Source organism: Hydrogenophaga sp. (genome assembly GCF_030158645.1).
Taxonomy (GTDB): domain Bacteria; phylum Pseudomonadota; class Gammaproteobacteria; order Burkholderiales; family Burkholderiaceae_C; genus Hydrogenophaga.
The window spans coordinates 1-55310 of the sequence record NZ_JAOASO010000033.1 but is presented as its reverse complement, the minus strand read 5'-3'; the positions used below and the strand labels follow the sequence as shown (position 1 = coordinate 55310).

Annotated in this window: 54 protein-coding genes and 1 other RNA gene (1 of these 55 running past the window's edge); 31 read left to right on the top strand and 24 right to left on the bottom strand. The window is 65.7% G+C overall.

Going from position 1 to position 55310, the window contains the following annotated elements:
- Both gcvP and Q1W68_RS03300 read left to right on the top strand, forming a co-directional pair.
- Window positions 1–1622, top strand: the 3' portion of a protein-coding gene (gcvP, locus tag Q1W68_RS03305; RefSeq protein WP_300715584.1) for an aminomethyl-transferring glycine dehydrogenase. Its footprint begins 1276 nt before the window's first position; the window shows 1622 of its 2898 coding nt (coding positions 1277–2898); the start codon falls outside the window, past its left edge; its stop codon occupies window positions 1620–1622.
- A gap of 320 nt (window positions 1623–1942) precedes the next feature.
- The gene (locus Q1W68_RS03300) at window positions 1943–3871 is read left to right on the top strand and encodes a B12-binding domain-containing radical SAM protein (protein ID WP_300715582.1); all 1929 of its coding nucleotides are present in this window, start codon (window positions 1943–1945) and stop codon (window positions 3869–3871) included.
- Between the two features lie 3 nt (window positions 3872–3874).
- On the opposite strand, the gene Q1W68_RS03295 is transcribed toward Q1W68_RS03300, so the two are convergent.
- Complete coding sequence (locus tag Q1W68_RS03295) at window positions 3875–4534, bottom strand: DsbA family oxidoreductase (RefSeq protein WP_300652345.1); 660 nt, start codon at window positions 4532–4534, stop codon at window positions 3875–3877.
- 86 nt (window positions 4535–4620) lie between these two features.
- Between Q1W68_RS03295 and aroE the strand changes: the two genes are divergently transcribed.
- Window positions 4621–5442 (top strand): shikimate dehydrogenase, encoded by an 822-nt coding sequence (aroE, locus tag Q1W68_RS03290; protein ID WP_300652343.1) that lies wholly within the window; start codon window positions 4621–4623, stop codon window positions 5440–5442.
- On the opposite strand, the gene Q1W68_RS03285 is transcribed toward aroE, so the two are convergent.
- Window positions 5415–6440 (bottom strand): SGNH/GDSL hydrolase family protein, encoded by a 1026-nt coding sequence (locus Q1W68_RS03285; protein WP_300652342.1) that lies wholly within the window; start codon window positions 6438–6440, stop codon window positions 5415–5417. The two genes, aroE and Q1W68_RS03285, sit on opposite strands and share 28 nt — an antisense overlap.
- A 194-nt stretch (window positions 6441–6634) precedes the next feature.
- On the opposite strand from Q1W68_RS03285, the gene aroQ reads away from it, so the two are divergent.
- Together aroQ and Q1W68_RS03275 are read left to right on the top strand one after the other, a co-directional pair.
- Entirely contained in the window at window positions 6635–7093 is a 459-nt protein-coding gene (aroQ, locus tag Q1W68_RS03280) for a type II 3-dehydroquinate dehydratase (RefSeq protein ID WP_300662629.1), read from the top strand.
- A gap of 70 nt (window positions 7094–7163) precedes the next feature.
- Window positions 7164–8054 (top strand): DMT family transporter, encoded by an 891-nt coding sequence (locus Q1W68_RS03275; RefSeq protein ID WP_300655497.1) that lies wholly within the window; start codon window positions 7164–7166, stop codon window positions 8052–8054.
- On the opposite strand, the gene Q1W68_RS03270 is transcribed toward Q1W68_RS03275, so the two are convergent.
- Together Q1W68_RS03270 and aroC are read right to left on the bottom strand one after the other, a co-directional pair.
- The gene (locus tag Q1W68_RS03270; protein ID WP_300715580.1) at window positions 8011–9189 is read right to left on the bottom strand and encodes an MFS transporter; all 1179 of its coding nucleotides are present in this window, start codon (window positions 9187–9189) and stop codon (window positions 8011–8013) included. The two genes, Q1W68_RS03275 and Q1W68_RS03270, sit on opposite strands and share 44 nt — an antisense overlap.
- Before the next feature lie 60 nt (window positions 9190–9249).
- Complete coding sequence (aroC, locus tag Q1W68_RS03265) at window positions 9250–10350, bottom strand: chorismate synthase (protein WP_300715579.1); 1101 nt, start codon at window positions 10348–10350, stop codon at window positions 9250–9252.
- A 164-nt stretch (window positions 10351–10514) separates the two neighbouring features.
- On the opposite strand from aroC, the gene Q1W68_RS03260 reads away from it, so the two are divergent.
- A complete protein-coding gene (locus tag Q1W68_RS03260) occupies window positions 10515–10937 on the top strand; it encodes a cupin domain-containing protein (RefSeq protein ID WP_300715578.1) in 423 nt (140 codons plus the stop codon).
- A 318-nt stretch (window positions 10938–11255) separates the two neighbouring features.
- On the opposite strand, the gene Q1W68_RS03255 is transcribed toward Q1W68_RS03260, so the two are convergent.
- A complete protein-coding gene (locus Q1W68_RS03255) occupies window positions 11256–11912 on the bottom strand; it encodes a glutathione S-transferase (protein WP_300649785.1) in 657 nt (218 codons plus the stop codon).
- 145 nt (window positions 11913–12057) lie between these two features.
- On the opposite strand from Q1W68_RS03255, the gene phaZ reads away from it, so the two are divergent.
- The gene (phaZ, locus tag Q1W68_RS03250; protein WP_300715576.1) at window positions 12058–13269 is read left to right on the top strand and encodes a polyhydroxyalkanoate depolymerase; all 1212 of its coding nucleotides are present in this window, start codon (window positions 12058–12060) and stop codon (window positions 13267–13269) included.
- Between the two features lie 65 nt (window positions 13270–13334).
- Here the strand turns inward: phaZ and Q1W68_RS03245 are convergent, their stop codons facing one another.
- Window positions 13335–13802 (bottom strand): CBS domain-containing protein, encoded by a 468-nt coding sequence (locus Q1W68_RS03245; protein WP_300654479.1) that lies wholly within the window; start codon window positions 13800–13802, stop codon window positions 13335–13337.
- A gap of 129 nt (window positions 13803–13931) precedes the next feature.
- Here Q1W68_RS03245 and Q1W68_RS03240 point away from each other — a divergent pair, with 129 nt between their 5' ends.
- Window positions 13932–15242: an O-acetylhomoserine aminocarboxypropyltransferase gene (locus Q1W68_RS03240; RefSeq protein WP_300654476.1), complete on the top strand. Its 1311-nt coding sequence runs from the start codon at window positions 13932–13934 to the stop codon at window positions 15240–15242.
- Entirely contained in the window at window positions 15242–16060 is an 819-nt protein-coding gene (locus Q1W68_RS03235) for an alpha/beta hydrolase (RefSeq protein ID WP_300659857.1), read from the top strand. The genes Q1W68_RS03240 and Q1W68_RS03235 overlap by 1 nt, the downstream gene beginning before the upstream one ends.
- Before the next feature lie 12 nt (window positions 16061–16072).
- Here Q1W68_RS03235 and Q1W68_RS03230 read toward each other — a convergent pair whose 3' ends face one another.
- Window positions 16073–16306, bottom strand: coding sequence for a hypothetical protein (locus Q1W68_RS03230; protein WP_300653932.1), 234 nt, complete (start codon window positions 16304–16306; stop codon window positions 16073–16075).
- A gap of 75 nt (window positions 16307–16381) precedes the next feature.
- On the opposite strand from Q1W68_RS03230, the gene Q1W68_RS03225 reads away from it, so the two are divergent.
- Window positions 16382–17665, top strand: coding sequence for a cytochrome P450 (locus tag Q1W68_RS03225; RefSeq protein ID WP_300653929.1), 1284 nt, complete (start codon window positions 16382–16384; stop codon window positions 17663–17665).
- 8 nt (window positions 17666–17673) lie between these two features.
- Here the strand turns inward: Q1W68_RS03225 and Q1W68_RS03220 are convergent, their stop codons facing one another.
- The gene (locus Q1W68_RS03220; protein ID WP_300715575.1) at window positions 17674–18960 is read right to left on the bottom strand and encodes a YihY family inner membrane protein; all 1287 of its coding nucleotides are present in this window, start codon (window positions 18958–18960) and stop codon (window positions 17674–17676) included.
- Between the two features lie 35 nt (window positions 18961–18995).
- On the opposite strand from Q1W68_RS03220, the gene Q1W68_RS03215 reads away from it, so the two are divergent.
- The 9 genes from Q1W68_RS03215 to xth are packed head-to-tail and all read left to right on the top strand — an operon-like array spanning window position 18996 to window position 25855.
- Window positions 18996–19454 (top strand): DUF2069 domain-containing protein, encoded by a 459-nt coding sequence (locus tag Q1W68_RS03215; protein WP_300651690.1) that lies wholly within the window; start codon window positions 18996–18998, stop codon window positions 19452–19454.
- The gene (locus tag Q1W68_RS03210) at window positions 19451–20887 is read left to right on the top strand and encodes an FAD-binding oxidoreductase (protein ID WP_300715574.1); all 1437 of its coding nucleotides are present in this window, start codon (window positions 19451–19453) and stop codon (window positions 20885–20887) included. The genes Q1W68_RS03215 and Q1W68_RS03210 overlap by 4 nt, the downstream gene beginning before the upstream one ends.
- Window positions 20884–21789, top strand: a complete 906-nt coding sequence (locus Q1W68_RS03205) for a transglycosylase SLT domain-containing protein (RefSeq protein WP_300715573.1) — start codon at window positions 20884–20886, stop codon at window positions 21787–21789. The genes Q1W68_RS03210 and Q1W68_RS03205 overlap by 4 nt, the downstream gene beginning before the upstream one ends.
- Window positions 21786–22616 (top strand): thymidylate synthase, encoded by an 831-nt coding sequence (locus tag Q1W68_RS03200; RefSeq protein ID WP_300715572.1) that lies wholly within the window; start codon window positions 21786–21788, stop codon window positions 22614–22616. Before Q1W68_RS03205 ends, Q1W68_RS03200 begins: the two co-directional genes overlap by 4 nt.
- 7 nt (window positions 22617–22623) lie before the next feature.
- Entirely contained in the window at window positions 22624–23529 is a 906-nt protein-coding gene (locus Q1W68_RS03195; RefSeq protein WP_300662397.1) for a DMT family transporter, read from the top strand.
- Between the two features lie 4 nt (window positions 23530–23533).
- Window positions 23534–24046 (top strand): dihydrofolate reductase, encoded by a 513-nt coding sequence (locus Q1W68_RS03190; RefSeq protein ID WP_300649464.1) that lies wholly within the window; start codon window positions 23534–23536, stop codon window positions 24044–24046.
- Window positions 24043–24684, top strand: a complete 642-nt coding sequence (gene queE / locus Q1W68_RS03185) for a 7-carboxy-7-deazaguanine synthase (protein ID WP_300649465.1) — start codon at window positions 24043–24045, stop codon at window positions 24682–24684. Before Q1W68_RS03190 ends, queE begins: the two co-directional genes overlap by 4 nt.
- The gene (locus Q1W68_RS03180) at window positions 24681–25058 is read left to right on the top strand and encodes a 6-carboxytetrahydropterin synthase (protein ID WP_300649467.1); all 378 of its coding nucleotides are present in this window, start codon (window positions 24681–24683) and stop codon (window positions 25056–25058) included. The genes queE and Q1W68_RS03180 overlap by 4 nt, the downstream gene beginning before the upstream one ends.
- Before the next feature lie 20 nt (window positions 25059–25078).
- Window positions 25079–25855: an exodeoxyribonuclease III gene (gene xth, locus Q1W68_RS03175; protein ID WP_300649469.1), complete on the top strand. Its 777-nt coding sequence runs from the start codon at window positions 25079–25081 to the stop codon at window positions 25853–25855.
- On the opposite strand, the gene ntrC is transcribed toward xth, so the two are convergent.
- The 6 genes from ntrC to Q1W68_RS03145 form a co-directional block, all read right to left on the bottom strand.
- On the bottom strand, window positions 25842–27404 hold the full coding sequence (gene ntrC / locus Q1W68_RS03170) for a nitrogen regulation protein NR(I) (RefSeq protein ID WP_300649470.1): 1563 nt from the start codon (window positions 27402–27404) through the stop codon (window positions 25842–25844). The two genes, xth and ntrC, sit on opposite strands and share 14 nt — an antisense overlap.
- A gap of 51 nt (window positions 27405–27455) precedes the next feature.
- Window positions 27456–28538, bottom strand: a complete 1083-nt coding sequence (gene glnL / locus Q1W68_RS03165) for a nitrogen regulation protein NR(II) (protein WP_300649472.1) — start codon at window positions 28536–28538, stop codon at window positions 27456–27458.
- Window positions 28535–29065, bottom strand: a complete 531-nt coding sequence (locus Q1W68_RS03160; RefSeq protein ID WP_300649474.1) for a hypothetical protein — start codon at window positions 29063–29065, stop codon at window positions 28535–28537. The genes glnL and Q1W68_RS03160 overlap by 4 nt, the downstream gene beginning before the upstream one ends.
- 189 nt (window positions 29066–29254) lie before the next feature.
- Window positions 29255–30670 (bottom strand): type I glutamate--ammonia ligase, encoded by a 1416-nt coding sequence (glnA, locus tag Q1W68_RS03155; RefSeq protein ID WP_300662389.1) that lies wholly within the window; start codon window positions 30668–30670, stop codon window positions 29255–29257.
- A 263-nt stretch (window positions 30671–30933) separates the two neighbouring features.
- The gene (locus Q1W68_RS03150; protein WP_300653105.1) at window positions 30934–31749 is read right to left on the bottom strand and encodes a molybdopterin-binding protein; all 816 of its coding nucleotides are present in this window, start codon (window positions 31747–31749) and stop codon (window positions 30934–30936) included.
- Entirely contained in the window at window positions 31746–32636 is an 891-nt protein-coding gene (locus Q1W68_RS03145) for an EI24 domain-containing protein (RefSeq protein ID WP_300653106.1), read from the bottom strand. The genes Q1W68_RS03150 and Q1W68_RS03145 overlap by 4 nt, the downstream gene beginning before the upstream one ends.
- 105 nt (window positions 32637–32741) lie before the next feature.
- On the opposite strand from Q1W68_RS03145, the gene Q1W68_RS03140 reads away from it, so the two are divergent.
- Complete coding sequence (locus tag Q1W68_RS03140) at window positions 32742–33563, top strand: alpha/beta hydrolase (protein ID WP_300662387.1); 822 nt, start codon at window positions 32742–32744, stop codon at window positions 33561–33563.
- A 215-nt stretch (window positions 33564–33778) separates the two neighbouring features.
- Window positions 33779–34507, top strand: coding sequence for a hypothetical protein (locus tag Q1W68_RS03135; RefSeq protein ID WP_300648289.1), 729 nt, complete (start codon window positions 33779–33781; stop codon window positions 34505–34507).
- Window positions 34508–34535: 28 nt separating this feature from the next.
- On the opposite strand, the gene Q1W68_RS03130 is transcribed toward Q1W68_RS03135, so the two are convergent.
- A complete protein-coding gene (locus tag Q1W68_RS03130) occupies window positions 34536–35279 on the bottom strand; it encodes a 16S rRNA pseudouridine(516) synthase (protein ID WP_300648318.1) in 744 nt (247 codons plus the stop codon).
- 93 nt (window positions 35280–35372) lie between these two features.
- Here Q1W68_RS03130 and Q1W68_RS03125 point away from each other — a divergent pair, with 93 nt between their 5' ends.
- The 3 genes from Q1W68_RS03125 (at window position 35373) to Q1W68_RS03115 (ending at window position 37544) form a co-directional block, all read left to right on the top strand.
- Window positions 35373–35960 (top strand): DUF2062 domain-containing protein, encoded by a 588-nt coding sequence (locus Q1W68_RS03125; protein ID WP_300648288.1) that lies wholly within the window; start codon window positions 35373–35375, stop codon window positions 35958–35960.
- A gap of 190 nt (window positions 35961–36150) precedes the next feature.
- Window positions 36151–36798, top strand: a complete 648-nt coding sequence (locus Q1W68_RS03120) for a dienelactone hydrolase family protein (RefSeq protein WP_300648286.1) — start codon at window positions 36151–36153, stop codon at window positions 36796–36798.
- 2 nt (window positions 36799–36800) lie between these two features.
- Window positions 36801–37544, top strand: a complete 744-nt coding sequence (locus Q1W68_RS03115; RefSeq protein WP_300648284.1) for a phosphoribosyltransferase family protein — start codon at window positions 36801–36803, stop codon at window positions 37542–37544.
- On the opposite strand, the gene Q1W68_RS03110 is transcribed toward Q1W68_RS03115, so the two are convergent.
- Genes Q1W68_RS03110 through Q1W68_RS03090 form a run of 5 tightly spaced genes read right to left on the bottom strand, consistent with a single transcriptional unit; the run spans window position 37541 to window position 43944 of the window.
- Window positions 37541–40489 carry a chemotaxis protein CheB gene (locus Q1W68_RS03110; RefSeq protein WP_300648282.1) on the bottom strand — a complete coding sequence of 983 codons (2949 nt, stop codon included), beginning with the start codon at window positions 40487–40489 and terminating at the stop codon, window positions 37541–37543. The two genes, Q1W68_RS03115 and Q1W68_RS03110, sit on opposite strands and share 4 nt — an antisense overlap.
- Before the next feature lie 53 nt (window positions 40490–40542).
- Window positions 40543–41226, bottom strand: coding sequence for a response regulator transcription factor (locus Q1W68_RS03105; protein WP_300648280.1), 684 nt, complete (start codon window positions 41224–41226; stop codon window positions 40543–40545).
- A complete protein-coding gene (locus tag Q1W68_RS03100) occupies window positions 41223–41369 on the bottom strand; it encodes a hypothetical protein (protein WP_300648278.1) in 147 nt (48 codons plus the stop codon). Before Q1W68_RS03100 ends, Q1W68_RS03105 begins: the two co-directional genes overlap by 4 nt.
- Before the next feature lie 43 nt (window positions 41370–41412).
- Entirely contained in the window at window positions 41413–42390 is a 978-nt protein-coding gene (locus tag Q1W68_RS03095; RefSeq protein ID WP_300648276.1) for a histidine kinase, read from the bottom strand.
- Between the two features lie 9 nt (window positions 42391–42399).
- Window positions 42400–43944 carry a PAS domain S-box protein gene (locus tag Q1W68_RS03090; RefSeq protein ID WP_300648274.1) on the bottom strand — a complete coding sequence of 515 codons (1545 nt, stop codon included), beginning with the start codon at window positions 43942–43944 and terminating at the stop codon, window positions 42400–42402.
- 266 nt (window positions 43945–44210) lie between these two features.
- On the opposite strand from Q1W68_RS03090, the gene Q1W68_RS03085 reads away from it, so the two are divergent.
- From Q1W68_RS03085 to Q1W68_RS03070, 4 genes are all read left to right on the top strand, one after another.
- The gene (locus Q1W68_RS03085; protein ID WP_300648273.1) at window positions 44211–45062 is read left to right on the top strand and encodes a Crp/Fnr family transcriptional regulator; all 852 of its coding nucleotides are present in this window, start codon (window positions 44211–44213) and stop codon (window positions 45060–45062) included.
- A 13-nt stretch (window positions 45063–45075) separates the two neighbouring features.
- Window positions 45076–46365: a class I SAM-dependent methyltransferase gene (locus tag Q1W68_RS03080; protein ID WP_300648271.1), complete on the top strand. Its 1290-nt coding sequence runs from the start codon at window positions 45076–45078 to the stop codon at window positions 46363–46365.
- A gap of 124 nt (window positions 46366–46489) precedes the next feature.
- Entirely contained in the window at window positions 46490–46939 is a 450-nt protein-coding gene (locus Q1W68_RS03075) for a host attachment protein (RefSeq protein WP_300648269.1), read from the top strand.
- Between the two features lie 188 nt (window positions 46940–47127).
- Window positions 47128–47556: a cytochrome c gene (locus Q1W68_RS03070; RefSeq protein WP_300648267.1), complete on the top strand. Its 429-nt coding sequence runs from the start codon at window positions 47128–47130 to the stop codon at window positions 47554–47556.
- Window positions 47557–47643: 87 nt separating this feature from the next.
- Here Q1W68_RS03070 and ssrA read toward each other — a convergent pair.
- From ssrA to ompA, 4 genes are all read right to left on the bottom strand, one after another.
- Window positions 47644–48020: a transfer-messenger RNA gene (gene ssrA, locus Q1W68_RS03065) on the bottom strand.
- 12 nt (window positions 48021–48032) lie between these two features.
- Window positions 48033–48698, bottom strand: a complete 666-nt coding sequence (locus Q1W68_RS03060) for an HAD-IA family hydrolase (protein ID WP_300648265.1) — start codon at window positions 48696–48698, stop codon at window positions 48033–48035.
- A gap of 8 nt (window positions 48699–48706) precedes the next feature.
- On the bottom strand, window positions 48707–49414 hold the full coding sequence (gene ubiG, locus Q1W68_RS03055) for a bifunctional 2-polyprenyl-6-hydroxyphenol methylase/3-demethylubiquinol 3-O-methyltransferase UbiG (RefSeq protein ID WP_300648263.1): 708 nt from the start codon (window positions 49412–49414) through the stop codon (window positions 48707–48709).
- Window positions 49415–49482: 68 nt separating this feature from the next.
- Window positions 49483–50127, bottom strand: a complete 645-nt coding sequence (ompA, locus tag Q1W68_RS03050; RefSeq protein ID WP_300648316.1) for an outer membrane protein OmpA — start codon at window positions 50125–50127, stop codon at window positions 49483–49485.
- A gap of 259 nt (window positions 50128–50386) precedes the next feature.
- On the opposite strand from ompA, the gene gyrA reads away from it, so the two are divergent.
- Genes gyrA through pheA form a run of 3 tightly spaced genes read left to right on the top strand, consistent with a single transcriptional unit; the run spans window position 50387 to window position 55262 of the window.
- A complete protein-coding gene (gene gyrA / locus Q1W68_RS03045) occupies window positions 50387–53035 on the top strand; it encodes a DNA gyrase subunit A (RefSeq protein ID WP_300648261.1) in 2649 nt (882 codons plus the stop codon).
- Window positions 53035–54141: a 3-phosphoserine/phosphohydroxythreonine transaminase gene (serC, locus tag Q1W68_RS03040; protein ID WP_300648259.1), complete on the top strand. Its 1107-nt coding sequence runs from the start codon at window positions 53035–53037 to the stop codon at window positions 54139–54141. The genes gyrA and serC overlap by 1 nt, the downstream gene beginning before the upstream one ends.
- Before the next feature lie 23 nt (window positions 54142–54164).
- A complete protein-coding gene (gene pheA / locus Q1W68_RS03035; protein WP_300648257.1) occupies window positions 54165–55262 on the top strand; it encodes a prephenate dehydratase in 1098 nt (365 codons plus the stop codon).
- The last annotated feature ends 48 nt before the right edge of the window (window positions 55263–55310 follow it).

The window sequence follows — 55310 nt, the reverse complement described above, 5'->3', positions numbered from 1 at the left end:
AGTACGTGGGCATCACGCTGGACGAGACCACGACCCGCGAGGACATCGAGAAACTGTGGGGCGTGTTCGCGCTGCAGGGCCAGAGCCTGCCCGGCTTTGCGACGTTCGAGAAAGGCATCGAGCCGCGCATTCCCACCGAACTGCGCCGCACCAGCACCTATCTCACGCACCCGGTGTTCCACAACCACCACTCCGAGACCGGCATGCTGCGCTACATCCGCGCGTTGTCCGACAAGGACCTGGCGCTGGACCGCAGCATGATCCCGCTGGGCTCGTGCACCATGAAGCTCAACGCCACCAGCGAGATGATCCCCATCACCTGGCCGGGCTTTGCCAACGTGCACCCGTTCGCGCCCGCCGGCCAGCTGCTCGGCTACAAGAAACTCGACGAACAGCTGCGCGCCTGGCTCTGCCAGGCCACGGGTTACGCCGGCATCAGCCTGCAGCCCAACGCCGGCTCGCAGGGCGAATACGCCGGCCTGCTGGTGATTCAGGCCTACCACGCCTCGCGCGGCGAGAGCCACCGCAACATCTGCCTGATCCCCAGCAGCGCGCACGGCACCAACCCGGCCTCGGCACAGATGGTCGGCATGACGGTGGTGGTGACCAAGTGCGATGAAAACGGCAACGTGGACATGGCCGACCTGCAGGCCAAGTGCGAGCAGCACAGCGCCAACCTGGCCGCGGTGATGATCACCTACCCCAGCACGCACGGCGTGTTCGAAACCACGGTCAAGGAACTCTGCGCGCTGGTGCACCGGCACGGCGGGCGTGTGTATGTGGACGGCGCCAACATGAACGCGCTGGTGGGCGTGGCCGCCCCTGGTGAGTTCGGCGGCGACGTGAGCCACCTCAACCTGCACAAGACCTTCTGCATCCCGCACGGCGGTGGCGGCCCGGGCGTGGGCCCTGTGTGCGTGGTCGAAGACCTGGTGCCGTTCCTGCCCGGTCATGCCACGGGCGGCCTGCCGGTCAACGGCGTGGGCGCCATCAGCGCGGCGCCTCTGGGCAATGCGGCGGTGCTGCCGATCAGCTGGATGTACATCCGCATGATGGGCGCCGACGGCCTGAAGCACGCGACCGAGGCTGCCATCCTTGCGGCCAACTACATCAGCAAGCGCCTCGCACCGCACTACCCCACGCTCTATGCGAGTGCCAACGGGCACGTGGCCCACGAGTGCATCCTGGACCTGCGCCACTTCAAGGACACCAGCGGCGTGATGGCCGAGGACGTGGCCAAGCGCCTGATGGACTACGGTTTCCACGCGCCCACGCTGTCCTTCCCGGTGGCCAACACGCTGATGGTGGAGCCCACCGAAAGCGAGACGCTGGAAGAGCTGGACCGTTTCATCGACGCGATGATCGCGATCCGCGAAGAGATCCGCCTGGTGGAAGCCGGCACCTGGCCGCAGGACGACAACCCGCTGAAGAACGCCCCGCACACGGCTGCCAGCCTCATGGCGGCCGTGTGGTCACACCCCTACGCGCGCGACGTGGGTGCGGCGAGCACCTCAACCCGGGCGCATGCCAAGTACTGGCCGCCGGTTGGGCGGGTGGACAACGTGTACGGGGATCGGAACCTTTTCTGCAGTTGCGTTCCTTTGTCCGACTACTCGGCTTGAGTTCCCGCGTTTCTCGCCTGCTTGGTGGGTGAGGGCGGGTGGCCAACAAAGCGTGGCGCTCCAGCGCTTCGTCGCAGGACGGTGGCGGTGCCCGCCTGCGCAGGCCCCCATTCGCGGTTGCCACAGAGGCAGAGCGCCCACCACAGCATTGACAAGGGGGTGCAGGCGCACCCGGGCAGACACCCGCGAGCAGGGCCGGAGCAGGCGGGCGCCGCCACCGGCCTGACGCGAGGTTGCCGAGCGAAACCTCAAAGCACCAACCCCACAACTCGGAACAACCACCCCAAGCCTCACAATCAAGGACCCCGAAAAGCGACACCATGACCACCCCAGCCCTGCGCGTGCTCAGCCTCATCCCCCCGATGACGCAGCTCAACACGCCCTACCCCTCCACCGCCTACATCACCGGCTTCCTGCGCTCGCGCGGGGTCGATGCGGTGCAGGCCGACCTGGCGCTGGCGCTCGTGCTCAAGCTGTTTTCGCCCGCCGGGCTGGAGTCCGTGCGCAGCCACGCGCTGGCGCAGGCCGAGGCCGACCGCACGGCCAGCGTGCACGCCTTCCTCGACCAGTTCGCCCGCTACCGCGCCACCATCGGCCTGGTGATCGCCTTTTTGCAGGGCCGCGACTCGACCCTGGCGCACCGCATCGCCGCGCGCGAGCTGCTGCCCGAAGGTCCTCGCTTTGCCGCGCTGGAGGTGTATGTGGACGCGGCACTCAGTGAAGAAGGTGGCGACCCGCTGGCCTGGGCCTTTGGTGCGCTCGGCGTGCAGGACAAGGCGCGCCACATCGCCACGCTCTACCTCAACGACCTGGCCGACGTGTTGCGCGACGCGGTCGACGATCGTTTTGCTTTCGTGCGCTATGCCGAGTCGCTGGCCAGCAGCCAGCCCACCTTCGAGCCCATGGCGGCCGCGCTGGCTGCGCCCTTCACGCTGGTCGACGAGATCCTGCACACGCTCACGCTGGCCACCCTGTCGCAGCACAAGCCCGACCTGGTGCTGCTCTCGGTGCCCTTCCCCGGCGCGCTCTACGCCGCGCTGCGCATGGCGCAGACCATCAAGGCGCAGAACCCGCACATCACCATTGCGCTGGGCGGCGGCTTTGTGAACACCGAGCTGCGCGAACTCGCCGAGCCGCGCGTGTTCGACTTGGTGGATTTCGTGACGCTCGATTCCGGGGAGCGGCCCTTGCTGGCCCTCATGGAGTACCTGCAGAGAAAGCGCTCGAAACAGCGCCTGGTGCGCACCTTCGTGCGCGAAGAAGCCACCGTGCGCTACATCAACTTCGTCGAGCCGGACGTGCCGTTCGAAGAGGTGGGCACGCCCACCTGGGACGGGCTGCCGCTGGACCGGTACCTGAGCCTGCTCGACATGCTCAACCCCATGCACCGGCTCTGGAGCGACGGGCGCTGGAACAAGCTCACCGTGGCGCACGGCTGCTACTGGAAGAAATGCAGCTTCTGCGACGTGAGCCTGGACTACATCAGCCGCTACGAGACCGCGTCGGCGTCCACACTGGCCGACCGGATCGAAACCATCGTGAACGAGACCGGCCAGACCGGTTTCCATTTTGTAGACGAGGCCGCACCGCCCAAAGCACTCAAGGCACTGGCCGAAGAACTCATCCGCCGGCAACTGAACATCTCCTGGTGGGGCAACATCCGGTTTGAAAAAACCTTCACACCCGAGCTCTGCCAACTGCTCGCCGACAGCGGCTGCATCGCCATGAGCGGCGGACTCGAAGTGGCCTCGGACCGCCTGCTCGCGCTGATGAAAAAAGGCGTGACGGTGGAGCAGGTGGCGCGCGTGACCAAGGGCTTCTCCGACGCCGGCATCCTCGTGCACGCCTACCTCATGTACGGCTTCCCCACGCAGACGGTGCAAGACACGGTGGACGCGCTCGAGTACGTGCGTCAGCTGTTCGAGAACGGCTGCATCCAGAGCGGCTTCTTCCACCGCTTCTCGTGCACCGTGCACTCACCCGTGGGCCTGGACCCCGCCGCCTACGGCATCGAACTGATTCCCTTGCCGCCGGTCACGTTCGCCAAGAACGACATCGGCTTCATCGACCCCAGCGGCGTGGACCACGAGGCCCTGGGCATCGGCCTGCGCAAGGCCATTTACAACTACATGCACGGCATCGGCCTGGACGAAGACGCGCGCGCTTGGTTCAGCCACTTGCCGGGCAAGGTGCCCAAGCCCACCGTGGGCCGGAACCGCATCGCCAAGGCACTCACGCAGGCCGCGTGACGCTCAGGCCGATTCAGCCGCAATCTGCCGCAGCGCCTGTTCGAACACCGCCGCGGGCTGCCCGCCCGAGATCAGGTGCTGGTCGTTGATGATCACCGCCGGCACCGAATGGATGCCGACGCTGGTGTAGAAACCCTCGCGCTCGCGCACCGCCTGGGCGAATTCATCGCTGGCCAGAATGGCCTGCGCACGGACCTCGTCCAGCCCCACCTCGCGCACACAGGCCAGCAGCACGCCGTGGTAGCCCATCGCTTCCGAACGTGTGTGGCAAGCGGCCAGCAGCGCCTTCTTCAACGCGTGTTGCTGCCCCGGCGCGCCTTCGAGGGACGCCCAATGCAGCAGGCGGTGTGCGTCAAACGTGTTCCAGATGCGGCCGCGGCCTTCCGGGTTGAAGACAAAACCCACCTCGGCGCCGCGCGCGCGAATGGTTTCGCGGATCTGCACCTGCTGGGCAGCGGTGGAACCGTATTTCTGCGTCAGGTGTTCGCCGATGTCCTGGCCTTCGGCGCCCATCTTCGGGTTGAGCTCGAACGGCTGGAAATGCAGCTCGGCCGACACCTCACCCTGCAGCTTGCCCAACGCTTCTTCGAGCGCGCCCAGCCCGACGGCGCACCAGGGGCACGAGACGTCGGACACAAAATCGATCTTGAGGGATGTGGTCATGGGCGCGATGGTAGGCCGTGGCCCTTGACCGCAAACGCCGCAGGGGCTTGCGCGACAATCGCCGCACCCCCATTGATTGCACGCACATGACCGACCGCTACGCCGTCCTCGGCAACCCCATTGGCCACAGCAAGTCCCCCCTGATCCACGGTCTGTTTGCGCAAGCGACCGGGCAGGACATCGCCTACACCGCCATCGAAGTCCCGCTGGACGGATTCAGCGAGACGGTGCTGGCCTTTCGCGCGGGCGGTGGCCGCGGGCTCAACGTCACCTTGCCGTTCAAGCTGCAGGCGTTTGAGATCGCCACCGACCCCAGCGAACGCGCGCGCCTCGCCGGTGCGGCCAACTGCCTCAAATTCGACGGTGAGCGCATCCTGGCCGACAACTTCGACGGCGTGGGTCTGGTCAACGACCTGCAGCGCAACCTGGGCTGCCCGCTGGCCGGCAAACGCGTGCTGCTGCTGGGCGCTGGCGGCGCCACGCGCGGCGCCCTGCTGCCGATCGCAGCCGAAGGCCCTGCCCTCATCGCAGTGGCCAACCGCACGGCCAGCAAGGCGCATGCGCTCCAGCGCGATTTTGCCGCCCATGCCCAACTGCAATCGGGCGGTTATGACGATCTCGGAGGGCAACGGTTTGACGTGGTCATCAACGCCACGTCGGCCGGCCTCACGCAGGAGACCCTGCCCTTGGAGGCCAGCGTTTTTGCGCCAGGCGCTGTCGCCTACGACATGGTTTACGGCAAGGGCCTCACGCCGTTCCTGCAGCAGGCCCGCGCCGCGGGCGTGAGCCGCGTGGCCGACGGCGTGGGCATGCTGATCGAGCAGGCCGCCGAAGCCTTCGCCTGGTGGCGCGGCGTGCGGCCTGAGACCAGGGCGGTGATTCAGCAGCTCACCGTGCCGCTGGCCTGAACGCCACGGCCGCGACCGCGCTGCACGACCACGAGCGCGAGCAAGGCCAGCATCAGGAGCGCCAGCGTGCCGGGCAATGGCACGCCGTAGATGCCGAGCGCGGCCTGGGCAAACAACCCGTGCACGAGTGCCGAAGGGTGCAGCACGTCGGAGAACAGCGAATTGGCACAGTCGGCTCCCAAACTGAAGAAGAACGAGCCGCACGGCCGGTCGGTGTTGGTCACGCCAAAGTCTTCGGCATTCAGCAGCACATGGTTGGCGATGCCGGCCATGTCGAGCAGCTCGATGTTCAAGCCCGGAAAGAACGCCTCCAAACCAAACAAGTTCGGCACCAGCGAGTTGAAACTGCCAGACGCCGCGGTGGAGGCCGCTTTCAAGCCGAGCAGGGCAGCCTCGGGGGTGTTTCCGAGGTCGGGCAGATTGGCGATCAGCACGTGGCGCGCACCGCTGGCGGCCAGGTACTGGATGGCCTGGGACAAACCCGCGATCGCGACCGCCGCAGCGGAGTCCCGGCCCAGCGTGTCAGCGGCGGTGTCCCCCTGGAATGCCAGGCGCGCATCGCGCATGTCGTTTCCGCCCCCCACCACGACGTAGAGAGCGTCGGGATCGGCAACGCCCACCGCCTGACCCCAGATGCCGGCTACTTGCGCCAACACCCCCGGTGGGGTGAGGGCTGTACCCGTGCGCGCACCCGCATACGCATAGTTGTTGCCCCCCAGCAGGTATGGGCTGGCTTGGCCTCCCAGTCCCAAGCCCCAGGCCAGGCCCTCCACCCACAGGGCGCCGTCCGAGAAACGGCCGCCGTCATACGGCTGCGTCGGGTTGGGTTGCGGGTTCTGGGTGCCGGCGGTGACCAGGCTCAGGTTGCCCGTGTCGGACAGGCTGTCGCCGAACACATAGATGCCACTGAACGGCCCGGCTTGCACCGATACCGAAGCCGCCACCAACATCGGCAGCAGCAGGGCGCGCAGGGCGGCGCGGATGCACTTCAAAGTCATGGGATGTCTCCTGGTGTTGTTGTGGTGCGCCGCGTGGTCACACACGCAGGACGCAGCCAGAAGCATCCGCGTGTGACCGGACACCCGACACGGGGCAAACCCTCAGGCCGGCGCAACGCAGTCACCCGCACGACAGCACGGGCCCGCGGCCTATACTCCCGTCGCCCGACCCGGGACACAACCACCGCAACGCCATGAAGACCCTGCTCATCCTCAACGGCCCGAACCTCAACCTGCTCGGCACGCGCGAACCCGAGGTCTACGGCGCCACCACCCTGGCCGACGTGGAAGCCGGCTGTGTGGCACACGGCCAGCGCCTGGGCTTTGCGGTCGAGTGTTTCCAGAGCAACCACGAAGGTGCGCTGATCGACAAGGTCCAGGAAGCGGGCCGCCGCTTCAAGGCCGGTGAGCTGGCCGGCGTGGTGTTCAACGCCGGGGCTTTCACCCACACCTCGGTGGCTTTGTTCGACGCCATCAGCGGCGTCAAACCGCTGCCGGTGATCGAAGTGCACATCTCCAACGTGCATGCGCGCGAGGCCTTCCGCCACCACTCCTACCTGTCGCCGGCCGCAGCCGGCATCGTGGTGGGTTTCGGCACCGACGGTTACCGGCTGGCCATCGAAGGCCTGGCGCACAAGGCCCAGGCCGCCTGACCCTGCGGCGAGTCCTGCCCGCGACAGCGGGCACAGCGGTGCGGGCCACACCGCACCGCACAATCGGTCGGTGAAAACCCGCCACTTCGCCCAGCTCGTGGGCCTGTCCGCGCTCTGGGGCGCGTCCTTTCTGTTCATCCGCATCGCCAGCCCCGTCATCGGGCCGATGGTGCTGGCGGGTTGCCGCGTGGCGCTGGCGGGCCTCACGCTGGCGTTCATCATGCGGGGCCTGAAACAGCGCTGGCCCTGGGAGCACTGGCGCGAACTCTTGCTGCTCGGCGCGCTCTCGGTGGCCGCGCCCTTCCTGCTCTATGCGTGGGCCGCGCTGCGCCTGCCGGCCGGCTACAGCGCCCTGCTCAACACCACAGCGGTCCTGTTCGGCACGCTGGCCTCTGCCTGGTTCAAGGAAGACACGCTCACCGGGCGCAAGCTGTTGGGCTGCCTGAGCGGCTTCATCGGTGTGGGGCTCATCGTGCGGCTCGGACCGGTACAACCCGACGCGGGCACCATCGCCGCGGCCCTGGCCTGTGTGCTGGCCGCGGCCTGCTACGGCTGCTCCACCCCGCTCATGAAACGCGCCACCACCCGCATGCAGCCGCTGGCCATTGCGGCCGGCATCCACCTCGCGGCCATGGTGCTGGTGTTTCCCGGTGCGCTCTGGGCCTGGCCCGAAGCGCGTTTCACGCCGGCGGCCCTCGGCGCCCTGTTCGTCATGGGTGTGGTCACCTCCGGTCTCGCCTACTGGGCGCACCTGCGCATCATTCGCCATGTGACGCCCGTGGCGGCCATGAGCCCGGCCTTCCTGATCCCCGTGTTCGGCGTCACCTGGGGGCATCTGTTCCTGGGCGAGGCCTTGTCGCCCGGCATCTTTGCCGGCGGCGCGCTGGTGCTGCTGGCCACCGCGCTGGTGACCGGCTTCAACCCCCTCCGGCGCTGGTTCGCTGCAACGCCCACGCCCTGACGGCACACACGCAGGCCACCGCCGCGCAGGCCGATGAGAGCCAGAACACGCTGGCCAGCCCGAAGGCCGAGCTGAGGAACCCCCCGGCCACACCACCCACCACGCCCGGCAGGCCGTAACCCACCACGGTGTAAAGCGCCTGGCCGCGGCCGCGCAGGCGCCCCGGGAAGTGGTGCGACAGCATCGCGATGCACACCGTGTGGTGCGCGGCGAAGGTGATCGCGTGCAGGGCCTGCGCCAGCAGCAGCACCGGCCACACCAGCGGGAAACCGGCGGTCAGGCCCATGCGCAAGGCCATGAGCGCGGCGGCCAGCACCAGCCACGCCGAGAGCGACAGGCGCGGCAGCCAGCGGCCCTGGGTGAAAAACCAGCCGATCTCGATCACCACCGACAGCGCCCAGAGCAGGCCGATCACCGTCTTGCTGTAGCCCAGCGAGTCCAGGTAGAGCGACAAAAAGACGTAGATGAAGATGTGCGCGAGTACGTGGAAGAACACGGCCGCAAAAAACCAGCGCACCGGCGGCTGGCGCAACACCGGCCACACGCTGGGCTGCACTTCGTCGGCGTGCGCGGGTTCGCGGAAGTCGGGCAGCAGCCACACGCTGAGCGTCACCGCCGCCAGCGTGGCCAGGGTCCACGCGGGAAAGTGCACCAGGCCGAAGCGCTCGAACCAGAAGCCCGCGGCCACCACCGTCACGAGAAAACCCAGCGAACCCCAGAGGCGGATGCGGCCATAGCGCTTCGCATCGAAAGCGCCGCCATGGCTCACCAGATGGGCCAGCGCGGCTTCGCTCATGGGCATCATGCCGCTGGTGTGGGCGAACATGAGCAACAACACCACAAAGAGCCCCACACCGCCGAGCTCGAACCACAGGCCCAGCGACAGCAGCAGCGCCGCCGTGGCGCCATAGCGCAGCAGGCGCACGCGCTCGCCGGTGCGGTCGCTCAACGATCCCCAGAGGTACGGCGCAAACAGGCGCGAGGCCGACTGCACCGAGGTCAGCACGCTGATGGCCAGCAGGCTGAAGCCAAGCTCCTTGAGCCAGAGCGGGAGGTAGGGGTTGAAAAAGCCGATGTGCGCGAAGTAGCTCGCGCTGAGCATGGCAAACGGAAACAGTTTCTTTTTCTGGCTCACAGGAATCTCCGTTCGCCCCGAGCTTGTCGAAGGGCCGTCTCGGTCCGAACGGGTTGTGGGTCAGCCGCGCGCTTTGGCCGCGATGTCGGGTGTGGGCAAATGCACGTCGCCGCACTGCGCGCGGTGGCGCAGCGCGTGGTCCATCACCACCAGCGCCAGCAGTGCTTCGGCAATCGGCGTGGCGCGGATGCCCACGCAGGGGTCGTGGCGGCCTTTGGTGATGATCTCGGTGCTCTCACCCGCCACGTCGATGGTCTCGCGCGGAATCAGGATGGAGCTGGTCGGCTTGATGGCGATCGACACCTCCAGGTCTTGCCCGGTGCTGATGCCGCCGAGCACACCGCCGGCCTTGTTGGCGGCGAAACCTTCGGGCGTGAGGCTGTCGCCGTGCGTGCTGCCCTTGTCGGCCACGCTGGCAAACCCGGCGCCGATCTCCACACCCTTGACGGCGTTGAGGCCGAGCATGGCGTAGGCGATGTCGGCATCGAGCCGGTCGTACAACGGCTGGCCCAGGCCCACCGGCATGCCTTGCGCAGTCACGCGGATGCGCGCGCCACAGGAGTCGCCGCTCTTGCGCAACGCGTTCATGTAGTCCTCGATCGCAGACACGTCGGCCACGGGTGCGAAGAACGGGTTGTGGGGCACGTGGTCCCAGCTCTCGAACGGAATGACGACGTCGCCCACCTGCGTCATGCAACCCATGAAGGTGGTGCCGAATTTCTCTTTGAGCCATTTGCGCGCCACGGCGCCGGCGGCCACGGTGGGCGCGGTCAGGCGGGCCGAGCTGCGGCCACCACCGCGCGGGTCGCGGATGCCGTATTTCTGCCAGTAGGTGTAGTCGGCGTGGCCGGGGCGGAAGGTCTGGGCGATGTTGCCGTAGTCCTTGCTGCGCTGGTCGGTGTTGCGGATCAGCAGGGCGATGGGGGTGCCGGTGGTCTTGCCCTCGTACACGCCGCTGAGGATTTCCACCGCGTCGGGTTCGTTGCGCTGGGTGACGAACTTGCTGGTGCCGGGGCGACGGCGGTCCAGCTCGACCTGGATGTCGGCCTCGCTGAGTTCCATGCCCGGCGGACAGCCGTCGATCACGCAGCCAATGGCCGGGCCGTGGGATTCACCGAAGTTGGTGACGCAAAACAGGGTGCCGAAGGTGTTGCCGCTCATGCGCTGGATTATCCCTGAGGCCCGCTGGTGCACCGGTGGGCCAGTCTGGTGCGTGCCTTGCGCTGAAAAATGGGTCGCAAGGGCCAGCGTTGGACGGGAACATTTTGTGCTTTGCGCTGCAGTGCAGCAAATCGTTGCTGTGCAGCCCCAGAAAGGAGCACACCATGCTCGATCGCACCAGCACCCTGTTCTCGCACGTCAAAGGCACCGACAACCCCTGGGCCTCCGGTGGTCTGCGGGACTTTTTCCTCTACCGCGACCTCGGCATCGCCGCCGCCACACACGGCAAGGTGATTGCGCACCTGGTCAAGGCCAATCTGCCGCCCGAGGAAGGCACGGGCTGGCACCGGCACGAGGCGGACTTCCAGATCGTGATCATGATCAAGGGCTGGGCCAAGTTCATGTACGAGGACCAGGTGACGCTGGTGGAGGCCGGGGACTGTGTGCACCAGCGGCCGGGGATTCGCCATTACCTGTTCGACTATTCGCCCGACATGGAGTACCTGGAGATTGTTTCTCCGGCGGACTTCAAGACCATCGATGTTGAGCCGGTTTGTGAGATTCCCAAGCCTGGGGCTTGGGTTTAGGTTCGGGGTCGGGGACTTCTGGCCATGTGGGTTTGTGGGCCCCGGAGGATGGGTGCGCGGCTCCGCGAATGTCCTCCGGGGCCTTTGGCCCCTCCCCCTTGATTTCGCTGCGCCGCGCACCCATCCTCCCGGGCCTCGCCACCGTGCAGGCACTCCAACGCTGGAACACCAACCCGCTGTTGGAACGGGCGCCTGGGCGCTCTGCGCAGCGAAATCAAGGAGGAGGGGCCGCAGGCCCCGGGGGACATTCGCGGAGCAGAGCGCCCAGGTGCCCGATCCCGCGAGGTACAGCCGAGAGACGCAACGAAAGACAAAACCTCAGAACTCCGCATCCAGTTCATCGATGTCATCCGGCTCAGCCTCCGCAGCGGCCACCCACTCCTTCATCGCCGGCAGCGCCATGATGGTGTCGCAGTACGCCACACACACCTCGTCGATCGCCACCCCGTAGGTGATGAAACGCGTCACCACCGGCGCAAACATCGCGTCCGCCATGCAGGGCTTCGCGCCGAACAGGTACGGCCCGCCGTAGGTTTCCAGACACTCGGTCCAGATCGCCTCGATGCGGTCGATGTCGGTGCGCGCGCGCGACCAGAGTTTGAAGTTCGGAAAGTGGGCCTTGATGTTCATCGGCAGCGACGAACGCATGGCGCTGAAGCCCGAGTGCATCTCGCCGCAGATCGCACGGCAATGCGCACGCGCTGCGCGATCGGCCGGCAGCAAACCCGCCTTGGGCTTGATTTCGTTGAGGTATTCGCCGATCGCCAGCGTGTCCCACACATGGATGCCCTCATGCTCCAGCGCCGGCACCCGCATCGAGGCCGAGAGCAGCAGCATTTCGGCTCTCATGGCCGGATCGTCGGGGGAGATGATCTTTTCGGTGAACTCCAGCCTGGCCAGGCGCGCCATGAGCCAGCCGCGCAGGGCCCAGGCACCGTAGTTCTTGCTGCTGATCGTGAGTACCGTTGTGGCCATGCCTGCTCCTCGTAGACCCTGCGTCGTGGACCCTCCTCTCAGCAAGGGCTGTGCCACAACAGCGTCACCGTGCGCACCGGGGCGGTGCAGCACTGGCTGGCGCGTTCCTTGCCTGCAAAGCGACACGTTGTTTCAGGATGCCAACATGCTGTATCAGGCCTACCAGACCCAGTCCGACCTGCTCTCGCCGTTGCGACTCATGGCCCAGCACCTCAGTGCCTCGCTGTGGCTCCAGGACACCGAACGCAGCGTGGTGCGCAAGGTGGCCGCCGCCTGCGACGTGATCGCCCGCCTGCGCCTCACCCACTCGCGCCCGCCCTACAACATCGGCGAGGTGGTGGTGGGCGACCAGGCCGTGCCCGTGACGGAAGAAGCCGTGCTCACCCTGCCCTTCGGCACCCTGCTGCACTTCCACAAGGCGGGCGTGGAGCCGCAGCCCCCGGTGCTGCTGGTGGCGCCGCTCTCGGGCCATTTCGCCACGCTGCTGCGCGAGACCGCGCGCACCCTGCTGCAGGACCACGACGTGTACATCACCGACTGGCACAACGCGCGCGACGTGTCGCTGCGGCACGGTGGTTTTTCGCTCGACGACTACATCACCTACCTGGTGCAGTTCGCTGAGGCTGTGGGCCCGGGATGCCACATGGTGGCGGTGTGCCAGCCCTGCGTGGCGGCACTCGCGGCCACGGCGGTGATGGCCGAAGACGACCACCCGGCGCAACCCCGCAGCCTCACGCTCATGGCTGGCCCGGTGGACTGCCGCGTGAACCCGACCGAAGTGAACCGGCTCGCCACCAGCCAACCCATCGAATGGTTCGAGAAAAACCTGATCAACCACGTGCCGCTGCCGCACGCCGGCTTCATGCGCCGCGTGTACCCCGGCTTCATCCAGCTATCGGCCTTCATGGCCATGAACCCCGAACGCCACAAGCAGTCGTTCCGCAACATCTACGACCACCTGGAACACGGCCGCACCGAAGAGGCGCAGGTGATCCAGGACTTTTACGAGGAGTACCTCGCGGTCAACGACCTGCCGGCCGAGTTCTACCTGGAGACGGTGGCCAAGGTGTTCCAGACCTACGACCTGCCGCGCGGTGAGCTCACCTGGAACGGCCGCAAGGTCAACCCGGCCGCCATCCGCCGCACCGCGCTCATGACGGTGGAAGGCGAGCGGGACGACATCTGCGCCGTGGGCCAGACGGTGGCCGCGCAAGACCTGTGCAGCAGCGTGCGCCCCTACCTCAAGACGCACCACGTGCAGACCGGTGTGGGCCACTACGGCGTGTTCAGCGGACGGCGCTGGAACCAGCAGATCTACCCTCGGGTGCGCGACATGATTTCCAGCACGATGGGATGAATCTGCAGCGGCCCCCATGAAAAACGCCCCGGCTTTCGGGGCGTTTCTCATGGGGGCTGTTCAGCTCAGCGGGCCGGGGCGGCGGGCTGCGCCTCGTCTTCGGCCGGCCAGTCGCGGATGTAGGCCTTGAGCATCTGGTTCTCGAAGTTCTGGCTGTCCACCACGGCCTTGGCCACGTCGTAGAAGCTGATCACGCCCATCAGCATCTTGTTGTCCATCACCGGCATGTAGCGGGTGTGCCGCTCCAGCATCATGGGGCGCACCTGCTCCAGCTCGGTCTCGGGTGTGCAGCTCATGGGGTGGTCGTCCATCACGGTGCGCACGGTCTTCTCGCCCAAAGCGCCGCCGTTGCGCGCCAGCGTGTGGATGATTTCGCGGAAGGTGAGCATGCCCACCAGTTCACCGTGGTCCATCACGGCCAGCGAACCGATGTCGAACTGCGACATGGTCTCCACCGCGCGCTGCAGGGTTTCCAGGGGGTGGGTGGTGTAGAGCGTGCCGCCCTTGACGCGAAGGATGTCGCTGACTTTCATGGCTGGTCTCCTGTTGTGGTGGTGTCTCCAGCAGGGCTGGCATGCCCGCAATATACCCCCACAATAACGCTCAAAACCAGTGCGCGTCAGCCCCGTGCCGCGACACCGGCACACCCAGGAGACTTCCCCATGTCCGGTTATTCAGACCCAGGCTTCGACACGCTCGCGCTGCACGCGGGCGCCGCGCCCGACCCCGCCACCGGCGCGCGCGCCGTGCCGATCCACCTCACCACCTCCTTCGTCTTCGAATCCAGCGACCACGCCGCTGCGCTCTTCAACCTGGAGCGCGCAGGCCATGTGTACAGCCGCATCAGCAACCCGACCAACGCGGTGTTCGAGCAGCGCATGGCCGCGCTGGAAGGTGGCATTGGCGCCATCGCCACCGCCAGCGGCCAGGCCGCGCTGCACCTGAGCGTGGCCACGCTCATGGGCGCGGGTTCGCACATCGTCGCCAGCACCGCGCTCTACGGCGGCAGCCAGAACCTGCTGCACTACACCATGCGCCGCTTCGGCATCGAGACCACCTTTGTGAAGCCGGGTGACATCGACGGCTGGCGCGCCGCCGTGCGGCCCAACACCAAGCTCTTCTTTGGCGAGACCGTGGGCAACCCGGGGCTGGATGTGCTGGACATCCCCACCGTGTCGCAGATCGCGCACGAGGCCGGCGTGCCGCTGCTGGTGGACTCGACGCTCACCACGCCCTACCTCATCAAACCCTTCGAGCTCGGTGCCGATCTGGTCTACCACTCGGCCACCAAGTTTCTCAGCGGCCACGGCACCGTGATCGGTGGCGTGGTGGTGGACGCGGGCAGCTTCGACTGGGAGAAGTCGGGTCGCTTCCCCGAGCTCACCGAGGCCTACGCGGGCTTCCACAACATGGTCTTCAGCGAAGAAAGCACGGTGGGCGCCTTTCTGCTGCGCGCGCGGCGCGAAGGCCTGCGCGATTTCGGCGCCTGCCTCTCACCGCACAGCGCCTGGCTGATCCTGCAGGGCATCGAGACGCTCTCGCTGCGCATGGACCGCCACATGGGCAACACCGAAAAGGTGGTGCAGTTCCTGGCCAGCCACCCGCTGGTGAGCCGCGTGGGCCACCCGCTGCTGGAGAGCCACCCCAGCCATGCGCTGGCGGGCAAGCTGCTGCGCTTTGGCGCCAAGGGCGCGGGCTCGGTGTTCAGCTTCGACATCCGGGGCAGCCGCGAGCAGGGCAAGGCCTTCATCGAAGCGCTCAAGATCTTCAGCCACCTGGCCAACGTGGGCGACTGCCGCTCGCTGGTGATCCACCCGGCCAGCACCACCCACTTCCGCATGAGCGACGAAGCGCTGGCGGCTGGCGGCATCGGGCCGGGCACGATCCGGCTGTCCATCGGTCTGGAAAATGCAGACGACCTGATCGACGACTTGAAGCGCGCCTTGAAGGCCGCAGAAAAGGCAGGTGCGTGATGATCATCAACGTCAATGGTGCCCCCACCTACTGCTACACCGGCGGCAAGCCGTTCGATGCTGCCAAGCCCACCGTGGTGTTCATCCACGGCGTGCTCAACGACCACAGCGTCTGGATCCTGCAGAGTCGCTACCTCGCCCACCACGGCTGGAACGTGCTCGCGGTGGACCTGCCGGGCCACTGCAAAAGCGAGGGCGAGGCGCCTGCGTCGGTGGAAGCAGCAGCCGACTTCGTGGCCGCGTTGCTCGACGCGGCGGGCGTGCAGAAAGCCGCGCTGGTCGGCCACAGCTGGGGTTCCCTCATTGCGCTGGAAGCGGCCGCGCGCCTGAAAGAGCGCGTGAGCCACCTCGTGCTGGTGGGCGTGGCCTACCCCATGAAGGTGTCGCCCGCACTGATCGAAGCCTCGCTCAACGAGCCCGAAAAGGCGCTCAAGATGGTCAACGTGTTTTCACGCAGCACCCTGGCCGCGCCTCCCTCCGCACTCGGACCGGGCACCTGGGTCTATGGCGCGAGCATGGCACTGGGTCGCCGGGTGCTGCGCAGCAACACAAAGGTCAATGTGTTTCACCGTGGCTTCGTGGCCTGCGACAGCTACGCCGGCGGTGAATCGGCCGTGGCGCAGCTCACCTGCCCGGTGCTCTTCCTGCTGGGTGGGCAAGACCAGATGACGCACCCCAAAGCCGCACAAGGTTTGATTACTGCAGCCAAGGCGAAGGGCTTGCGCGTGCTGGTCACCAGTGTGCCGGTAGGTCACCACCAGATGACCGAAGCACCCGAAGAATCCCTGGTGGCGATGCGCAGCTTCCTCGCTACCTGAAACGGCAGCAGGCTACTTCACACACTGCAACTGGCTGGTGTCCTTGCTGGAAGCGGGTGGCACGGTGATCACGCAGGAGATGGCGCCGCACATGCAGTGCACCACGCTCGCCCCACCCGTGACCACCAGCGTGGGGGCAGAGCACTGGCAAGCGGGCGCCGACATGACGCTCTGGGACAGGGCCGGCGCGGTCTGGAGCGAGAGCACCAGCGCCCCAATGGAAAGTCGAGACATGCAGGAAGCCATGAAGTTCTCCTTGGTTCAACAACGCCACCATCAGCGCAGCCGTTCATGCTACGCCGCTGCCACCCCGTCTCGACCATGACCTTCGACATCACACCGGCCATGACGCCGGCCCAAGCCCGCGAGATGGCTGCGACGTTCGACCTCCGTGCGCTGCAGCCCGCGTTCCTGGCCAACCCCTACCCGGTCTATGCCGCCCTGCGCGAACGCGAACCGGTGCGCCGCATGCCCGACGGATCGGTGTTCCTCACGCGATGTGCCGACCTGATGGCGGTGTACCGCGATGCGCAGACCTTCAGCTCCGACAAGCAGGTCGAGTTCGCGCCCAAATACGGCGTGGACTCGGCGCTGTTCGAGCACCACACCAACAGCCTGGTGTTCAACGACCCGCCGCTGCACACCCGCGTGCGCCGGCTGATCATGGGCGCGCTCACGCGCCGGGCCATTGCCGACATGGAGCCGGGCCTCATCGCCCTGGTCGACAGCCTGCTGGACTCGCTGGCCGAGCGCGGCGGTGGTGACCTGATCGAAGACTTCGCCTCCGCGATTCCGGTGGAGATCATCGGCACCCTGCTGGATGTGCCGCATGCAGACCGCGGTCCGCTGCGCGACTGGTCGCTCGCGATCCTGGGCGCGCTGGAGCCCACCATCACGCCGGTGCAGCAAGCCCTGGGCAACCAGGCCGTGACCGACATGCTGGGCTACCTGCGAACGCTGGTGCTGCAGCGCAGGCAGCGCCCCGGCGACCCGGAACGCGACGTGCTCACGCGGCTGATCCAGGGCGAAGCTGGCGGTGAGCAGTTGAGCGAGGTGGAGCTCCTGCAGAACTGCATCTTCCTGCTGAACGCCGGCCACGAGACCACCACCAACCTGATCGGCAACGGCCTCATCGCGCTGCAGGAGCACCCGCAGGCCCGCCAGTTTCTGCACACAGCGTTGAAGCAAACCGAGGGCGATGCGGCGGCGCAGGAGATGGTGCTCAGCCGCGCGGTGGACGAGTTCCTGCGCTTCGAATCGTCCAACCAGCTGGGCAACCGGCGCGCCGTCAAAGACACGCAGGTGGGCGGTGTGGACCTGCCCGCCGGCACGCTGGTGACCCTGTGCATCGGCGCGGCCAACCGGGACCCGGCGCAGTTCACCGACCCCGAAGTGATGGACCTCGCGCGCGAGAACAACAAACACCTGGCCTTCGGCTTCGGGATCCACCAGTGCGCGGGCCTGAGCCTGGCGCGGCTGGAGGGGCGCGTCGCCATCGGGCGCTTTCTGCAGCGCTTTCCCGATTTCAAGCTGACCGAAGCGCCGGTGCGCGGTGGCCGGGCCCGGTTTCGCGGCTTCCTCCGCGCGCCCTTCGCGGTGCGCTGAGCGGCGCGTCAGCCGGACGCGACCGAAGGCCCTTCGAGCATTTCCTGCGCCATCGACGGCACGGGCGTGGACGCCAGCGCCTGCGCCAGCGTGAGCCTGGCCCAGTGGCTTTCCGACCAGAAGCGCGTCGTGTTGGGTTGACGCGCCAGCAGCAGGCGTTCCACCAACGGCGCCATCAGCGTGTCGCCCGGCGCCACCAGCAAAACGTAGCGCTCACCGTCCTCGTCCAGCCGGCCCAGCCAGTCCAGCGCGACCAGCGCGGCCACAGGCTCCTCCAGCTGCAAGGCATCGACGCGCAGCACCTGGGCCAGAGCCTCCAGGCTCAGGCCCTTGGGTGCGGTGTCGCGCGCGGTGTCCAGCTGCTCCAGCACCTCCAGCGCCAACTGAAAGCTCCACCCCGGCGTGTCGCCGCGCCGGGCAATGCCCGACAGGAGGCTGGGCAGGTAGGCCGAAACCACCGCACCCAGCAGCACGATCACCCAGGCCACGTAAAACCACACCAGCAAAATCGGCACGGTGGCAAAGGTGCCGTACACCACCGAATACGTGGGCACCTGCGCGAGGTACCAGGCCAGCAGCTTCTTGGCCAGCTCCAGCCCGGTGGCCACAAAGATGCCGCCGATGAGCGCGTGGCTCCAGCGCACCCGCGTGTTGGGCACGTAGCGGTAGAGCGCGGCAATGCCGCCGGTGAGCAAGGCAAACTGCACGGTGTCCAGCAGAAAACGCACACCACCGGGCAGGCCAGAGACCACGCCGCGCGACGCGGTGACGGCGTAGGTGGTCACCGTCAGGCTGCCAGCCAGCAGCAGCGGCCCCAGCGTGAGCACCGCCCAGTACACCAGCACCCGCTGCGTGAACGAACGGGGCTGGCGCACGCGCCAGATGTCGTTGAGCTTGCGGTCGATGGTGAGGATCAGGGCGAGCGCCGTGACCAGCAGCACCAATGCGCCGGCCCAGCCGATCTGCCCGGCCTTGCCGGCAAACTGGTTGAGGTAGCTGAACACCTGCTTGGCAATGTCGGGCGGCACCAGGCTTTGCACCAGCCAGCGCTGCAGCGTGACCTGCAGCCGGTCGAACATGGGAAACGCGCTGAAGATGGCCAGCGCCACGGTGAACAGTGGTACCAGCGAGATGGTGGTGGTGAACGTGAGGCTGCTGGCGGTGATGCCCAGCCGGTCTTCGCGGAAGCGCTCGCGCAGGGTGATGGCGGTGTTGGCCCAGGGGAAGTTCAGGGCGTCGCGCCACAGGCCGCGTGCGAGGGATTCCAGGGCCCGCAGGCGCTCTTTGAAGGTCATCCCGGTATCATGCCACCTGCTTTTTCCCGCCCGCCATGCCCGACATCTCCTCCCCCCCCAACCCCGACGCCCTCCTTGCCCAAGGAGATTCGGCGCGCGCCGTCAACGCCACCCGTTGGCTCGCCGTGGGCAGCCTGCTGGGCCTGATCGTGCTGGGCTTCCTGTGGGAAATGTGGCTGGCCCCGCTGCGCGAAGGTGGTTCGTGGCTGGTGCTCAAGGTGCTGCCACTCACGATCCCGCTGGCTGGCCTGTTGAAAAACCGCATGTACACCTACCGCTGGGTCAGCCTGATCGTGTGGCTGTATTTCACCGAGGGCGTGGTGCGCGCCACCAGCGACACCGGCCCGTCGGTGTGGCTGGCGGTGATCCAGACGCTGCTGTGCGTGGCGCTGTTCGTGGCCTGTGCGCTGCACGTGCGGATCCGCCTGCGGGCCGCGGGCAAAGAGGCGGTGGCGGCCGACGTGGCCAGTGCCAACGCCGCAGCCCAGCCATGAACCCACAACACGCCGAGCTGCTGGCCGGGTTGCGCCAGACCGTCGGTTCGCCCAACGTGCTCACGCACGACGATCCCGCCACGGACCTCTCGGCCTGGGAACAAGACTGGCGCAAGCGATCACACGGCCGAGCCCTCGCCGTGGTGCGACCGGGCAACACCGCCGAGGTGGCCGCCGTGGTACGCGCCTGCGTGGGCGCGGGCGTGTCCATCGTGCCGCAGGGCGGCAACACCGGCCTGGTGGTCGGCTCGGTGCCCGACGCATCGGGCACGCAAGTGGTGCTGAATCTCATGCGTATGAACACCGTGCGCGCCATCGACCCGGCCAACCTCACCATGACGGTGGATGCCGGCTGCGTGCTGCAGACCTTGCAGGACACCGCAGAAAAAGCCGGCTTTCTGTTTCCCCTGAGCCTGGCGGCCGAAGGCAGTTGCAGCATCGGCGGCAACCTGGCGACGAATGCCGGCGGCACACAGGTGGTGCGCTACGGCAATGCGCGCGATCTCTGCCTGGGCCTGGAGGTGGTGACCGCGCAAGGCGAGGTGTGGCAGGGCCTGAGTGGCCTGCGCAAGGACAACACCGGCTACGACCTGCGCGACCTGTTCATCGGCAGCGAAGGCACGCTGGGCGTGATCACCGCGGCCACGCTCAAGCTCTACCCATTGCCCGCTGCGCAACTCACCGCCTGGGCCGCCCTGCCCACGCTGGACGCCGCCGTGGCCCTGCTCGGCCTGGCCCACCAGCACCTGGGCGCAGGACTGACCGGGTTTGAAGTCATGGGCCAGTTCGCGCTGAGTCTGGTGGACAAACACATGCCGCAGTTGCGCGTGCCGCTGTGGCAAGACACGCCCTACTGCGTTCTCCTCGAAAACAGCGACAGTGAATCCGAAGAACACGCGCGGACCCAGTTCGAGCGCCTGCTGGAAACCGCCTTCGAACAAGGCCTGGTGACCGACGCCGTGGTGGCCGAGAGCCTGGCGCAGGCGCACGCGCTCTGGCACATCCGCGAAAGCATTCCGCTCGCGCAGGCCGAAGAAGGTCTGAACATCAAGCACGACATCAGCATCCCGGTCTCGCACATCCCGGCCTTCTGCGCCGAGACCGATGCCCTGCTGCAGCGCGAGATCCCCGGCGTGCGGCTGGTGAATTTTGGCCACCTCGGCGACGGCAACCTGCACTACAACGTGCAGGCGCCCGAGGGCGGCGATGCCAAGAAATTCCTGAACGAGCAGGAAACGCACGTGAACACGCTGGTCTTCGACGCGGTGGCGCGCTACCATGGATCGATCAGCGCCGAGCACGGCGTGGGCAGCCTCAAGGCCGACCACCTGCCCCACTACAAGGACCCGGTTGCACTGGGTCTGATGCGGGCCATCAAGCAGGCGCTGGACCCGCACAACCTCATGAATCCCGGCCGCGTCCTCACACCATGAAGTCCCGAACCCTGCTGCGTTGTCTGCTGGCGCTGGCGCTCACCGCCTCGGTGACTGCGCACGCGGTGGACGCGGCGCAGCGCCAGGCTTGGCGCGAACAAGCGCAGGGTTTCGAGCACGGCGAAGGCGTGAAGCGCGACACCGAAGCCGCCATCCGCCTGTATTGCCAGGCCGCGCTGGCCGGCGACGCAACGTCTGCCTACAACCTCGGCTGGATCTACGCCAATGGCCGTGGCGTGGAACGCCACGACGGCTACGCGGCCCACTGGTTCGCGCGCGCCGCGCTGTTGGGCGACGCCCACGCCGAGAGCATGTTCAAGCGCCTGGACACCCCGGCCGACAAGCCCGAGTGTGTGCAACAGGCCGAGCGGACCGAGTTGCAAAAAGCCACCGAAGCCCAGCAGGCGGCCGAAGCCCAGGCCATCGCCACGCGTTACCAGCAACTGGTGGACACGCCCGAAGAGCGGCGCATCATGAAGATCGTCTACAAGCTCGCGCCGCAGTTCGGCATCCAGCCCGGCCTGGCGTTTGCGGTGATCCGCGCCGAGTCCAACTTCAATGTGAACGCGCTGTCCGACAAAAACGCGCAAGGTCTGATGCAGCTCATCCCCGAAACGGCCGAGCGTTTCAGCGTGCGCAAGCCGTTCGACGCCGAGCAGAACATCCGCGGTGGCCTGTCTTACCTGCGTTGGCTCCTGGCCTATTTCAGGGGCGATGTGCCTTTGGTGCTGGCCGCCTACAACGCCGGCGAAGGCACGGTCGACCGCTTCCGTGGCGTGCCGCCCTACCCCGAGACCCAGGGCTACATCAAACGCATCCAGCAGGTGTTTTCGCTGCAGCACCATCCGTTCGACGCCCGCATCACCTCCCCTTCGCCGGCCCTGCCCCCGCGCCTCCCATGACCCGTCCCATCCGCTCCCAATACGAAGACTTCATGCGCCACGTCTTCACCATGGGCGTGCAGAAAACAGACCGCACCGGCACCGGCACCACCAGCGTGTTCGGCCACCAGATGCGCTTTGACCTGAACGAAGGCTTCCCGCTGGTGACCACCAAAAAGGTGTTCACCAACGCCATCATCGTGGAGTTGCTGTGGTTCCTGCGCGGCGACAGCAACGTGAAGTGGCTGCAGGAACGCGGCTGCACCATCTGGGACGAATGGGCGCGCGACGACGGCGACCTGGGCCCGGTCTACGGCGTGCAATGGCGCAGTTGGCCCACACCCGACGGCGGCCACATCGACCAGATCGCCGAGGTGGTCAAGCAGCTCAAGACCAACCCGGATTCGCGCCGCATCATCGTGAGCGCCTGGAACGTGGCCGACCTGAACAAGATGGCGCTGATGCCTTGCCACGCGTTCTTCCAGTTCTACGTGGCGCCGGCCACCGAGCCGGGTGGGCGCGGCAAGCTGAGCTGCCAGCTTTACCAGCGCAGCGCCGACATCTTTCTGGGTGTGCCCTTCAACATCGCCAGCTACGCGCTGCTCACCCACATGGTGGCGCAGCAGTGCGACCTGGACGTGGGCGACTTCATCTGGACCGGCGGCGACTGCCACATCTACAGCAATCACCACGAACAGGTGGAACTGCAGCTCTCGCGCCAGCCCATGGCCTACCCGACGCTGCACATCAAGCGCCGCCCGGCCAGCATTTTCGATTACGAGTTCGAGGACTTCGAGGTGCAGGGCTACGAACACCACGCGGCCATCAAAGCGCCCGTGGCTGTGTGATCCCGGCGTGATCAACCGCCGCCAACTGTGGGCGCTGCTGGCGCTCACGCTCATGTGGGGCGTGAACTGGCCCATGATGAAGCTCTCGCTGCAGGAGCTCTCGCCCCTGTACTTCCGCGCCAGCACCATGCTGCTGGGCGCGCTGTGGTTGTTTGTGTATGTGGCTCGGCGTGGGGAACGCATGTGGCCGGCGCGGGCGGAGTGGGCCACCATTGCCTGGCTCGGCCTGCCCAACGTCCTGGGCTGGCACACGCTGTCCATCTTCGGCGTGAAAGAGCTGGCCTCGGGCCGCGCGGCCATCCTGGGATTCACCATGCCGATCTTCACCGTGCTGATCGGCGCGGCCTTTTTTGGTGAGCGCATCACCCCCCGCGTGCGCGTGGCGGTGGTGTGCGCCGGCATCGCCATCGGCCTGCTGCTGTGGCACGAACTGCAAAGCCTGAGCGGTCGGCCCGTGGGCATTGCCTGGATGCTGGGCGCGGCCTTCTGCTGGGGACTGGGCACGCTGATGTTTCGCCGCGCGCACTTCACGCTCTCGCCCATGGTGGTCACGGTGTGGATGCTGCTGCTGGGCAGCGCGGTGGTGTGGGCGCTCGCGCTGGCGCTGGAGCCGCTGCCCCGTCCATCGGATTTTTCTGCCCCCATGTGGATCAGCCTGCTGTACGGCGTGTTCATCAACTACGGCGTGGCACAACTGATCTGGTTCGGCATGGCGCGCGACCTGCCGCCGGCCACCAGCGCCATGAGCGTGATGGCCATCCCATTGGTGGGCACGCTGAGTGCTACCTTCATCGTGGGCGAGGTGCCGCATTGGCAGGACTGGATGGCCATCGGTTTCGTGATGATGGCGATCGCCAGCGTGCTGCTGCCAGCGCGCACCGCACGGCCAGGCTCGGGTCCGGCGGCACAATAGCGGTATGCCCGCCACCGCACCGCACCCTCCGCGCCTCCACCTGATCTTCGCGCGCGCCGCCAACGGCGTGATCGGGCGCGACAACACCCTGCCCTGGCACCTGCCGGAGGACCTCGCCCACTTCAAACGCACCACGCTCGGCAGCCCCGTGATCATGGGCCGCAAGACCTGGGATTCGCTGCCGCCCCGGTTCAGACCGCTGCCTGGCCGGCTGAACATCGTCGTCACGCGCAACGCGCAGTGGAAGGCCGAGGGCGCCTTGCGCGCCGGCTCGCTGCAGGAGGCCGTGTCACGCTGCCCACCCGAGGCCGACGCGTGGGTGATCGGCGGGGCGCAGTTGTATGCAGCGGCCGAGCCGCTGGCGCAGCGCGCCGTGATCACCGAGATCGACCAGGCCTTTGATGGCGACGCCTGGGCACCCACCTTTGGTCCGGCCTGGGTGGAGACCACCCGGGAAACGCATGTGGCCGCCAGCGGCCTGCGCTACGCTTTTGTCACCCTGGAACGCCGGTCATGAGCTACGCCGTCAAGGAAATGTTCTACACGTTGCAAGGCGAAGGCCTGCGCGCAGGCCGGCCCGCGGTGTTCTGCCGTTTTGCGGGCTGCAATCTCTGGAGTGGTCGCGAGGAAGACCGCGAACGCGCGGTCTGCCGGTTTTGCGACACCGACTTTGTCGGCACCGACGGCGTGCAGGGCGGCAAATTCGCCGAAGCGTCCGCGCTGGCAGAACAAGCCGCAACGCTGTGGCCGGCCGGTCAGGGGCACCGCTACATCGTGCTCACCGGCGGCGAGCCGCTGCTGCAGGTGGACTCTGCATTGATCGGCGCGCTGCACGCCGAAGGCTTCGAGATTGCACTGGAGACCAACGGCACGCTGCCGGTCCCTCCAGGGATCGACTGGATCTGCGTGAGCCCCAAGGCCGGCGCCGACTGGGTGCAGCGCAGCGGCCACGAACTCAAACTGGTGTGGCCACAGCCGGCCTTGCTGCCCCAACAAGTGCAGGCACAGACCGACCTGCACTTCGACCACTGGCTGCTGCAACCCATGGATGGCCCCGAGCGCGGCGCCAACACACGCAGCGCCATCGACCATTGCCAACAACATCCGCACTGGCGCCTGTCGCTGCAGACGCACAAGATCCTCGACATCCCATGACCCCATCCACCACCGGCGTGCACGAACTGTCGCAGCGCTTTTATTTCGAGGCTGCCCACACACTGCGCCGGGAAGTCGAGGCCGAAGGCAGCCGCCGCGTGCACGGCCACACCTACGAGGCCGAAGTGACCGTGCGCGGCACGCCGGACGTCCAGGGCATGGTGATCGACCTGGGACGGCTCAAGGCCGAGATCGCGCTGGTGCGCGATCGGCTGGACCACCATTTCCTCGACGAGGTGGCCGATCTGGGCATCCCCACGCTGGAAAACCTCTGCAGTTACATCCGCCGCCACCTCGCACCCACCGTGCCAGGACTGTGCGCCATCATGATCGAACGCCGGGCCAGTGGTGACCGCTGCGCGCTGCGCTGGTAACAAGGAACATGAGAAACCCCATGCAAATCGCCACCTGGAACATCAACTCGCTCAACGTGCGCCTGCCTCAGGTGCTCGAATGGCTGGCCGCCAACCCGGTGGACGCGCTCGGGCTGCAGGAGCTCAAGCTGGTGGATGAAAAATTCCCTTTCGATGCGCTGCGGGAGATCGGGTACCACGCGGCAGCCTTTGGCCAGAAGACCTACAACGGCGTGGCCATACTCAGCCGCACACCGCTGCGCGATGTGGTGCGCAACATCCCCGGCCACACCGATGAGCAGGCCCGCGTGATCGCGGCAACGCTGGACACCCCCAATGGCCCGCTGCGCCTGGTGAACTGTTACTTCGTCAACGGGCAGGAGCCCGGCAGCGAGAAGTTTGCCTACAAGCTCCAATGGCTGGCCGCGCTGCACCGCTGGATCGCCGAAGAAATGCAGGCCCATCCCCGTCTGGTGCTGGTGGGCGACTTCAACGTCGCCCCCGAAGACCGCGACTCTTTCGACCCGGTGGGCCTGAAAGACACCATCCACCACACGGTGGAAGAGCGCGCCCACTTTCAGGCGCTGCTCGGGTTGGGTCTCACCGACGCGTACCGGATGTTCGAGCAGCCCGAAAAGAGCTACTCGTGGTGGGACTACCGCATGTTGGGCTTCCAGAAAAACCGGGGCCTGCGCATCGACCACATCCTGGTGAGCCAGGCGCTGCGCGACAGTGTGAAGGCCTGCACCATCGACCGCGCACCCCGCAAGAACCCGCAACCCAGCGACCACGCGCCGGTGGTGGTCACTCTAGATTGAGTTCTTGAATTTTCCGGGTGATCGTGTTGCGACCGATGCCCAGCTTGTGCGCCGCCTCGATGCGGCGGCCCCGCGTGTTGACCAGCGCAGTCTGGATCAGCCTGGTCTCGAAACGCCGGGTGAGCACGTCCCAGACGTCGGTGCGACCTTCTTCGAGCAGGGCCATGGCCTCGGCCTGAAGCCCGGACTCCCAGGCGGGCGCCGAAGACAGGTGCGTGGTGGCCAGCGCGGGTGCGTGATCGGTCACGGCCGTTGCGACAGCACCGAGGTGCAACACCTCCGACAGCGCCGCGGCCACCGGCGCAGCCACCGTGACCGGGGCTGCAAACGCCTGCGTGGTCGCGGTGTCTGGCACCACGGCGAGTGATGGCACCGACGCGCCCGCCATGGCCAGCACCTCGGGGGGCAGATCCTTGAGTTCGATCACCTGCGCGGGCGCCATCACGGTCAGCCAGTGGCACACGTTTTCCAGCTGGCGCACGTTGCCCGGGAAATCGAACGTGCCGAGCAGGCGGATGGCGGCCTCGGAAATGCGCTTGGGCTCCACCCCGAGCTGCTTGGCGCTTTGCTGGAGAAAAAACCGCGTGAGCATGGGCACGTCTTCACGTCGCTCGCGCAGGGCCGGCAGGCGCAGGCGGATCACGTTGAGGCGGTGGAAAAGGTCCTCGCGGAACACGCCCTCCTTCACGCGCTGCTCCAGGTTCTGGTGGGTGGCGGCAATCACGCGCACGTTGGCGCGCACCGCGCTGTGCCCACCCACGCGGTAGAAATGCCCGTCGGACAACACGCGCAGCAAACGCGTCTGCAGGTCAAACGGCATGTCACCGATCTCATCCAGGAACAGCGTGCCCCCATCGGCCTGCTCGAAGCGGCCGCGGCGCATGGTCTGCGCACCGGTGAAGGCGCCGCGCTCATGGCCGAAGAGCTCGGACTCCAGCAAATCCTTGGGAATGGCGGCGGTGTTGATGGCCACGAAAGGGCCGGCGGCGCGGGGTGAGTGCTTGTGCAGCGCGCGCGCCACCAACTCCTTGCCCGAGCCCGATTCACCGGTGATCAGCACCGTCACCTGGCTCTGGCTCAAGCGCCCGATGGCACGAAACACGTCCTGCATGGCGGGCGCCTGGCCCAGCATCTCGGGCGCGGCGGTCATGCGTTCTTCGGCCACCTCTTCGCGCTGGCTCTCTTCCACCGCGCGGCGGATCAGCTCCACCGCCTTGGGCAGATCGAACGGCTTGGGCAGGTATTCAAAGGCACCACCCTGGAAGGCCGACACCGCGCTGTCGAGGTCGGAAAACGCCGTCATGATGATCACCGGCAAACCGGGCAACATGGCCTTGACCTTCTCCAGCAGTTCCAGACCAGAGCCACCGGGCATGCGGATGTCGCTCACCAGGATTTGCGGGCCTTCGCTCTCGGGTGTGTCCGTCAGGGCCTTGAGCACGTCCTGCGGGTTGGTGAAGCTGCGTGTGGGCAGGTTCTCGCGCAACAGCGCTTTTTCAAGCACGAAGCGGATCGATTGATCGTCGTCCACTATCCAGATCGGCTTCATGTTGGTGTCGTCCCTTCTTGTGGCGCAGCGCTCGGCAATGGTTTCTGGGTTCTAGGGCAAGGGGATGAGGATCTTGAAGTCCGTGCATCCCGCCACGCTCTCACACTCGATCAATCCATGGTGCTGCTGCACGAAGGTTTGCGCCAGCGTGAGCCCCAGGCCAGAACCGCCATCACGCCCCGACACAAGCGGGAAAAAGATGCGGTCCTTGATCGAGTCTGGAACGCCAGGCCCGTTGTCGATCACATGCAATTCCAGTGCCAGGCGGTAGCGCTGTTTGCCGAAGGTCACTTGCCGCCCCACGCGGGTCTTGAAAACGATCTGCGCGTCGCCCGCCGCCATGCGATCGGCCAGCGCTTGCGCCGCGTTGTGCGCGATGTTGAGCACCGCCTGGATCAGCTGCTCGCGGTCACCGCGAAACTCGGGAATGGATGCGTCGTAGTCGCGCACCACGCGCAGCCCCTTGGGAAACTCGGCCAGGATCAGCGAGCGCACCCGCTCGCAAACCTCGTGGATGTTCACATCCCCCACCACATGCGGGCGTCGGTGCGGCGCGAGCAGTCGGTCCACCAGCGACTGCAGCCGGTCGGCCTCGTGGATGATGACCTGCGTGTATTCGATGAGCTCGCGCGAATCCAGCTCCATCTGCAGCAGCTGCGCGGCGCCCCGGATACCGCCCAGCGGGTTCTTGATCTCGTGCGCGAGGTTGCGGATGAGTTCTTTGTTGGCCTGGGCCTGGTCGATCAGACGCTCTTCCCGCTCCTGGCGGGCTTGCTGCTCCAGCGGCAACAACTCGACCACCACCTCGCCCTTGCTCTCGGTCTGCGCCACCACCACGTGCACCGGCAAGGCCTCGTGGTTCACCCGCTTGAGCCAGGCGTCGTATCGCAGGGCGGCAAACTCGTTGCCCCGTGCGCCATTGAGCGCACTGTCCAGCAAGGCGGGCTCGGTGAAGCAGTCTTGAAACAGGCTGTGGGCGATGCTGCGCCGGGACGTGCCCAACGCGTCTTCCAGCGCCGCGTTGGCATACAGCACATGCCCCTCCGCGTCGACCACCGCCACCAGTGTGGCCAGCAAGTCCAGCGATTGAAAACGGCCCGACAAAGGCGCTGTGCCCTTTTTCGAGCCGCTCATCTCGCGGCGTTGCCCGACGCACCGGGCAATCGACCCAGCTCCCGCTGCAGGCCGGCCACATCGCTCTCGGCCCGCGTCACCGCGGCCTTGAGTTCGGCCACGCGATCCAGGTAGCGCTGGTAGTTGCGCGACTCGATGCCCTGCTTCTCGGGCTCGCCATTGGCGTACGCCTTTCGCGCTTGCGCCAGCCGCTCTTCGGCCTTGCGCAACTCCGTTTCCAGGATGGCTTTGGCATCGCTGTCGCGCGCGCGCTGGGCGCTCGGGTCGACGCGATCATTGCCGCTGCGCGTGGTGGCCGTGGTGTTGGCTGGGGGAGTGCGGGTTGCCGGTGCCGGCTTGACGCCCTCCACGATCGTGATGTTTCCACCTTCCATCGGCGTGCAGTTGCGGCTTTTGGCCACCTGGGCGTTGTTGGTGTATTCGTTACCGCATCGGTAAATGCGTTCCTGGGCCTGGGCGGGCAGGCTGCTCAGCAGCACGGCACCGGCGACGAGGCCAGGAACAAAAGAAAAATGCAGAGGGGACATGGGCACGAGGTCTCCGTTGGGTCGACGCGGCAAGACTGCGCCGTTCATCTCAAATCAGTATGACGGAAAAGCCTTTGAAAAGTGCCGCCGCCGGCCCCGTTCACAGGGCCAGATGTCGCACCAAAACAAAAAGGGACGGCTTGCGCCGTCCCTCGTCTGCAGGTTCGCCCGGTCAAACCGGGCGGTCCATCACAGGCTGTAGTACATGTCGAATTCGACGGGGTGTGGTGCCATGCGGAAGCGCGTGACTTCGCCCATCTTCAGTTCGATGTAGGCATCCAGCATGGAGTCGGTGAAGACGCCACCCTTGGTCAGGAAACTGCGGTCGTTGTCGAGGTACTCCAGCGCCTGGTCGAGGCTGTGGCACACGGTCGGCACCAACTTGTCTTCCTCGGGCGGCAGGTGGTACAGATCCTTGGTGGCGGCTTCGCCCGGGTGGATCTTGTTTTCCACGCCGTCCAGACCGGCCATCATCAGTGCCGAGAAGCACAGGTAGGGGTTGGCCGATGGATCGGGGAAACGCGCCTCGATGCGGCGGCCCTTGGGGTTCGCCACGTACGGAATGCGGATCGAAGCCGAGCGGTTGCGGGCCGAGTAGGCCAGCTTCACCGGGGCTTCGAAGCCAGGCACCAGGCGCTTGTACGAGTTGGTGCCGGGGTTCGTGATGGCGTTGAGCGCGCGGGCGTGCTTGATGATGCCGCCGATGTAGTACAGGGCGAAATCGCTCAGGCCGGCGTAGCCGTCGCCCGCGAACAGGTTCTTGCCGTCTTTCCAGATCGACTGGTGCACGTGCATGCCGGAACCGTTGTCACCAGCGTAAGGCTTGGGCATGAAGGTCGCGGTCTTGCCGTAGGCATTGGCGACGTTCCACACCACGTACTTGAGCACCTGCGTCCAGTCGGCGCGCTCGACCAGCGTGCTGAACTTGGTACCGATTTCGTTTTGGCCTGCGCCTGCCACTTCGTGGTGGAACACTTCGACCGGAATGCCCAGCGATTCGAGGATCAGGGACATCTCGGCGCGCATGTCTTGCGTGCTGTCGACCGGGGGCACGGGGAAGTAGCCGCCCTTGACGGTGGGACGGTGGCCACGGTTGCCGCCTTCGAGCTTGGCGCCGCTGTTCCAGGGAGCTTCGTACTCTTCGATCTCGCACATCACGCGGCCGGGTTCGTTGCTCCAGCGCACGCCGTCGAAGATGAAGAACTCAGGCTCTGGTCCGAAGTAGGCGGTGTCGCCCAGGCCGGAGGCCTTGAGGTAGGCCTCGGCGCGCTTGGCGATCGAGCGGGGATCGCGGTCGTAGGCCTTGCCGTCACCCGGCTCGATCACGTCGCACTGCAGGAACAGCGTGGTTTCTTCGAAGAAAGGATCGATGTTGGCGGTGTTGGAATCGGGCATGAGCTGCATGTCCGAGGCTTCAATGCCTTTCCAGCCAGCGACCGAAGAACCGTCGAACGCGTGGCCCGAGGTGAATTTGTCTTCGTCGAAGTGGGACACGGGCACGGTGACGTGCTGCTCTTTGCCCCGGGTGTCGGTGAAACGGAAGTCAACGAACTTGACGTCGTTGTCCTTCACCATCTGCATCACGTCTGCGACGGTCTTGGCCATCAAATACTCCTGTAGCTGGGTGAGTGAAAAGTGAAATTGTCTCGGGATTGAAGCAGTATCTGTGCCAAATGCCATTCGGTTTCACCCGAACGGGGCATCTGCCTTCAAACGCGCGGTGATTATCGCGCAGGCCATGCGCCATAAAGGGTCGCAACCCAGTTCAGGACCGGAACCTTGACCCTCAGCGAGGCGCAAAAACCGATCAATGGGTCAAATGCACTTGGTTGGTGCATATCGACACGATGGCACCATGGTTGGGCATGTCAGTTACGCACCAATTCGGGGCCCAATTGGGCGCCATGCCGTTGAAGCCCCACCAGCAGGCTCGCGAAGGCATCGGCCACCGCTGCAGAACCGCCCTTGACGCCCAGCTCGATGTGCCGCCCGTACGTGGGATGGTCAACGCTGGGCAGGCTGAACACCTTGACCGGGTGCTCTCGCTCGATTTCTTCCATCAGAGGCGTCAACGCCGCCTCCATGGCGCCCATGACGATCACGGAGCGCTCCAGCGACGCACCACGCTGATGCAAATGTGCGCAGCGGTGGTCCAGGACCCATTCGATCATCGGCCATGCCATGACCGGGAAGCCGGGCACAAAGTGGACCTCGGCGCCGCCAGGTCCCGTGCAGCTGAATCCCGGGATCTTGTTGTACGGGTTCTCGATGATGGTGGAGCCCACGGGGAACACGCCCATGTTGTAGCGGTGCACGTTGTCGGGTCGCTGCGGGTCGAAGACCTCACCCTGCTCCGCCGCCACATCGCGCATGCGCGACTCGATCAAGACCTTCGCCTGGGGATGCAAGGCCAGCTCCACCCCAAGCGCGGCCGCAGCGCACTGGCGGGTGTGATCGTCGGGTGTGGCGCCGATGCCACCGCACGAAAACACGATGCCCGGCTGCGCAAACGCGTCGCGCAGGTTGGCCGTGATGCTGCGCCGGTCGTCGCCCACAAACCTGGCCCACGACAGCGACATGCCGCGCGAACCGAGCAACTCGATGACCTTGGCCAGGTGTTTGTCCTGACGTTTGCCCGACAGGATTTCGTCGCCAATGATGATCAGGCCGATGGCGGGTGTCATGTGGTGGTCTCCGGTCCATGGATTCGTCTTGTGTCGTCCAGCTTGCCCGCCGCGCCCCCATGCCCCGGATCGGCGTCCAGCACCTCCACGGGCACCACCGCACGCAGGCGCTGCAGTGCTGCAAGGGCGTAGTGAGCGAACCAGAGCGAGGCGAACGCGAACACAAGCGTGTAGATCCAGATCGCCAGCGGCACCAGCAGCGGCGCCATGGCGATGAACATGGCGCCCGATGCCCACAACAGGCTCGGCGCAGCGCCCAGGTAACCGCTGAGCACCCCCATCAGCAACAGGCTGCCGCGGTGGTCCTTCAAGATGGCTTTGCGCTCATCGCTGCTGGCGTGCGTGGCCAGCGCATCGAACGCAAAAACGCGGTAGGTGAGCCAACCCCAGATCAACGGCGGCAGGATCAGAACGAGGGGTGGAACCAGCCACAGCGGCATGGAGATGACGAGCGCGACGATGGCCAGCAACGTGGACCCCAAAGACCAGAACACGCTGACCACCAGCGACCCCCCGTGCTTGCGCTCCAGGCCTGCAAAGCGGCGCTGCCCGACCAGATCCACCATGGCCGGCGTCATGAACATCGCCACCAGCAACAAGCACAACAACACGATCACAGGCGTGGCGAGCACGAGCACCAGCAGCGGCGCAAACACGCTCCGCAGGGCACCCAGGCCGATCTGGTCCAGCCAGGCCAGCAAGGCCTCGACCAGTTCGAACGAAGCCAGCCACGCAGCGACCGAAGCCACCGCACCTTCCCAGAAAAAGTAGCCCAGACCGAAAGAGAGCACGACCATCAGGATCAACGGCAAGAACGACAGGGCGATCACGCGGGGATGAACGCAGTACGCCACCGCCCGCCAGAATGAATCAAGCAACAAGGTCATCGCCTGAGAATACAGCCAAACAAAGTCAACGACGGCCGCTGCGCAGTGGGCCATGGATCACGTGGAAGACAACATCAAGCGGTCGCCGCCGCTAGCATCGGGCAGATGAACCACCTTGTCGTTGCGGGCCTGGCGCTCGAAGTGGCCCACATTCCGGGTCCAGCCGATCGGGCACCGCTCGTGTTTCTGCATGAAGGCCTGGGCAGCGTCTCGCAGTGGCAGCAGCGCGGTCGCCACTGGCCTGCCGAGATCTGCGCGGCGAGCAGCCGCGCCGGCTGGATGTACTCAAGGCGCGGATACGGACAGTCCGACCCGGTCGAGGACGTGCGGGGCGCGCCGGGACGAAACGGGCCATGGCACACCGGGCGCCACGAACCCGACTACATGCATCTCGAAGCCAACGAAGTGCTGCCGCAAGTGCTTGCGCAACTGGGTGTGTCGCGCCCGGTGCTGGTGGGGCACTCCGACGGCGCCACCATCGCGCTGCTGCATGCCGCCCGGCACGACGTGGCGGGCTGCGTGGCCATGGCACCTCACGTGTTTGTGGAAGACGTGTCGCTGACCGCCATTGCCCAAGCGAAACACCAGTATCTGGCCGACCCCGGCAGCGCAGGCTCCTTGCGACAACGTCTGGCCCGTCACCACAAGAACGTCGACAACGCCTTCTGGCAATGGAACGATGTCTGGCTCAGCGAAGCCTTTCGAGCGTTCGACATCCGCGAAGAAATGCGCTCGATCACCGCGCCGTTGCTGCTGGTGCAAGGCGTTGACGACGAATACGGCTCGATGGAGCAGATCAGTTCGATCGAAACAGCCCATGCCCAGATCACTCGACTTGCACTGGTTCGGTGCGGGCACAGCCCGCACCGGGACCAGCCAGATCGGTTGACCGAAGCGGTTCAGCGCTTCCTGACACCGCTCGCCTGACCGCCGGTTCGCAGATACCCCCTTTGTGGGATGTACGAACGTCCAGCGGGTGTGCACAATCCAGGGTGTGTGTGAAGTGGAACAAATGGCGCACGCCGCGGCGCGCAAACCCCAAGAAATTCACACCTTCTTCGTGTATCGAACTTGCAAATTCCCCGCAATGGGCGGCAACTGCATACACTTTGATACAAATCGACGACACCCCTTCTCGACCCATGACCGACTGGACCAACCCCTGGCTGCTTGCAGCGCTGGTGCCTGCCTTGCTGGCACTCGGCGCGCTGCTGCATCGCCTCTGGGCTGACCGACAGGCCAGGGAGCGCAGGCGGATTCCCAAACACTGGCCGCTGAGCACGCGCGCGCTGGCCAACAGCGAAGAAGCCCGGGTCTGGCACTGGCTGGCGAGGGCTTTCTACGATCACCACGTGATGATCAAACTCCCGGTGACGCGCTTCACCCTGCCCCGAGACCGGGAGCAAGGCATGGAGTGGTACAAGCTGCTGGGCGGCGTGTACTGCACCTTCACCGTGTGCCGTTCTGACGGTCGCGTGCTGGGATGCCTCGATGTCCCCGGCAGCGCCGGTTTGCCGCGCAGCACGCGAGCGTTGAAACATTCGCTGCTGACCCAATGCGGGCTGCCTTACTGGGTGGTGCGCTCCAACAGCCTGCCCACGGTGGCCGAGATCCGTGCAGAGTTCCTGGGCGAATCTGCGCTGAACCAATCCATGCGCGAACGCGAAATGGAAGAGCGGGCCATCATCGCCGCGCAGGCCAATCTGCGCACCGTCCTGACGCGCCAGCGCAACACGAGAGCGAGCGATTTTTCACCCCTGTCCACCTGGCCCAACAGCACCACCGGCGAACCTCGAAGCGATTTCAACTCGCAGTGGCAGGAGAATTCGTTCCTCATGCCGCTGGACAGCCGCAAAGGCGATTTGCTCTGATCCGCCCTGCGGGCTTGGGACACTGGCTTCAGCCCGAGGCTTTCCCGGTGAGTGAAGTGACCTCTTCCCCGGTCAACCAGCGCCAGTGACCGGGCATGAGTCCGTCGGTCAATGAAAGCACCCCCACAGACGAACGGTGCAGGGCCTCGACCCGGTTGCCAACCGCCGCCACCATGCGCTTGACCTGGTGGTACTTGCCTTCGGTGAGCGTCAGTTTCAGGTGGAACTCCCCTTCGGCGGAGCAGGCCTGCGCCTTCACCGGCTTGGGGTCGTCGTCCAGCACCACGCCAGCCAGCAGGCGATGGACCTGCTTTTCGTCCAGCGGATGCTTGACCTGCACCTCGTACACCTTGGGCACATGGTGGCGCGGCGATGTCAACCGGTGAATGAACTTGCCGTCATCCGACATCAACAGCAGTCCCGTGGTGTCCTGGTCCAGGCGGCCGACCGCCTGCACACCCGCCGCCGCGCCACCACCGCGGGTGCGCAACGGACCTGGCAACAACGTGTAGACGCTGGGGTAAGTGCTGGGCTTTTGCGAGCACTCGAAGCCTGCGGGTTTGTGCACCATCAGGTATGCCCGCTCGTGGTAAGCCCAGCGCTCGCCTTGCACATGAAACATCAAACCCTCTTGCTCGAACATGTCGGTGGGGTCGCTGCAGATCCGCGGCCCCGCGCTGTCCTCCACCTTCACCAAACCTTGCTGGATGAGTCCGCAGCAGATCCGGCGCGTGCCAAAGCCCTGTGAAAAAAGAATGTCCTGCATTTGCATCATGGTGCGGGAATTGTCGCTGCTCTGCCGGGCTCCAAAATGCCATCCCACACGGAAGCCCCGCCACATGCCTGTCCGCCTGCGTCTCATTCGATGAAAAACAAACTCAAAGCGTGGCTGCCCAAGCCCGAGACGGTGCAGCGCAACCGCTGGCTGCGTTGGATGGGGCCGGTGCTCAACCACCCCAGGCTCTGGCACTTCAGCCGCAAAGGCATTGCACTGGGACTGGCGCTGGGCATTTTTTTCGGACTGTTGATCCCGGTCGCCCAGATTCCGTTCGCAGCCACCGCGGCCGTGGTCCTGCGCGCCAACGTGCCCATGGCGGTGGCCAGCACGCTGGTGACCAATCCGATCACGTTCGGTCCGGTGTACTACGGCGCTTACCGGCTGGGCCGGGCCATCCTCGGCGAGCCGCCGCTGTCTGGTCCAGCGATTTCCGCCGCGACAGGCGCCACGCCCACGCCAACCGAAAAAGCACCAGGTGGGGCGGAGCGATTGCGAGGCTGGCTGGCGCAACTGACCACCGTCGGCAAACCCCTGATGGTCGGATTGGCGATCGTTGCCACCGTCAGTGGGCTGGCGATGTACGCCCTGGTCAGCATCCTCTGGACACTGAAAACCCGTTGGACGCGTCGCAAGCGGCTGCAGACCCGCCCGGCGAAAACACCCCGGGAAACCTGAGGAGCCTCCGCTGCTCCCGAACCCGGGGGCCATGCGCTGGCGCGAACGGCTTGCGGGTTGCGCATGCTCAATGCGGGAATGAACCGGTCTCCGAACAATGGGTGCCCTGTGCTGATGGCTTGCAACACCGGGCGGGGCGCAGAGTTGTTCCCACACCGCATTCCCGGACAGGTCCGGGGCAAGGCAACCCATGTCGACTGTGCTCACCGCGGAGCCGGTACACCTCGGCTCGCTGGCATTGCCGGGCGATCTGGTCGTGCCCGTCCCGGCGCTGGGCTTGGTCGTGTTGGCTCAAGGCTGCAGCCGTGACCGCCTGAGCACGCGCAACCAATGGGTGGCCCGGGCCGTGCAGCGCACGCGCATGGCCACCCTGCTGTTCGACTTGCTCACCGACGAGGAGGCCTGCGACCGCCATCGGGCTGTCGACGTGGACCTGCTGGCGCAGCGCGTGCTTGAGGCCATCCACTGGACGGAGCACCACCCGGAACTGGCCCATCTGAGACTGGGGCTGTTCGGGACAAGCACGGGTGCGGCCGCGGCGCTGGTGGCGGCCGCGGCCCGGCCCGACCGCGTGGGCGCCCTGGTCTGTGGCGGCGGGCGCCCCGATCTCGCCCAGGCGAGCCTGCCGCGGGTGCAGGCGGCCACCTTGCTGATCGTGGGCGGGTTGGACACCGACGTGCTCAAACTCAACCGCCTTGCCCTGCGCCAGCTGCCATCACCCAAACGGCTGGAGGTGGTGCCGGGCGCCGGTCACCTGTTTCAGGAGCCGGGTGCGCTGCGCAGCGTGGCGGCCTTTGCCTGCGGCTGGTTCCGGGAACACCTGGGCAACGGGAGGTGAGGATGACTCGATTTGACGAAGCGGGATTCGGCCACCCGAGCGTTTTCCAGGACAGCATGGCGCTGATGCACGGCATGGCGCTGACGTGCAAACCCTTCGCCAACCGCACCCAGGCGGGGCGGGCGCTCGCCGATGCCTTGCTCGGCATGCACCTCAAACCGCCGCTGGTGGTGCTGGCCTTGCCACGCGGAGGCGTGCCGGTGGCAGCGGAAATTGCCCGCGCGCTGGGCGCACCACTGGACCTGCTGCTGGTGCGCAAGATCGGCGCGCCCTTCCAGCCCGAGCTGGCGGTGGCGGCGGTGGTGGAAGGCACACCGCCCGACGTGGTGATGACCGGGGAGGCCTCCGATCGGGATGGCGTGGACGACGCCTACATCCAGGCCGCCCTGCCGGCCGCGCTGCAGGAAATCGCACGCCGCCGGCGCCTCTACCTGCGGGGCCGGACGCCGCAGCGGGTGCAGGGTGCCACCGTGATCGTGGTGGACGACGGCATTGCCACGGGCACCACCATGCGTGCTGCGCTGCTGGCGCTGCGTCGGCGTCAACCGGCGCGGCTGATCGTCGCAGTGCCGGTGGCACCACACCAGAGCGTGGTGGCACTGGGTGAAGCGGTCGATGAGGTGGTCTGCCTGCAGGAGCCGCGACCGTTTCGCGCCATTGGCCTGCACTACCTCGACTTTCACCAGCTCGGCGACGACGAGGTGTGCGCGGCGCTGCAGGCGGCCGACGCTGGCCGGCCGCGCTAGGACGCGGGTCCCGGCTCCGGCGCGAAGCTCACCAGCACCAGACCGGTGATGCCGCTCTTGCCGGCGACCCGGCGGGTGCGCACCCGCAGGTGCTGCAGACCAATGCCGCTGAACGCATGGCTGATCAATCGGTCCTCACCCGGGACCTGGACGGGCGCCTCGCTGTCGAGCAGCTCGCGCATCGCGGCAAAGTCCCATTGGCCGTTGGCGATTTCGTAGATACCCCGGCCCAGCGTGTCGTCGGCCCGACCACCGAAGAGCGCCAGAAAGGCCCGGTTCGCGGTGAGCACGCGCCCTTGTTCGTCGAGCACCACGAGCGGCTCGTAGGCGGTGTCCACCACCGCTTCGGCCAGATCGCGTGCCTGGCGCATCGCCAGCGCATGCACCCGGTCGGTCACGTCGTTGAAAGTCAGCACCACGCCGTCGATCACGTTGTCCAGCGTGCGGTAAGGCTTGATGCGCGTCAGGTACCAAGTGCCGCCCGCGGTGCGCACCTCACGCTCCACCGGTGTGAGCGTGTCGAGCACGGCCTGCGCGTCGGTCAACAGGTCCACGTCCAGCAACTCGCAACGGATGTCGGCCAGCGGACGGCCCATGTCCGAAGGCACCAGCCGGTACACCGCTGCGGCTTCGCGGGTGAAGCGTCGGATCAGCAGCCGTCGGTCCAGAAAAATCGAACCGACGCTGATGTTGTCCAGCAGGTTCTTCATGTCGTCCTGCATGCCGGTGAGTTGCTCCACCTTGGTCTGCAACTCCGAGTTGACCGTGACCAACTCTTCGTTCACCGACTGCAGTTCTTCCTTGGAGGTTTCCAGCTCTTCGTTGGTCGACTGCAGCTCCTCGTTGGTTGACTGCAGTTCCTCGTTGGTCGACTGCAGTTCTTCATTGGAGATCTGCTGTTCCTCGACCATCGCTCCCAGCGTCTGCTTGCTCAGCATGAGTTCGTGCTCCAACGCCTGCACGCGCTGGGCCTCGGTGTTGGTGCCGGCCTTGCGCCGGCGGGCCGGGCTGCGCGTCCGGGGGTCGAGCTCCTGAAAGCTGAACAACAGCAGATTGCGGCTGGGCTCGGGGCCAGCGAGCGGGCGCACACTCAGCGTCACCGTGCAGATGTCGCCGTCGACCTTGAGCGCGATGTCGCGGCTGAAGCTGCTCAGGCCGCCCGCGGCCGCTTTCTGCAAGGCGTCCCTCACATCGATCTGCAGGCCTTCGGTGGCCATGTCCACCACGTTGTGCGTGGGCTGGCCCGGCGCCAGGCGCAAAAAGCGGCCGGTTTCGCCGTGCACGAACAGGATGTCGCCCTGCAGGTCGGTCAGCACCGAGGCCGGGGCAAAGGCCTGCAGCAGCGTGCGCCTGGCGAGGTCGGCGGCGGCGGTTTCGCGGGGTTTGACCACCACCGCCGGCACGGTTGAGCCCTGCCCGTCCGTGGTCCATGACAGCCGGCTGCTGATCACCGCGCGGCGCGAGGCCACGGTGGGTCGCGCGCGGTAGATGTTGAGGCGCCGGTCGAGCGTGTCGAACAGCTCGGCGTGGTTGCCGATGCTCTCGGAGGGCGACAGGCACAGCACACCACCGGGGCGCAATGCGTAATGAAAGATGGGCACCAGCCGCTCCTGCAGTTCCGGCTCCAGGTAGATCAGCAGGTTGCGGCAGGTCAGCAGGTCGAGCCGGGTGAAGGGCGGGTCCTTGATGACGCTTTGCACCGCGAACACCACCATCTCGCGGATCTCCTTGCGCACGCGGTAGCCCGCTTCTTCCTTCACGAAGAAACGGCGCAAGCGCTCGGGCGTCACGTCCTGCACGATGTTGGGCGGGTACAGGCCGGCGCGGGCCACGGCGATCGCATCGGCGTCGATGTCGGTGCCGTAAATCAGCACAGGCCAGTCGCGCCGCTGCTCGTCGGCCAGTTCGCGCAGCAACATGGCCACGGTGTAGGCCTCTTCACCGGTGGCACAGCCCGCCACCCACACGCGCAAGGACTCGTTGTCGGGGCGGTGCGCCAGCAGCGCGGGCAGCACGTCGCGTTTGAGCGTGTCGAACACCGTCGGATCGCGAAAGAAACTGGTGACATTGATCAGCAGTTCGCGAAACAGCATCTGCACCTCGGGCGGATGCTCCTTGAGAAAACGCTCGTAGGTGGTGATGTCGTCAATGCCTTGCTGTGTCATGCGCCGCTCGATGCGCCGACCCAGCGTGCTTTTCTTGTATTGGGAGAAATCGTGCCCGGTGCCCTGGCGCAGCTGCATGAGCACACCCGAGAGCTTTCGCAAGGCCTCACCGCCTTCGCCCCCGGCCGGACGCGACGCCAGGTGCCGGGCATGCGCCAGCAGCAGCGCGGGCATGGCCTCCACCGCCAGCGCCTGCGTGGCAAAGCCCGACTTCAGCGCGCTCGCCGGCATGCCGTCAAAGCGCGCGGTGGACGGCTCCTGCACCAGCCCCAGGCCACCCGCACCATGGATGGCCCGGATGCCCAGCGTGCCGTCGGTGCCGGTGCCCGAGAGGATGATCCCCACGGCCGATTCGGCCAGGTCGGACGCCAGGGCGCGAAAAAAGCTGTCGATGGGCAGGTGTCGCCCGCGCGGCTCGCTGGGCAAGCTCAAGCCGAGCACACCGCGCAGGATCACCATGTCGCGGTTGGGGGGGATCACATGCACGCGGTTGCGCTCGACCACCATGCCGTCCCTGGCTTCCACCACCGGCATGGTGGTGCTGCGCTGCAGGATCTCCGCCAGGATGCTGGGGTGGGTGGGGTCCAGGTGCTGCACCAGCACAAAGCCCATGCCGCTGTCCACCGGCATGGCGCGCAGAAACTGCTCGAAGGCTTCGAGCCCGCCGGCCGATGCGCCCAGCGCCACCACCGGACAGCCCGAGGCCATGGCCGGTGCGGCCAGCTGGCGGTGGGCACCGCCGCTGCCGCCGGGCGATGCTTGCTCATTGTTCGTGACCATGTCCACTCCTCGATGCCCGGTATTGTCACCCGGGCCTGAGGCCGGAGCGTTGATCAGAGGTGGGGCGTTGCGCCCAGATCGCTCTTGTCGAGCTGGTGCTCCAGTCCAAACCGGATCAGGGCGGCCGTGCTGTCGAGCTGGAGCTTCTCCAGGATGCGGGTTTTGTGGGTGCTCACCGTCTTGATGGAGAGGTGCAGGGCCTCGGCAATGTCGACGAGGCGCTCGCCAGCCACGATGCGCTGCAGGATGTCCAGCTCGCGGTTGGACAAGGTGCTGATGTCGCTTGCGTGGCGGCGGCCGTTGAGCTGCTGCACCACCCGCTCGGCCAGCACCGAGGTCACGAAGACACCGCCAGACGCCACCTTGCGCACCGCCGCGACCAGTTCATCGCAGGCGCTGTCCTTGGTGACAAAGCCGCTGGCACCGGCCTGGAAAGCGCGCATGGCGTACTGCTCCTCGCTGTGCATGGTCAGCACCAGCACGGCCACGCCGGGGAACCCGTCCTTGATGCGGCGGACAAGTTCGAGCCCGCTCATACCGGGCAGGGACAGATCGGCGATGACAAGGTCGAACGGTTCACGACGCAGGAATTCGAGCGCCTGAAAGCCAGTCCCCGCCTCGGTGATGGCCCATTGGTTGCCTTGTGGGTCCAGCAGTCGCTTGAGGCCTTCGCGCACCACGGTGTGGTCGTCCACCAGCAGGAGCCTGAGCCGGGGCGCGGTCTGTGCGCAGATCATGATGGTCTGCCCGAGCGATCCGCCGGGGTTTCGTTCAGGCCCAGGTTCTGGGTCAGCTTGAGGCCGATCCACCCGGCGCTGTCGGGGCTGGTGTCGAAGCTGAGGTGAGCACCGAGCAGGCGGGCCCGGTGTTCCAGAATCATCGATGGTTCGGAGCGGGTGTCCAGCCGCCACGGGGCCTTGAGCTCACCGCCCCGGGCGCGCATGGTCAGGATGAACTGACCCAACGGACGGCGCACATCGATCACGAGGTCGGAGGCGTTGGTCTCGTGCAGCAGGTAGGACAGCGCCTCCTGGAAAAAGCGGTAGAGCGCCAGCGACTGCGTGCGGCCCAGGGGGGTGGTCGTTGTCCATGTTCAGGGTGAGCTTCAGATGGAGACGGCGGGCCGTGTCCTTGGCCAGCCACTCCATCGCCGAAGCGAGCCCCAGGTCGTCCAGCATCGGCGGCCGCAGATCGGCGGTGATGCGCCGCACCAGCGACACCGCCTGGTCGATCTCGACCTGCAGCGCTGCCTTGTGCGTGGCACTCGCCTGCCCGGCCTCCTCGGGCAGCGCGGCCAGCTGCATCTTGATGGCGCTCAGGCGCTGGCCCAGATCCTCGTGCAGTTCCAGCGCCAGGCGCCGGCGCTCCGATTCGCGGGCATCCGCATCGATGGCGGCGATGCGGCGCTCCACCTCCGATCGCATGCGGTCGGTCACATCGGTGATCGACACACGCAGGTTGGGCACAACCTCGTCCACGAGCACGCGAACGCTGTTGATCGCAGCAAACCACTGCAGCGTGCCATCGGCAAAATTCATGGTCAGGTCGATGCGTTGCGGCGTTTCACGCCCCAACGCCCAACGCAAGTAGAGATGCCAGCGGTCGGCGTCGTTCTGGCTCACGAAGCGCGCCAGCGGCTTGCCTTGCAACGCCGCCCGCGGCTGCCCCAGCAAGCCCGCTCCCGTGAGGTTGATCTTGACGATGCATCCCTGTGCATCCAGCGTGCAATAGCCCACCGGCGCAAAGTCGTACAGGTCGCGGTAACGATCGTGGGCCGCCGCCAGATCGAACTGCGCACGCTGCAGCTCCTCGTTCTGCTGCTTCAATTCGACCTGGTGAACGCGCAGCTCATGCGACAGCGCGTCGTGGCTGGCGGTGGAGGGCATCGGTGTGTCGGTCATGGGCTCTCCTCAATCAAGACTGTCGTGGATGGAATCGTCGAACAGCGGCTCCACCGCGTCCTGGTCGTGGTCACCGGGCGCCGGCGCTGCGGGCTGCGCCATGGGCACGTGCACCACCAGCCGGGCTCCGCCCTCCGGCGCATTGCTCACGGTCAGGCGCCCGCCCAGCATCAGCACCCGCTCCCGTATGCCGAGCAGGCCGAAGGAGCCGGGGTTGCTCGAACGGATGCCCTGGGTGAAGCCCACGCCGTTGTCCTGGATGCTCAGCGTCAGCTCGCGGTTGCTGCCCTCCAGCTCCACCGAGACCCGCGTCGCCCGTGCATGGCGGGTGATGTTGGTCAAGGCTTCCTGCACGATGCGGTACAGCGTGGTCGCCAGGTGGGGGGAAAGCTCGCACAGGTTGTCGTCAAGCCTGGTGACGACCTCCATCCCGGTGCGTCGTTTGAATTCGTTCACCAGCCAGTCGATGGCCTCGGGCAGGCCCAGGTCGTCCAGCATGAGCGGGCGCAGGTCCATGGCGATGCGGCGGGCCGATGCCACGGTGTCGTCCAGCATGTCCAGCATGGCCTGCGCGCGCTCCCCCACCGCCAGGTCAGGGTGGTCGCGCTGGCAGGCCGCCATTTCCAGCTTCAACGCGGTGAGGCGTTGGCCCAGTTCGTCGTGCAGCTCGCGCGCGATGCGCCGACGCTCTTCTTCCCGGGCCTCCACCATGCTGGCCGAGAGTTCGCGCAACGTGCGACGGGAGCGCAACAGGTCCTTCTTTTCGCGCGCACGCTGGGTGATGTCGTTGATGACCATCTGCACAAACGAGCGTTCGTGGTCGGGCAGTGTCGCCACCACCAGCTCGACCTCGCGCAAGCTGCCGTTGGCGCGCCGGATGGAACCCTGCACCACCGCCACCCCTTCGTCCTGGTCGAGCGCCTGCAGCTGGTTGCGCACCGGGTCGTGCGCATCCGGTGCGAGCAAGTCGAAGATCGACCGCCCCACCAGTTGCTCCGGGTGGTCCAGCCCCACCAGCTGGGCGCAGGCGCGGTTCGCGAACACCACCCGCTCCTGCTCGGTGATCCAGATCGCCACCGGCGCGCGCTCGAACATGGCGCGCAGGCGCTGGTTGAGCCGGTCGATCACGCCACTCATGCGGCTCAACTCACTGGTGTCGCGCAACAAGACGGTGTAATAGGTCTGTGTGCCCGAAGGCTGCACCACCTCACTCTTGAAAATGGCCGCCTCCACCGGAAACTCCTCACCGTTGGAACGCAGTCCCACCACCTGGCCGCGCTTGCCCATCGGTCGCTCGATCTGGCCAGAGTCGCAGAACTGGCGGACATGGTGCCCGTGTGCAGCGCGAAGGCGGTCGGGAATGAGCCGCTCCAGCGCCATGCCCAGCGCCTGCTCACTCGACAGTCCAAACATGCCCAGTCCCGCCGGATTGATCATGACGATGCGCTGTTCATGGTCCACCGTGATCACGGCCTCCAGCGCTGCGTGCGCCAGCCGTTGCTCCGCCAGCACGTCGACCGTGGGTGGAACAAAGGGGGAAGCGCTGGAAGTCATGACGACGTGCTCGCTTGGATACCGGTGGGGGCATCTTAGAAAGGTTTTGGCCGATCAACCAGCCCCGCGCAACGCCCGGACTTGATGCACATCAAGGTCCGGCACCGGCTTAGGAATACTCCGAACGGTCTGTGGGAATCGGTCTTGTCGCGGGCCGCTCCAGTCCGAGCGCATGTCACGCCGGATTCCGATGGTGTGCCGCCGGGAGCCGGCGCATGCTTGAACCAGCAACACCCCACCGTTCACACCCACCAGAGGAGCCACCCTTGAACACACCGATCACACCACCGGTCTGCGCCACCTCGCTCCACACCGTTCCCCTGGCCGGGCGAGCGACCCTGTCGGACCTTCTTCGCATGCTGAGCAGCGAAGACCTGAGCGCAACGGACCCGGAGCACGCCGCCAGCCGCATGGTGGTGGGATTGCGTCGGGTCCCGGCTGGCGTCCAGCTGGTCCACCTCGGTGCGCCCAGCGACGCGCTGTACTTCGTCTGCACCGGCACGTTCAAGATCTTCCGCACCGACGAAGACGGTTACGAACAGGTGCTGGCCTTTGCCGGACGCCGGGAGGTGCTGGCCTTCGACGCGCTCTGCATGGAAAACCACCCCACCGCCGCGAGTGCGCTGGAGGACTCCACCGTGTATGTGATCCACAAAACAGAACTGGCCGCCTTCAGCCGCGCGGTGCCGGCGTTCGCACGCGAACTGCAGCGCGCCGGCAGCCGGGCGCTCACACGCACCCGGGACCTGGTGGACGTGATGGCAGCCGTGGCCTCGGAGGTCCGCTTGGCCCGGTTCCTGTTGCAGCACTCCCAACACATGGCGGCCAGCGGCCAGTCGCCCCGGCGCTTTCACCTGCGCATGGGCCGGCGCGACATCGCCAGCATGCTCGGGGTGGCGCACGAGACGGTGAGCCGGTCTTTCACCGCGCTGGCCGCAGCCCACCTCATCCACGTCAACGACCGCGATGTGGAGATTCTGGACATGGACGGCCTCAAAGCGTATTCGCGCAGCACCCGCCGCTCGCTGGACGACATCGGCGCTGCGTCGGGGCGCCGCCTGGGGCCTCGCCATGGCAACGCGGTCAGGCATTCGGGCTTGCACCAGCTGGCCGCGTGAAGAGGCCCTCACCATGCAACTCACCCTGCCCTCCCTGATCGAGGCGCGCATCGGGCAACTCTCGCGTCCGCTGGCGCTGCATTGGCCCGGTGGCCACGCTGGCGCGCCAGACGCCCCGGTGCACCTCAAAGTGACCGATGCCCATCAGCTCAGGTGGCTGGCCAGCGGCCACATCGGCACCCTCGCCGACGCCTACGTCCGCGGCGACCTGGACATCGAAGGGGACCTGCGCGAGGTGGTGGAGATCGCCGCCGAACTCGCGGGCGACCCGGTGGCGCAAGGCCATGCCGGGATGGGCACCCAGTGGCTTCAGCACCTGCGCTCGCGGTGGCTCCATCGCCAGCAGAGGGACGCCGAGCAAGTGCGTTTTCACTACGACCTGAGCGACGACTTCTTCGCCCTTTGGCTCGACCCGTTGCGCGTGTATTCGTGCGCCTATTACGAACGCGCCGACATGACCCTGGCCCAGGCGCAGGAAGCCAAGCTCGAACACATCTGCCGCAAGCTGCAACTGCAGCCGGGTCAACTGTTTCTGGACATCGGCGCAGGCTGGGGTGGGTTGCTGCTGTGGGCCGCCGAGCACCACGGCGTGCACGCCATGGGCATCACGCTCTCGCGCCACCAACACGCGCATGTGAACCGCCTGATCGACAAAAAAGGCCTGCGCGATCGGGTCACCATGCGCCTGCTCGACTACCGCGACCTGCCGCAAACCGCGCGCTTCGACCGCATTGCGTCGGTGGGCATGTTCGAGCACGTGGGTGCAGCCCGGCTCGACGGCTATTTCGAGCAGCTGCAGCGCCTGCTCAAACCCGGCGGCCTGATGCTCAACCACGGCATCACCGCCGGCGGGATCGATAACCACCAGCTCGGCGCCGGCCTGGGCGATTTCATCGAGAAGCACATCTTCCCCGGGGGTGAACTGGTTCACGTGTCCCGCGTGGCGCGCAGCCTGAGCGGCAGCGGGCTGGAACTGCTGGACGCGGAGAACCTGCGTCCCCACTACGCCCGCACCCTGTGGGCGTGGTCGGCATCGCTGGAGAAAGAGCTGGATCGCGCACGCGAACTCACCAGCGAAGCCACCGTCCGCGCCTACCGGCTGTACCTGGCTGGCTGCGCGGTGGCGTTCGAGCGAGGCTGGATCTCGATCCACCAGCTGCTCGCCTCGCGGCCCAGCGGTCAATTGAGCGATACCCCGCTGCGCGGCGCGCAATCGGTGTACCCGTTCAACCGGCGCCACATGTATGCCGCCGATCCCGCACGAACCGCCGTGCGATCAGGACTGTGCCCAGCACCACTGTGACCGCCTGGACCTCAGGGCCGGATGTCGGCCCACTATGCGGTTTGCCGGGCACGCTTGAGCATGCTCAATGGCGCGCGCTCACGCTGGCCCCAGAGTGGTGGCCTTCGCATCCAAAGGACCCGCCATGAAACAACAGTGGATTCTGGTCGCCAACGGGTCTCTCGCCCGCATCTTCAGCCGCACCGGCGTGGGCGACCCGCTGGTGGCGCTGGAGACCATTGATTTCCCCGAGGGTCGGCTCAAGCACAGCGATCTCCAACGCGACCGGCAAGGGCACGAGAGCAGCGACCACAGCAGCGCCGCCGCACACTTCGAGACGCACACCAGCACGCGGCAAAAGGTGCTGCACCAGTTCGCCCGCGAACTGGCAGCACGGCTGGAACAAGGCCTCACACAAGGCGAATACGACATCCTGTGGGTGGCCGCCTCCAGCCCCTTTCTGGGCGAACTCAGGGCCACGCTGACTCCGGCCGTGGCCGCCCGTCTGCAATGGACCCAAGACGCCGATTACACCCGCCTGGACATCGACTCCCTCGAAACCCGCCTGCGGGAACTGCACAGGCCGGCGCGGTGACCCACCCCGAAGCAGGGCAGCTGCCGGTGCCCCAGGCCTCGCCTGGCCTCACAGCAGCGCCGCGCCCCGGTCCTGCCGATGTGCCGGACGCATCGCACGCGCAATTGCAGGGCGGTTGAGGCTGCTCAATCGGCAAGGCCCGCGGCAACGAGAACATGGACGCCCGTCCACAACCACCGGAGACCCACATGAAAAACATCCACCACGCACTGTGGCTCGCACTGGGCCTGACAGCGCTCACCGGCAACGCACTGGCGCAGGCGCGATCGGCCTCCGTCGACCCCGGCAAACGGGAGTTCGACGCCAATTGCGCCAGTTGCCACGGCATCGGCGGCAAGGGCAACGGCGCGCTCGTGCCCTTCCTGACCAAGAGCCCGCCAGACCTCACGCTGCTTGCAAAAAACAACGGCGGCGTGCTGCCGATGAGTCGGCTGTATGACGTGATCGACGGCGCAGAAGTGCCGTCCCACGGTTCACGCGACATGCCCGTGTGGGGTCGCGACTACCGCATCAAGGACGCCGAGTACTTCATGGAGGCGCCCTACAACGCCGAGGCACACGTGCGCGCGCGCATCCTGGGGCTGCTGGAATACATCAACCGCCTGCAGGCGAAGTGACCGGACGGCGCGGGTGCAGGCCGTTTGCAGCAGGTACCCGGAAAAAAACAAAACCCAAGTGAACTCAATCACTTGGGTTTTTTTGGATGGTGGAGCTGGGGGGATTTGAACCCCCGTCCGCAAGCCTTCTTCGAGCAGTTCTACATGTGTAGCCGTCTGATTTGAGTCTCGCCGCCCGAGTCGCGCAGTGGCACGCTAAACGGGAAGCCAGCATCCTTGAGTCTCGCCCTGCGTCAAGGTGCCCGACGCAAAGCCAGCCGATGAAATTATCCTTGCAGCCGGGAGGTCTTGCGACCCCCTTGCCCAGCCCATCGGCCTGCTGTTGCAAGGCTCACCGCTGATTAAGCGGCGAGTGCGAAACGTTCGTCGTTTGCAGTTGGTTTTTTTCTGTTGCTTTACGAGGTGACAGAACCTCGACATGCCCTGCTGCGCGTCCGAACCCACGTCGAAACCAGTGCAGCCCCAAGGTCGCTATTTTAAGACGGTTCGAGCAATTGCAAGAGCTGCAGTGGAGAAGAAACTTCCGCGTCGGCGCCCCAGCTGGCCACATCGGCTCCGGCACCGAGATAACCGTACCGGGCCGCCACCGTCCCCATGCCGGCCGCACGCCCGGCCCGGATGTCGCGCTCGTCATCGCCCACATAGACACAATCCGCCGGCCGCAACGACAGGCGGCGAGCCGCCTCCAGCAAGGGCTCAGGGTGTGGCTTGGCGTGCGGCGTGGTGTCCCCACTGATCACCGTGGCCGCAGAATCGAACAGGACCATGGACCGGGTGATGGGGGACGTGAAACGCTGCGCCTTGTTGGTCACCACCCCCCAGCGCAACCCGCGTTGCAGCAAGGCGACCACCAGCTGATCAACACCTTCAAAGGGCCTTGTGCGCTGTGTCAAGCAGCTTTCGTAATGGACGAAGAACTCTTCCTTGTATTGCTCGTAGTCTTGATGCTGGGCATCCATGCCGAAAGCGACCTGCAGCATGCCACGGGCGCCAGAACCCACATGTGGACGGTACTCAGCCGCCGGTTTGGACACCATGCCACGACGCAAGCGCATTTCATCCGCTGCGGCCCCCAGATCCGGCGCACTGTCGATCAACGTGCCGTCCAGATCAAACAACACCGCACGCACGCCTTGAAACACCCCTTGCCTCATGTCTTGCGGGTGGAAAACATGTAGTTGACGCTGGTGTCGTCACTCAGCCAATAACGTCGCGTGAGGGGGTTGTATTCCATGCCACGTGTCTGGGTGAGCTCAAGCCCAACCTCTCGGCTGTACCGGGCCAATTCACTGGGCTTGATGAATTTCGCGTATTCGTGGGTACCTTTGGGCAGCAATTGCAAAACGTACTCAGCACCGAGGATGGCGAACAAAAATGCCTTCGGATTTCGATTCAATGTCGAAAAAAACACCCAGCCGCCGGGTTTGACCAGTGCAGCGCAAGCCCGTACGACGGAGGCGGGATCGGGCACATGCTCCAGCATCTCCATGCAGGTGACCACGTCAAACGCTTGTGGCTCCTGCAGGGCCATGGACTCGGCGCTGATTTCCTGATACTCGACGTTGGTGGTACCGGCCTCCAGCGCGTGCAACTGCGCCACCCGCAGCGCTTTGGTTGACAAATCGATGCCGGTGACGAACGCGCCTTTGCGTGCCATGGCGTCCGAAAGAATCCCACCGCCGCAACCGATGTCCAGGACCCGCTTGCCCTTGAGGCTGACCACACCGTCAATCCAGGTCAACCGCAAGGGATTGATCTGATGCAGGGGCCGAAATTCGCTCTCAGGATCCCACCAGCGATGTGCGAGATCGGAAAACTTGGCCAACTCCGCGGGGTCGGCATTGATGTTTGGATTCATGGCTTGATTATCGTCAGCCCATGAAAAAACCGCGCCTTGGCGCGGTTTTTCAAGAGCAAACCAGAGGTTTACTTGTTGGCGCGGGTGCCAACGACTTCGACTTCCACGCGACGGTTCTTGGCACGGCCTTCGCGGGTGGCGTTGTCGGCCACTGGCTGGGTCAGGCCCTTGCCTTCGGTGTAGATGCGGTTGCTTTCGATGCCCTTGCTCACCAGGTAAGCCTTGACGGCTTCAGCGCGGCGGTTCGACAGGGCCTGGTTGTAACCAGCGGCGCCGGTGGAGTCGGTGTGACCCACAGCGATCACGACTTCCAGGTTGATGCCGGACACTTTGCTGGCGAGGTCGTCCAGCTTGGCTTTGCCTTCTGGCTTGAGCACGGCCTTGTCGAAGTCGAAGAACGCATCAGCGGCGTAGGTGACTTTCGATGCGGCAGGCGCAGGGGCAGCGGCTGGCGCAGGTGCGGGCTTGGCAGCGGCAGGCGCTGGTGCGGCAGGGGCAGCAGCTGGTGCGGCAACCGGCACGATCGCGCCGTCGCAGCCGACAGCGGCCGTTGCAGGCGTCCAGCTTGCATCACGCCAGCACAGTTCGTTGGTGCCGTTTTTCCAGACCAGCTCGCTGGTGCCATTGCGCCAGTTGTCGATCGTTTGAGCGCCAGCAGCCGTTGCCATGGCGGCGGTTGCGATCAGCATTGCCACTTTGTTGAGTTTTTTCATGGTTTTCCTCTTGGTAAGCCGCAGACGGACTGCGTACAAAAAAAGACGCTTGAAGTGACCACCACTCAAAACGTTGGATTTCATTGTGCCACAAGCGCTATCGAGCCGACCGCCGGTGGCAGGCACCCCGGTGACTGCGGTCTGAGCGCGCGCTCATTCGTTGTCGTGCTACAACAAAACGCTCAACGGGGCGTGATCCGCGTGACCCGTAAAATGACAGGTTGCCTTTTGGCCCATCCGACGCACACCAGCTCCGCTCATGACACAGTTCGCCAAAGAGACCTTGCCCATCAGTCTTGAAGAGGAGATGCGCCGCAGCTACCTCGACTACGCGATGAGCGTGATCGTCGGGCGGGCGCTGCCCGATGCGCGAGACGGCCTCAAGCCCGTGCACCGGCGAGTGCTGTTTGCCATGCACGAGCTCAACAACGACTGGAACCGGCCTTACAAAAAATCGGCCCGTATCGTGGGTGACGTGATCGGTAAGTACCACCCCCACGGCGACAGCGCGGTCTACGACACGATCGTGCGCATGGCGCAAGACTTTTCGCTGCGTCACATGCTGGTGGACGGTCAGGGCAACTTCGGCTCGGTGGACGGTGACAACGCCGCCGCCATGCGTTACACGGAAATTCGCCTGTCCAAGATCTCGCACGAGATGCTGGCCGATATCGACAAAGAAACCGTCAATTTCGGCCCGAACTACGACGGCTCCGAAAAAGAGCCTTTGGTATTGCCTTCGCGCCTGCCCAATTTGCTGGTCAACGGCTCATCGGGCATTGCGGTGGGCATGGCCACCAACATTCCGCCACACAACCTGAACGAGGTGGTGGACGCCTGTCTGCATTTGCTGAAAAACCCGGAAGCATCCATCGACGAATTGATGGAAATCATTCCGGCGCCGGATTTCCCCACCGCCGGCATCATTTACGGTATCAATGGCGTGAAGGACGGCTACCGCACCGGCCGTGGTCGTGTGGTCATGCGTGCCAAGTGCCATTTTGAGGACATCGATCGCGGTCAGCGCCAGTCGATCATCGTGGACGAATTGCCGTACCAGGTGAACAAGAAGACCCTGCAGGAGCGCATTGCAGAGCTGGTTCACGAGAAGAAGATCGAGGGGATCAGCCACATCCAGGACGAGTCCGACAAATCGGGCATGCGTCTGGTGATCGAGCTCAAGCGCGGTGAAGTGCCCGAGGTGGTGCTCAACAACCTGTACAAGCAGACGCAGTTGCAGGACACCTTTGGCATCAACATGGTGGCATTGGTTGATGGTCAGCCCCGCTTGTGCAATCTGAAAGACCTGATCCAGGTGTTCCTGGAGCACCGGCGCGAGGTGGTGACACGCCGCACGGTGTTCAACTTGCGCAAGGCGCGTGAGCGCGGCCACGTGCTCGAGGGTCTTGCCGTGGCCCTGGCCAACATCGACGACTTCATCCGCATCATCCGCGAGTCCCCCACGCCGCCGGTGGCCAAGGCCGAACTGATGGCGCGTCCGTGGGACAGCCAGCTGGTGCGCGAAATGCTCACCCGCACGCGCACCGACGGCGGCGTGATCAACGCCGACGACTACCGTCCCGACGGTCTGGAAAAAGCCTTCGGCATGGGCAGCGACGGTCTGTACCGACTCTCCGAAACCCAGGCGCAGGAAATCCTGCAAATGCGCCTGCAGCGCCTGACCGGTCTGGAACAGGACAAGATCGTGGCGGAGTACAAGGAAGTCATGGGCGAGATCGACGATCTGCTCGACATCCTGTCCAAGCCCGAGCGCGTCTCGACCATCATTGCCGACGAACTGGTCGTCGTGAAGCAGGAGTTTGGCCAGACCAAGCTGGGTGCGCGCCGCAGTGAGATCGAGCACAACGCACAAGACCTGGCCACCGAGGACCTGATCACACCCACCGACATGGTGGTCACGCTCAGTCACAGCGGCTACATCAAGAGTCAACCGCTCTCCGAATACCGGGCTCAAAAGCGTGGCGGGCGCGGCAAACAGGCCACCGCCACCAAGGAAGACGACTGGATCGACCAGCTTTTCATCGCCAACACGCACGACTACATCTTGTGTTTCTCCAACCGCGGCCGGCTTTACTGGCTCAAGGTGTGGGAAGTGCCGGCGGGTTCGCGCGGTTCGCGTGGGCGCCCCATCGTCAACATGTTCCCGCTGCAAGAGGGCGAAAAAATCAACGTGGTGCTGCCGCTCACCGGTGAAATGCGCTCGTTCCCCTCGGATCGCTACGTCTTCATGGCCACGAGCATGGGCACGGTCAAGAAGACCGCGCTGGACGAGTTCAGCAACCCGCGCAAGGCCGGCATCATCGCCGTGGACCTGGACGAAAACGACTTCCTGATCGGCGCTGCGCTCACCGATGGCCAGCACGACGTGATGCTGTTCAGCGATGGCGGCAAGGCTGTGCGCTTTGACGAAAACGATGTGCGCCCCATGGGTCGCAACGCGCGTGGTGTGCGCGGCATGATGATCGAGGAAACGCAAAGCGTGATTGCCATGCTCGTGGCCGAAGACGAGCACCAGAGCGTGCTGACCGCCACCATCAACGGCTATGGCAAACGCACGCCGATCTCCGAATACACCCGCCATGGGCGCGGCACCAAAGGCATGATCGCGATCCAGCAAAGCGAGCGCAATGGCAAGGTCGTGGCCGCCACGCTGGTGCACACCGACGACGAGATCATGCTGATCACCGACAAGGGTGTGTTGGTGCGCACCCGGGTCTCCGAGATTCGCGAAATGGGACGCGCCACACAAGGTGTCACGCTGATCGCGCTGGACGAAGGCGCCGAGCTCTCTGGCCTGCAGCGCATCGTGGAAAACGACGCCAACGTGCCGGAGCTTGAAGATTCGGCCGAGCCGAACGAGGGCGACGATCCGGGTCCTGAGGCGTGATGGCTCGCCCGTTCAACTTCTCCGCCGGTCCGGCCGCGATGCCGGCCGAGGTGCTGCAACAGGCTGCTGACGACATGCTCGACTGGCACGGCAGCGGCATGAGCGTGATGGAGATGAGCCACCGGGGCAAGGAGTTCGGCACCATCATGGAGTCGGCGCTGGCCGACCTGCGCGAACTGCTCGCCATTCCCGAGAACTTCCACATTCTGTTCATGCAGGGCGGTGGGTTGGCCGAGAACGCCATTGTCCCGTTGAACCTCTCGCGCGGAGGTCAGGTCGACTTTGTCGTGACAGGCAGTTGGAGTCAGAAGTCCATCAAGGAGGCGGCACGGTATGCACAGCCTGCCTTGGCTGCCAGCAATGCAGATTCGAATCACACCACCCTGCCCGAGCCGGGCTCCTGGAAGCTCGCAGCGCAGGCCCAGTACGTGCATATCTGCAGCAACGAGACGATCCACGGCGTCGAATTTCACGAGCTGCCCGATCTGAAGGCGCTCGGGAGTGACGCTCCGCTGGTGATCGACTTCTCCTCACACGTGGCGTCGCGAACGATCGATTGGTCGCGCGTGGGCCTGGCGTTCGGTGGGGCGCAGAAGAATCTGGGACCGGCCGGCCTGACCCTCGTGGTGGTCCGCGAGGATCTCCTCGGCCACGCCCTGCCCATCTGCCCCAGCGCCTTCGACTACAAGACCGTCTCGGCCAACGGCTCGATGTACAACACGCCGCCGACCTACAGTATTTACATGGCGGGACTCACGTTTCAATGGCTCAAGCGCCAAACCGAGGGCGAGCTGAGCGGCGTGGCGGCCATGGAGCAGCGCAACATCGCCAAAGCCTCGCTGCTGTACGACTACATCGACAGCTCTGCGCTGTACCTCAACAAGGTCGCACGGGACTGCCGTTCGCGCATGAACGTTCCTTTCTTCCTGCGCGACGAAGCTTTGAACGATGCTTTCCTGGCGGGCGCCAAGGCCGCCGGCCTGCTGCAACTCAAGGGGCACAAGTCGGTGGGCGGCATGCGCGCCAGCATCTACAACGCCATGCCCCTTGAAGGGGTACAAGCGTTGGTGCAGTTCATGCGCGACTTTGAAAAAACACGGGCCTGAAAGAGGCCGCATCTTCCGAAGACATGACCCAACCCACCCAGTCCGATGCCCTCGCGGCCTTGCGCGTGCAGATCGACGCGCTTGACCAGCAGCTGCTCTCTCTCCTGAACCAGCGCGCACGCGTGGCAGAGGAAGTTGGCGTCATCAAACGCCACGAAGGCTCGCCGTTTTTCAGACCGGACCGCGTGGCCCAGGTCATTGAAAAAATCCAGGACGCCAACCAGGGCCCGCTGCTCAACCAGCACGTGGCTTCGATCTGGCGCGAGATCATGTCGGCCTGTCTCGCACTCGAAGCCCCACAGCGCGTGGCCGTCCTGGGCCCACAAGGCACTTTCTGCGAACAGGCCGCGATCGAATTCTTCGGCAGTGCGGCCAACCTGATTTACTGCGCCGATTTCGACGAGGTCTTCCACGCCACCGCTGCGGGCACCGCGCAGTACGGTGTGGTCGGCATGGAGAACTCCACCGAAGGTGTGGTGGCCCGGTCGCTCGACCTGTTCCTGCGCTCGCCCGTGCACGTGGTGGGTGAGGTGAGCTTGCTGGTGCGCCACAACCTGCTGCGCCAGCTCAACACACTGGACGGCATCGAGGTCGTCATGGCGCATCCCCAGGCGCTGGCCCAATGCCAGAACTGGCTGTCACAGCACTTGCCCAAGGCAGAAAAGCGGGCCGTCTCCAGCAACGCCGAGGGCGCCCGCCTCGCGGCCACCAACCCGGCATGGGCCGGGATTGCCAGCGAGCGCGCAGCGGCCCAGTTCGGCCTGCACATCGTCTCGCACGCTGTCCAGGACGAGGCCTACAACCGCACGCGCTTTGCCGTGATCGCCCTGCCGCAGACGCTGGCCATGCCGCCCGCCTCGGGGCGCGACTGCACGAGTCTGGTGGTGTCGGTGCCGAACCGGCCCGGCGCTGTGCACGACCTGCTGGTGCCCCTGAAGAACAACGGTGTCTCCATGACGCGCTTCGAGTCGCGCCCCGCCAAATCGGGACAGTGGGAGTATTACTTCTACATCGACATCGCCGGCCATCCATCGCAGCCCCACGTGGCCGCCGCATTGCAAGAGCTTCAAGGACTTTGCGCTTTCTACAAGGTGCTGGGCGCATACCCGGTGAACGAATGATGTTTGAACAACTGGGATTGATCGGCTGCGGAATGATGGGCGGCTCGT

What these genes read in the sequence shown, in the direction of transcription:
- Q1W68_RS03300 (WP_300715582.1), top strand. Translation starts at nt 1,943, where the DNA reads ATGACCACCCCAGCCCTGCGCGTGCTCAGCCTCATCCCCCCGATGACG.
- Q1W68_RS03295 (WP_300652345.1), bottom strand. Translation starts at nt 4,534, where the DNA reads ATGACCACATCCCTCAAGATCGATTTTGTGTCCGACGTCTCGTGCCCC.
- aroE (WP_300652343.1), top strand. Translation starts at nt 4,621, where the DNA reads ATGACCGACCGCTACGCCGTCCTCGGCAACCCCATTGGCCACAGCAAG.
- Q1W68_RS03285 (WP_300652342.1), bottom strand. Translation starts at nt 6,440, where the DNA reads ATGACTTTGAAGTGCATCCGCGCCGCCCTGCGCGCCCTGCTGCTGCCG.
- aroQ (WP_300662629.1), top strand. Translation starts at nt 6,635, where the DNA reads ATGAAGACCCTGCTCATCCTCAACGGCCCGAACCTCAACCTGCTCGGC.
- aroC (WP_300715579.1), bottom strand. Translation starts at nt 10,350, where the DNA reads ATGAGCGGCAACACCTTCGGCACCCTGTTTTGCGTCACCAACTTCGGT.
- Q1W68_RS03260 (WP_300715578.1), top strand. Translation starts at nt 10,515, where the DNA reads ATGCTCGATCGCACCAGCACCCTGTTCTCGCACGTCAAAGGCACCGAC.
- Q1W68_RS03255 (WP_300649785.1), bottom strand. Translation starts at nt 11,912, where the DNA reads ATGGCCACAACGGTACTCACGATCAGCAGCAAGAACTACGGTGCCTGG.
- phaZ (WP_300715576.1), top strand. Translation starts at nt 12,058, where the DNA reads ATGCTGTATCAGGCCTACCAGACCCAGTCCGACCTGCTCTCGCCGTTG.
- Q1W68_RS03245 (WP_300654479.1), bottom strand. Translation starts at nt 13,802, where the DNA reads ATGAAAGTCAGCGACATCCTTCGCGTCAAGGGCGGCACGCTCTACACC.
- Q1W68_RS03240 (WP_300654476.1), top strand. Translation starts at nt 13,932, where the DNA reads ATGTCCGGTTATTCAGACCCAGGCTTCGACACGCTCGCGCTGCACGCG.
- Q1W68_RS03235 (WP_300659857.1), top strand. Translation starts at nt 15,242, where the DNA reads ATGATCATCAACGTCAATGGTGCCCCCACCTACTGCTACACCGGCGGC.
- Q1W68_RS03230 (WP_300653932.1), bottom strand. Translation starts at nt 16,306, where the DNA reads ATGGCTTCCTGCATGTCTCGACTTTCCATTGGGGCGCTGGTGCTCTCG.
- Q1W68_RS03225 (WP_300653929.1), top strand. Translation starts at nt 16,382, where the DNA reads ATGACCTTCGACATCACACCGGCCATGACGCCGGCCCAAGCCCGCGAG.
- Q1W68_RS03220 (WP_300715575.1), bottom strand. Translation starts at nt 18,960, where the DNA reads ATGACCTTCAAAGAGCGCCTGCGGGCCCTGGAATCCCTCGCACGCGGC.
- Q1W68_RS03215 (WP_300651690.1), top strand. Translation starts at nt 18,996, where the DNA reads ATGCCCGACATCTCCTCCCCCCCCAACCCCGACGCCCTCCTTGCCCAA.
- Q1W68_RS03210 (WP_300715574.1), top strand. Translation starts at nt 19,451, where the DNA reads ATGAACCCACAACACGCCGAGCTGCTGGCCGGGTTGCGCCAGACCGTC.
- Q1W68_RS03205 (WP_300715573.1), top strand. Translation starts at nt 20,884, where the DNA reads ATGAAGTCCCGAACCCTGCTGCGTTGTCTGCTGGCGCTGGCGCTCACC.
- Q1W68_RS03200 (WP_300715572.1), top strand. Translation starts at nt 21,786, where the DNA reads ATGACCCGTCCCATCCGCTCCCAATACGAAGACTTCATGCGCCACGTC.
- Q1W68_RS03190 (WP_300649464.1), top strand. Translation starts at nt 23,534, where the DNA reads ATGCCCGCCACCGCACCGCACCCTCCGCGCCTCCACCTGATCTTCGCG.
- queE (WP_300649465.1), top strand. Translation starts at nt 24,043, where the DNA reads ATGAGCTACGCCGTCAAGGAAATGTTCTACACGTTGCAAGGCGAAGGC.
- Q1W68_RS03180 (WP_300649467.1), top strand. Translation starts at nt 24,681, where the DNA reads ATGACCCCATCCACCACCGGCGTGCACGAACTGTCGCAGCGCTTTTAT.
- xth (WP_300649469.1), top strand. Translation starts at nt 25,079, where the DNA reads ATGCAAATCGCCACCTGGAACATCAACTCGCTCAACGTGCGCCTGCCT.
- ntrC (WP_300649470.1), bottom strand. Translation starts at nt 27,404, where the DNA reads ATGAAGCCGATCTGGATAGTGGACGACGATCAATCGATCCGCTTCGTG.
- glnL (WP_300649472.1), bottom strand. Translation starts at nt 28,538, where the DNA reads ATGAGCGGCTCGAAAAAGGGCACAGCGCCTTTGTCGGGCCGTTTTCAA.
- Q1W68_RS03160 (WP_300649474.1), bottom strand. Translation starts at nt 29,065, where the DNA reads ATGTCCCCTCTGCATTTTTCTTTTGTTCCTGGCCTCGTCGCCGGTGCC.
- glnA (WP_300662389.1), bottom strand. Translation starts at nt 30,670, where the DNA reads ATGGCCAAGACCGTCGCAGACGTGATGCAGATGGTGAAGGACAACGAC.
- Q1W68_RS03150 (WP_300653105.1), bottom strand. Translation starts at nt 31,749, where the DNA reads ATGACACCCGCCATCGGCCTGATCATCATTGGCGACGAAATCCTGTCG.
- Q1W68_RS03145 (WP_300653106.1), bottom strand. Translation starts at nt 32,636, where the DNA reads ATGACCTTGTTGCTTGATTCATTCTGGCGGGCGGTGGCGTACTGCGTT.
- Q1W68_RS03140 (WP_300662387.1), top strand. Translation starts at nt 32,742, where the DNA reads ATGAACCACCTTGTCGTTGCGGGCCTGGCGCTCGAAGTGGCCCACATT.
- Q1W68_RS03135 (WP_300648289.1), top strand. Translation starts at nt 33,779, where the DNA reads ATGACCGACTGGACCAACCCCTGGCTGCTTGCAGCGCTGGTGCCTGCC.
- Q1W68_RS03130 (WP_300648318.1), bottom strand. Translation starts at nt 35,279, where the DNA reads ATGCAAATGCAGGACATTCTTTTTTCACAGGGCTTTGGCACGCGCCGG.
- Q1W68_RS03125 (WP_300648288.1), top strand. Translation starts at nt 35,373, where the DNA reads ATGAAAAACAAACTCAAAGCGTGGCTGCCCAAGCCCGAGACGGTGCAG.
- Q1W68_RS03120 (WP_300648286.1), top strand. Translation starts at nt 36,151, where the DNA reads ATGTCGACTGTGCTCACCGCGGAGCCGGTACACCTCGGCTCGCTGGCA.
- Q1W68_RS03115 (WP_300648284.1), top strand. Translation starts at nt 36,801, where the DNA reads ATGACTCGATTTGACGAAGCGGGATTCGGCCACCCGAGCGTTTTCCAG.
- Q1W68_RS03110 (WP_300648282.1), bottom strand. Translation starts at nt 40,489, where the DNA reads ATGGTCACGAACAATGAGCAAGCATCGCCCGGCGGCAGCGGCGGTGCC.
- Q1W68_RS03105 (WP_300648280.1), bottom strand. Translation starts at nt 41,226, where the DNA reads ATGATCTGCGCACAGACCGCGCCCCGGCTCAGGCTCCTGCTGGTGGAC.
- Q1W68_RS03100 (WP_300648278.1), bottom strand. Translation starts at nt 41,369, where the DNA reads ATGATTCTGGAACACCGGGCCCGCCTGCTCGGTGCTCACCTCAGCTTC.
- Q1W68_RS03095 (WP_300648276.1), bottom strand. Translation starts at nt 42,390, where the DNA reads ATGACCGACACACCGATGCCCTCCACCGCCAGCCACGACGCGCTGTCG.
- Q1W68_RS03090 (WP_300648274.1), bottom strand. Translation starts at nt 43,944, where the DNA reads ATGACTTCCAGCGCTTCCCCCTTTGTTCCACCCACGGTCGACGTGCTG.
- Q1W68_RS03080 (WP_300648271.1), top strand. Translation starts at nt 45,076, where the DNA reads ATGCAACTCACCCTGCCCTCCCTGATCGAGGCGCGCATCGGGCAACTC.
- Q1W68_RS03075 (WP_300648269.1), top strand. Translation starts at nt 46,490, where the DNA reads ATGAAACAACAGTGGATTCTGGTCGCCAACGGGTCTCTCGCCCGCATC.
- Q1W68_RS03070 (WP_300648267.1), top strand. Translation starts at nt 47,128, where the DNA reads ATGAAAAACATCCACCACGCACTGTGGCTCGCACTGGGCCTGACAGCG.
- ubiG (WP_300648263.1), bottom strand. Translation starts at nt 49,414, where the DNA reads ATGAATCCAAACATCAATGCCGACCCCGCGGAGTTGGCCAAGTTTTCC.
- ompA (WP_300648316.1), bottom strand. Translation starts at nt 50,127, where the DNA reads ATGAAAAAACTCAACAAAGTGGCAATGCTGATCGCAACCGCCGCCATG.
- gyrA (WP_300648261.1), top strand. Translation starts at nt 50,387, where the DNA reads ATGACACAGTTCGCCAAAGAGACCTTGCCCATCAGTCTTGAAGAGGAG.
- serC (WP_300648259.1), top strand. Translation starts at nt 53,035, where the DNA reads ATGGCTCGCCCGTTCAACTTCTCCGCCGGTCCGGCCGCGATGCCGGCC.
- pheA (WP_300648257.1), top strand. Translation starts at nt 54,165, where the DNA reads ATGACCCAACCCACCCAGTCCGATGCCCTCGCGGCCTTGCGCGTGCAG.